The following is a 55,057-nucleotide window of genomic DNA, read 5'->3' as shown; positions in this document are numbered from 1 at the left end:
TGCGAGTGGGATGGCTTGCTGGCCGCGATGGTGTCCGAGGAAATGGAGCACGTCTACGCGATTCCGCCGGACTATCCGCGCGGCGAGTATCTGCTCGCGTTCGATCCGCTCGACGGCTCGTCGAATATCGACATCAACGGCGTGGTCGGCTCGATCTTCTCGGTGCTGCGCACGCGCGATCCGGCAGAGAATGCAACCAGCGAAGCCGCGTTCCTGCGGCCGGGCTGCGAACAGGTCGCGGCCGGCTATGCCGTGTATGGACCGTCGACCATGCTGGTGCTGTCGGTCGGCAATGGCACGCATGGCTTCACACTGGAGCGCGACATCGGCAACTTCGTGCTCACGCATTCGAACATCCGGATTCCGGAGGAAACCGGCGAGTTCGCGATCAACGCATCGAACGAGCGCTTCTGGGAGCCGCCCGTGCGCCGCTACGTGCAGGAGTGCAAGGATGGCCGCAGCGGTTGCCGCGCGCGCGACTTCAACATGCGCTGGATCGCGTCGATGGTCGCGGAAGTGCATCGCATCCTGATGCGCGGCGGCGTGTTCATGTATCCGCGCGACTCGAAAACACCGGCGATGGAAGGGCGCCTGCGCCTGCTCTACGAAGCGAACCCGATGAGCTTCCTGGTCGAGCAGGCGGGCGGCCTCGCGATGACCGGCCGGGAACGCATTCTCGACGTTGCGCCGCGTGCGCTGCATGGCCGCGTGCCGGTGATTCTCGGCTCGAAGAACGAGGTCGAGCGCATTGCGCGCTATCACGGCGAATACGACCGCGGCGAGGACAAGCCGTTCACGTCGCCGCTGTTCGGCACGCGCTCGTTGTTCCTGCCGGATTTCACGGCGTGATCAGCGACTGACGGCGCGCTCAGCGCACAGAACACAGTCATCCGGAGACAAACGCATGTCAGTCAAACATCCGATCATCGCGGTGACCGGCTCGAGCGGCGCCGGCACCACCACCGTCATGAAGAGTTTCACGCATATCTTCAGACGCGAGCACATCAATGCGCAGATCGTCGAAGGCGACGCGTTCCATCGCTACGACCGCAACGGCATGCGCGCGGCGATGCAGGAGCGCGAACGCGACGGTGTGCCGAATTTCAGCCACTTCGGGCCGGAAGCGAATCTGCTCGAAGAACTCGAAATGCTGTTCACGCGCTACGGCGAAAACGGCAGCGGGCAGTTTCGCCACTACGTGCACGACGCGGGCGAAGCGCAACTGTACAAGCAGGACGGCGGCACCTTCACGCCGTGGGAGGGGGTCGCGCCCAATACCGACCTGATGTTCTACGAAGGGCTGCATGGCGCAGCGGTGACCGACAGGGTCGATATCGCGCGGCATGCGGATCTGCTGATCGGCGTCGTGCCGATCATCAACCTCGAATGGATCCAGAAACTGCACCGCGATCAGACGATGCGCGGCTACACGCACGAAGCGGTGGTCGACACGATCTTGCGGCGCATGCCCGACTACGTGAACTACATCTGCCCGCAGTTCTCGCGCACGCATGTGAACTTCCAGCGCGTGCCGACCGTGGACACGTCGAATCCGTTTACCGCCCGCGAGATTCCGCAACCGGACGAGAGCTTCGTCGTGATCCGCTTCGCGCGGCCGAAGGGTATCGACTTCCAGTATCTGCTGACGATGCTGCACGACTCGTTCATGTCGCGCCCGAACGTGATCGTCGTGCCGGGCGGCAAGATGGGACTCGCGATGCAGCTGATCTTCACGCCGATGATCCTGCAACTGATCGACCGACGCTCGCGCGCCTGAGCGGTACCGGACGGATATCGAGGTTCATTTCGCAAGGAGAGATCCGATGAGTGCAGTCGCGCAACCGCTTGGCGCACCCGCCACGCGCTCATTTCGGGCTGAACGCGCAGGCGGTGATCGACGAAGCGCGGCGCGTCGCGGACCACGCGCGTTGAGCCCGCCGTTCGCCAAGATTTCATTTCATATCGAGGAGCACGCAATGGCCTTCATCACCCTGCGGCAACTGCTGGATCACGCGGCCGAACACGACTACGGCGTGCCCGCGTTCAACGTCAACAACATGGAGCAGATTCACGCGATCATGCGCGCGGCCGAGGCCACCGATAGCCCGGTGATCCTGCAGGCGTCGGCCGGTGCGCGCAAGTACGCCGGCGAGCCGTATCTGCGCCATCTGGTGCTCGCCGCGCTCGAAGCGCACCCGGACATTCCGCTCGTGCTGCATCAGGATCACGGCGCGAGCCCCGCGGTGTGTCAGCAGGCGATCCGCTCGGGCTTCACGTCGGTGATGATGGACGGCTCGCTGCTGCCCGATCAGAAAACCCCCGCCGCGTACGATTACAACGTCAACGTGAGCCGGCGCGTGGTGGACGCCGCGCATGCGGTCGGCGTGTCGGTGGAAGGCGAACTGGGCTGTCTCGGTTCGCTCGAAACCGGCACGGCAGGCGAAGAGGACGGCGTCGGCGCACAAGGCAAGCTCACACGCGAGCACCTGCTGACCGATCCGGATGAAGCGCGGCGCTTCGTCGACGCGACCGGCGTCGATGCGCTCGCGATCGCGATCGGCACGTCGCACGGCGCGTACAAGTTCAGCCGCGAGCCGACCGGCGACATCCTCGCGATCGACCGGATCGCCGATATCCATGCGCGCATCCCGAACACGCATCTGGTGATGCACGGTTCGTCGTCGGTGCCGCAGGAATGGCTCGCGGTGATCCGCGAATATGGCGGCGAGATTCCGACCACCTACGGCGTGCCCGTCGACGAAATCCGCCGCGGCATCGCGCACGGCGTGCGCAAGGTCAACATCGACACCGACATCCGTCTCGCGATGAGCGGCGCGATGCGCAGGTCGCTCGCCAACGCGCGCGCGGAGTTCGATCCGCGCGCGGCATTGAAGGCCGCCACCGCCGCGGCGAGCGCGATCTGCGTCGAGCGATTCGAGGCGTTCGGTTGCGCGGGGCAGGCGGCGCGCATCAAGCCGCTGCCGCTCGATACGATGGCGAGCCGCTACCACTAACGCCACTGCCACGGAGAACGCAATGCGCCAATTCCTGATTGCTCCGTCGCTGCTGTCGGCGGATTTTGCCCGGCTCGCCGACGAGATTCGCGACGTGACGGCGGCCGGCGCGGACTGGATTCATCTGGACGTGATGGACAACCACTACGTGCCGAACCTGACGGTCGGCCCACTCGTGTGCTCGGCGATCCGGCCGTACACGACGCTGCCGTTCGACGTGCATCTGATGACCGCGCCCGTCGATCCGCTGGTGTCGGCGTTTGCCGAGGCCGGCGCGAACCTGATCAGTTTTCATCCGGAGGCGACGCTGCACGTGCATCGGACCATCGATCTGATCCGCTCGCACGGTGCGCGCGCGGGGCTGGCGCTGAATCCGGCGACGCCGCTCGCGGCGCTCGATCACGTGCTGGAGATGCTCGACGTCGTGCTGGTGATGTCGGTGAATCCGGGCTTCGGCGGCCAGGCATTCATCGCCGAAACGCTCGACAAGCTGCGGCTGTTGCGCGAGCGCGTCGACACGACGATGCAGCGCACCGGGCGGCCCTTGCTGATCGAAGTGGACGGCGGCGTGAAGGCGTCGAACATCGCGCGTGTCGCCACGGCGGGCGCGGACGTGTTCGTTGCCGGGTCGGCCGTGTTCGGTGCGGGCGATCGCGCGCAGGCGATCCGCGGCATGCGCGGCGAACTGGCTACTGTCGACGAACCCGCGGGGGTGGCCGCCATGCAGTGATGGCGCTGCTGTTTCAGCGCTTTTTCATCGTCTCGCCCGGCGCGCACCATGCGCTGAGATCTTCTTCAGGCCGGTCGACCGCGCAGCCCCAGTCGAGCGGCTGGTCCTGATCGAAGCGCTTGCCGAGCCGCCATGCAATCTCGGCGCGCGCAAGCTGCACGCCCATATAGAACGCATGGCCGCCGTCTGTTTCGAGGTTCAACTGCGGGTACAGCGCGAACGGATCGTCGCCGCGACGATGGCCGTCGCGGTTGTACACGTGAATGCCGTCGGCGCTGATCTGCACGCGGAAATTCGGGTCACGCACGCCGCGCGCGAATTCGTCGATTTCTTCGGCACTGTACGGAAACGGCCGTTTTGCGTGGACCGTCGCGAGTTCGGTGCTGATGCCCTTCGGCAGCACCTGCGCATCGCGCGCGGCATGCATCACGCGGCGCGCGACATCGGCTTCGCGCAACGCGCGCCGCGCATGCTGGCTCACCGACGTCGCCAGCACCGCGCCAACGCGCAATTCAGCCGCCATGCCGAGCAGCACCGCGTTGATGCCGCTCGTGTCGGCCTCGGTCAGTTCGGTCACGTTGCCGATGCCCATCATGATCGCGATGTCGGGATAGCGCTCGCGCAAACGCACATAGCGCGCAATCGACGCGGCCAGCCCGAACGGAATCGGATCGAGAATCGGATCGGCGAGAAACGCGCGGCCGCGCGCGGACAGCGCGTCGATCGCGGCGTCGAGCGAAGCGGGGTCGGCCGGTTCGCGCGCGACGAGGATCGGCGTCGCCGGCACTTCGTCGGCGATCCATAGCGTGTCGAGGTTCAGGCTCATCAGATAGTCGGCGCCCGCGCGGCCGCCGCGCAGCAGTTCGTCGTTGCGCATCGAATCGACGCTGACGCGATAGCCCTCGGCCTTCAGCCGCCGCACCGCGTCTTCGAGAAGCGGAAACGGCGTGTCCGGCAGACAGCCGATGTCGATCACGTCCGCGCCTTGGGCCGCATACTCGCGCGCCCTTGCCGCGATGCCGTCGAGGTCGAGGCGCGGCGCATCGACGATCTCCGCGAAAATCTCCGTGTCGTAGCGGCTCAGATCGAACGGCTTCGCCTTGCGGCCGAAAAATTGCGGCAAGTCCTTGACCTCCTCGGGACCGCGTTCGAACGGTACGCCGTAGTGCGCGCCCAGCGCGTCGAGATCGCCACGGCAGCGGCCCGGCACGATCACGCGCTGCGCGGCGAGCGGCGCGCTCACGCGGCGCTGGATCAGGTCGGCGGTCATCAATGCGGCCACTTGCAGGCCGATTTCGCGCACCTCCCAACTGAACGGCGTCGGCGCCATGCCGTCGAGCACGCGCCGCAGGCTCGGTTCGGCAAGCCGGCCGGTCAGGAAGAGGAGGTGGTCCATGCGAGGTCGAGGGTCGCGAGGCGTTGGGTGAGCGCCGCTTCGAGTTCGTCGAGCGAGCGCGCGAGCGTCGTGTATTCGAAGCGCGCCAGACGCTCGACGTTGTCGAGTTCGATCGCCCGTGGCCGCAGTTCGACCCATTCGTCCGGGCTATGCGTGATCACGCTCGGTTCGGTGTCGCACGCAAAGACGATGCCGGGGATGCATTGCTTGCCGGCCTGCGCGTACATATTGGTCGGCAGCGTATCCGAGATGCCGTAAGCACATTTGGCGACCGTGTTGCTGGTGGCGGGTGCGATCACGACCGTGTGATAGATGCCGTGATACAGCATGCCGACCGGCACGCCGCTCGCGCTGTTGTCGCGCAGTACGCGAAAGTGTTCGCGCAGCTTGTCGAGCGACCAGCCATAAAGCGGCAGCACTTCCTCGGCCGCCGCGGACAGAAACAGATCGACGCGCGGCAAGCGCCGCGCGAGCGCGATCGATTCTTCCAGCATATGACCGGAGCCGGTCACGCACCACGCGAAGTGCGCATCCGGCTTGAAGTCGGCGAGATCGCGGGCGCCCTTGCGGGCAGACTCGCTGGAGGACCTGAGGGACGACCCGGTCATGCGTCGAGATCGAACGGCATGCCGTCGGCCGGCGAGCCTTCATGCGACAGCCGGATGTGCAGCCGGCGCATCTTGCGATACAGCGTATTGCGGCTGATGCCGAGCGCCTTCGCGACGTTGCTGACGTTCCAGCGGTGCTCGTCGAGCAGCGACAGCACCGTTTCGCGCTCGTTCAGCTGGATCGCGTTCAGCGAAGAAATGTCCGCTTCGTCGGCGAGATGCCCGTCCATGTCCGCGTTCGCGAGGCGCAGCGCGATCGGCAGGTCGACCGCCGACGTGCGTTGCGTGACCTCGGGCGGCAGATGCTCGCAGCGGATCGGCTCGCCGTCGGACAGCGCGATGGCCATCTGCAACACGTGACGCAGCTGACGGATGTTGCCGGGCCACGCGTAGGTCAGCAGCGCGTGTTCGGCTTCCGGCGTCAGATCGGGCGGATCGTCGGTTTCGTTCGCGAGCAGATGATGGATCAGCGGCAGCTTGTCGACGCGCTCGCGCAGCGCCGGCAGATTCAGCTCGACGCCCTTGAGCCGGTAGTACAGATCCTCGCGGAATTGCCCGCTTTGCACGAGTTCGAGCAGATTGCGGTGGCTCGCGCTGATCAGCTGGAAATTGACCTTGACGGTGGTCTCGGCGCCGAGCGGCGTGACCTCGTGTTCCTCGATCACGCGCAGCAGGCGAGCCTGCAACACGAGCGGCATGTCGCCGATCTCGTCGAGAAACAGCGTACCGCCGTTGGCCTGCACGATCTTGCCGCGCCGTCCTTCGCGCTGCGCGCCGGTAAACGCGCCCGCGCGGTAGCCGAACAGCTCGCTCTCGATCAGGTTCTCCGGCAGCGACGCGCAGTTGACCGGCACGAACAGACCGTCGGCGTGCGGGCTGATGCTATGCAACGCCTGCGCGAAGACTTCCTTGCCGGTGCCGGTCTGGCCGCGCAGCACGATCGGAATCTTGCGCTGGATCACGCGCGCGGCCAACTGGATCTGCGAGGCCATGCGCGGGTCGCCGAATTCGAGGTGCGCGATCTCGTCGAGCTTCGGCACCGGCGGATGTTTCTCGTGTTTTTCGGAGGCGCTGGCGCGCATGGCGGAGTCGGGGACGAGCACGCGCGTCACGCGCCCCGTGGCGTTTTGCGGCGTCTGCGCGACGAGGAAAAAGCGGTTTGTCGCGTTTGCGCTGTAGACGGTGACCGGATGGAACGAGCCGCGAATGCTGCGCGCGATCATGTCTTCGAGCGACGCGTTGAATGCTTCCTCGATGCGCCGGCCGCGCAGCTCGCTCAGCGAGCGGAAGCCCAGCTGGAACAGCGCGCTGCGATTCGCGGCGAGCACGGTGCTGTCGTCGCCGACCGCGAGCTTGCCGCCGTGCAGCGTGCCGACGAATTCCGGGCGGCTGTGGAAATGGATCATGTTGGCGTGCCGGTAGCGCGCATCGAGCAGACGGTTTTCGATCATCTGCCGCGACATGCCGACCAGCACCAGCGAGTGCTGCTGCAGCAGCTTCGAGCGGCTCGTGACGTCGAGCACGCCGGCGATTTCGCCGCCGTCGTCGAAGATCGGCGCGGCCGAGCACGTCAGCGACGTATAGCGCGGATAGAAATGCTCGTGCTGACAGACGGCAATGCAGTCGCGCTCCGCGAGGCAGGTGCCCATGCCGTTGGTGCCGGCTTCGCGTTCGCTCCACAGCGCGCCGACGCGAAAGCCGTCGGCGGCGACCGCCTCGGCGAACGGCACCGACGACACCTGATGCACGATCACGCCGCCAGAATCGACGAGCACGACCGCGAGCTCGGGATCGGCCAGTTGCTGGTAGAGCGTCGTCATCTCGAGCTTCGAACACGCGATCAGATCGCCGAGCGCCTCACGGCGCGCGCTGAGTTCGTACTCCGTGAGCACCGGCGGCGGCACGAAACGCGCGGGGTCCAGCTGGAATTCGTTGATGCAGCGCGTCCACGACTGAGCTACGGGTTCGCTTGTCGGGCGCGTGGTCAACTGATGGTTGACCACGTTCAGAACTTCCCGGACGTGCGTACTGCTGTCAGCGAGCAACGACATGGGATTTGTCTCCGTTGCGTCATTTCGCAAGCGTGACTGCTTCGCACGCCGCGAATGCCGCTTTATCAAGCCTGCCTGCCCCTGGCGCGGCGGAATCTCGGTTCGCCTGCGCCCTCCCGACCGGCCCTACTACGAGGCGGGTGTTGAAAACTGTACGCCCGATGCAGGATTGGTTCAACAGAAAGTCACACTGGGTTTACCTCACTGTGCCCGGATTTTGCTTTTCTCGATGCGCGACGCGTTAAACGGGTTGCAGGTTGCATGCCTGTCGCAGCTTCGGCACAGAGTGTGCCGCGCGTCGTTCAGTTCTACTGTTCTACTGTTGCATCGTTTCGCTCGTCATCACTGGCTGTTCAATCCTGGGCCGCGCCGCGGCGGAGATCAAATCATGGATCGTTTCGATACTGTTCGCCTTGCCGCATTTTCCAGCCTCGGCGCCAATCCCGGCCCGCAAGTCGGCGCGTTGCCCGAGCGCCTCGACATCGTATTCATCGAGAATTTCATCGGCCAGACGGTCATCGGTATCGATAGCAGCGAGTTGCATGTCGCGCAACCGGTGCGTGTGAACCTGGCTATCGGCGTGCCAGCGATCCGCGCCTGCGCGACGGACCGGATCGAAGATACGGTCAACTACGCGGCCGTGCGCGGGGCGCTGCTCGAGCTGTTCGCGTCGCATCGCGTGCGGCTGCTGGAGGCGCTTGCCGAGACGATCGCGCAACTGCTGATCGCCGACTTCGGCGCGCACTGGGTGCGCGTGTCGCTCGCGAAGCCGGCCAAGTTCGCCGACCTCGCGGCCGTCGGCGTGCAGATCGAGCGGCGTCGCGGCGATGGCTCGGCGGCGGCCGTGGGTCTCGCGCGGTACGCGTCGCTGGGCGAGGGGCTGGTGCCGAATTGAGGGGCGCGCCTAGCGGGGGGCGCCTAGCCGGGGGCGCCTAGCCGGGCGCGCCGAGCCGGACGCGCCGAGCCGGACGCGCCGAGCGGGACGCGCCAAACGCCCGGCGCGTTTCAGGCCGTGGTCATTTCGCCACGGTCGACGTCTTCTGCGGACCGAGTCCGCAGGCCTGATATGCGCTGGTTTGCAGCGCGCGGAAGCGCTTGGTTTGCGCTTTAGCGTGGTCGACGCGGAATTCCGCGCCGCCTTCGCCGCCTAGCGTCGCGTACTTCGAGAAGGTCGACTGGTCGACGAATTCGTCGTACGGCAACGACGCGGCCATCTTGTCGATCACGCACGAGCACTTGTAGACGTTCGCGAAATCGTGGCCGTTATCGTCCATGCAGCTGAGCACGTATTCGACGCGACCCTCGGTCGGATAGTTGTAGCCGCCCGCCCACGCGAGCGGCGCGGCGAGCAGGAGCGAGGTAAAGGCGAGAAGCGCGCGACATCTGTTGGTCATTGAATGCCTCTGCGAGAGCATTGAGCCTGCTTCGCGAACCGCTGCGCGAGATGCGTGCCTTGCGGCCGCGAGGCGACGGGATGCGCGAGGAGGCGGGGCCGGCTACGGCGCCGCGTCTCCTGCGCTTGCATGCGCCGTCAGTTCGGCGCGAACGGATGCGCGACGCTGCCCTTCTTCGCCAGCACTTCAGCCGCGCTCGGGTCGCCGCTGACCGCGCGCTTGATGGCCTCGCGCGTCGCCTGATAGTTGAACTGCTGGATCTTCTTGTCGTCCTCGGCCTGCCAGTGAATGAACACGCCGACGCAGAGGAACAGGTCGTCGGCTTCTTCCTGCGGGATCGTGCCGTCCTCGACACTGTCGGCCACCGCGAGCGCGACCGCGTGCTGCGCCGGGCCGAACATCTGCACGGCCTGCTTGGCGCCTTTGATCGTCACCTTGTTGAACAGGATCGTATTGGGCTTCGTGATGAGATTGGGCGCGACGACGGCGAGCAGCGACGTGAAGCCGTCCTTGTTGTTGGTGAGCGCGTTGCAGAACGCGGTTTCCGCAGCCGAACCTCGCGGTCCGATCAGCAAGTCGATGTGCGCGACCTCGTTGCCGTCGCCGACGAGCGACTCACCGATCATGACGCGGTTGATCTTGGCCATTCTGTTCCTCCAAAAGAGTAGGTATGGACCTGCTGACGAGGCGCCGCCCGCGATCGTCCAGATCAGCATCGCGAGAGCGGTGCGGGAATGCACGGCGGTACTAACTAACAGGTTCCGTGCCAGTTGTTGCTCAGGGCCTGCTGAAGCGGCTGTTCGGGTCTTCTTCAGTCCAGACGATTCAGGGTTAACCGCGCCCTTCGACGCAGCGCGCAAGAAACAGCGTGGCCACCGCGAGGTCCGCGCTGGTGCCGGGATTGATCGCGCGGGCCTTCAACTCGGCATCCCAGGCACCGAGTTGCGGATCGCCCGCCGGGCGGCGCGCGGCGGGTCGCGCCTGGCGCCAGCGCGCGTGCTGTTCGCGTGCCACGAGCGTGACACTCTGCGCCAGCGCGAGGCCGTGCTTGCGCACAATGTGAGAGTCGGGCCAGCCGCCGAGGAACGTGAGAAACACGTTGAGCATCGCGATTTCGCCTGGATCGGCGGGCGCGGGTTCGGGCGTTGGTCTCGAGGCTTCGAAGTAGGCGGCGAGGCCGGTGTCGAACAGGTCGGCGAAACCGTTCGCGTACTGCCGCGCGATGCTGTCGCGTTCGCTGGCGAGCCGCATCGCGTCGCGCAGGCCGATCGTCGGCGGTGCGTGGACCGATTGCTCGGGTGCGTCGCCGAGGCCGCCGGGATTGGCGAGCGCGATCGCGCGGTAAGCAAGCCGAGCGTCTTCGACGTCGAGCCGGCTCAGCACGTCGCCGACGGCCCCGCGCCACGCTTGCGCCGACACCGGCGGTTCGCCGGTTTCGTCGAGGGCCGCGGCGAGCGGCGCGACCAGCAGCACGATGCCGAGATTCGTATTGCAGCCGACGGCCGCGCGCGTGCGCGTGACCGCGTCGAGAATGCGCTGTCCGACGCGCTCGCCGCGCGCGAATAGCGCATCGAGCGACGCGTCCGCGCTGGCGAGGAACTGGGCCGCGTGCATGCCGTGGCCGGGGCTTTGGGTGCTGACGTTGCCGGGTTTCGGCGTGGTGACGTCGAGCGCGCAGGCTTCGAGGAAGGCCGCGCGCGCGTGCTCGACGGGAATCGCATGAATGTCGGGCATCGCGCTCAAGCCCGGCGCTGCGCAGACTGCTCAGGCAACCCCGCGCTAGCGGCTTGCTCGGCCAGCCTGCGATCGAGCAGGTCGTCGACGAGCGCCGCCGCGACATCGAGCGGCACGACCGACTGCAAACCGCGCCACGCGGCCACGCCGTTGACTTCGAGCACGAGGGGCAGCGCGGCGTCGTCGGCATTCGGGATCAGGTCAACGCCCGCGTAGTCGAGCCCGAGCGCGGCGGTTGCGCGCACTGCCGTCTGTGCGAGCGGGACCGTCAGCTCGGCGGGCTCGCAGCGCGCGCCTTGCGCGACGTTGTGAATCCAGCCCTTGCCGCCGCTGCGCCGCATCGCCGCGACCGCCTTGCCGCCGATCACCAGCACGCGCCAGTCGAAACCGGGCCGGTCGCTCGCGACGAAGCGCTGCAGATAAGCGACCTGCCGATAACGCGCAAGCGACGGCAATGGCGCGAGCAGCCCGCCGCGCGCGCCGAGCCGTTTGAGCCCGTGGCCTTGCGAGCCGAACAGCGGCTTGAGCACGACCTGGCGGCCGGCGGCCGCTTCGCGCATCAGTACGCGTTGCGCGAACGCGGCGGATTCGCCGGCCCAGGTGGCCGGTGTCGGCACGCCCGCGCGATGCAGCAGGAAGCTCGTCATCGACTTGTCGACGCTGCGCTCGATCGCGCGCGCGTCGTTGTACACCGGCACGCCCGATTCACGCAGCGCGTGCAGGATGCCGAGCCGCAGCGTCACCTGCTCGAAGCTGCCGCCGGCGATGCCGCGTACGAACACCGCGTCCGGCAGCGTGCGGCCGAAGCCCGGGATCGCGAGGCCGTGCGGCAGCCACGTGGTGTCGATGCGGCAATTCGCGAGATCGACGCAACGCGCCTCGGCGCCGCGCGCGCGGAACGCCTTTTTCAGCCGGCCGGTGTGCCAGCCGGTTTCGTCGGTCATGATCGCGATGCGCACGCCTGATGTGATCATCATCGCGCGACGGACTCGCCGCCCCACTGTTTGCGCAGCAGGCCGCCGTCGAGCCGGCCGCCATGATAGGTCGCGCCGCTTTCGAGGCTGCTGACCCACACCTCGGCGGGCGCGAACAGCGCGGGATCGATCTGATAGAAGTCGAAGTTGACGGCCGTGAAGACCTCCGCGAACGGCCGGCCGTAGTCGCGCGAATTGGCGGAGGGGAGGGTGTCGGCGAGACGTTGCGCGATCTCGTCGTGCTGGACGCTCAGGTGCACGCGGCCGCCGTACAGGATCGCGTCGTTGGTGCGGCCCATCGCCTGAATGCCGTCGGGCGCGGGCGGCGGCAGCGGCGCCGAGCCCGTCCCCGCGACGATCTCATCGAGCGGCACGCCGAGCACGTGCACCTTGTGCAGCGCAACTTCGACGACGCGGGCGACGACCTGTACCGTTCCCGCGACAGAGTGTGTCGGCGTGACGATCAGCGTCAGGTGTTCGGGCGCGAGGCCGCAATCGTGCAGCACCTTGTCGATCACGACCTGCGGCGGCAGGCGGTCCACTTCGAGCACCAGCGCGCCGCGCTCGTGGCGGTCGCGATAGCCGAGTTCGTCGAATAGCGGCTCCTTGACCGCGAGCGCGCGCGCGGGCCCCGAGCCGAGCGAAAAGAATTTCTTGCCGCCGGTCTGCTCCCTGGTCGCCGACAGGCTCCAGCCCGCGTACTGGCTGCCGAGACAGGCGAGCACCGGCGACGACGTGCTGACCTCGAGCATCGTCGGCCACAGCGGCGCGGCGTCGAAGTTCGCGCGTACCGCGACGCGGCCGAGACCGCCCATGCAGATGCGTGCGATCAGCACGCCGGCGTCGAGGCCGCCGCGCGCATCGACGCCGGCGTCGGCGATCACGGTGCCATCGCGCGTGCGCGTCAGTGCGACGCCGAGCTGTGCCGCTTGATCGACGAGCCGTGCTACGAGGCGCTCTGAAAGCGCGTTCACGCTCGGCAACGCGGCGGGCGGGGAAGTCTCAGCTGTGGGCGTGGAGGCAGGCATGGTCGGGTTCATCGCAGGTTTCGATTCGTTGGACGACGCGTTCGTGCTGCGCGTCGAGCGCGGTGAGCACCGCGTCCACCGATGCCGCTCGCGCGTGCAGCGTGCAGACCGGCTGCCCTGCGTCGATGCGGGTGCCCGGCATCGGCACGTCGCGGCATTGCGGATCGCGCAGGCAGGCGTCCGAGAACGCGGCCGGGACGCTGAACGGCCGCTGCGCGAACAGCACGCGCTGACCGGCACGCCAGCGCGGCGCGCGGGCGAGCGCGAGGCTCGCGGCCGACGGCGCGCGGCCGTGGCGGCACGCGTCGAGGTGGCAGGCGAGCAGGCCGGCCGGCCATGCATCGGGCGACGCGGTTTCGTAGAGCGCCATCGTCGACGAAGGGCGCGGGTTGATTTCGAGCACGTCGAACGAGGTGCCGTCCGACAGGAAGTCGCAGCTGTTGATGCCGATGAGGCCGGTGTTTGCGCACAGCGCGTCGAGCGCTTGCTGCACGCGCGCGATGAACGCTGGCGGCAAGTCGATCGGCCCGATCGAGCCCGCATGCACGAAGCGCAGATCGCCGATCGCGCAGGTGAATTGCTCGGCGAAACCGATCAGATGCGCGCTGCCGTGCGCGCCGATGAAAAGCGCCGACAGCGAGCGGCCCTGGCCGATGCGCTGGAAGTAGCCGTGCGCGGAGTCGGTCGTCAAATGGAACGAGTCGGCCGCCTCGATATGCGTACCGCCACAACCATCCGCCTGCTTGAACAGCCAGCCCTCGGCCGTCGCGGGCCGCTCGAACGACACAGCCGGGTGCGCAATCCGCAACGCGTCGAGCAGCGCGAAAAAACGCCGCGGCTCGCGCACGCCCGCGATCGCCTCGGCAGCGTTGCCGAGAAAGCGCGGCAAGCCGGATTCGCGGCACAACTGAGGCATCAAAGGTTCGAGCCCGCTGCCGGCGATCCAGCCAAGCAAACCCGGCAAGCGCGCGACACGCGCAAGCGCATCGACGAGCCGCGCCCGGTCGATCCCGAGCGCGCCATCACCACGGCCGATGTCGAACCATAGCTCGGCGGCCTCGCGCGTGTCGCGGTCGCCGAAGATATCGAGCGCGGCGACATGCAGGCCGGCGCGCGCCGCGGACTGCGCGAGCAAGCGCGCGGACTGCCCGACGACCGCGACCAACGGCGCATGCATGAGCGGGCGGTGCGACTTCATGACGACCGCGCTCAGCCGAGACCGGCCGCGACCGCGCGGGCCTCGTCGTAGGCTTCCGGGAAGCCCAGGTAGACCGGCTTACCACCCGTGCGCATGCGCACGAAGAGGCGATGCTCGACCTGATATTTGACGTTGCCGATCGCCAGCGCGCCGATGCCGACCGCGCCCGCGTTTGGCACGCCGTCGATCGGCTTGCCGTCGTTCATGACGTTCACGCCGGCGATCCCTTCGGGCGGCACCGCGTTGACGTCGGCGGCGACGAGCAGGCGCTTCGCATGCACGAGGTCGTCCCTGCCGACCACCTGCGCGCCCGCGACGGCGGTGGCGAGCACGATTTCCGCGTCGGCGAGCGCGCCGCGCAGTTCGTCGGGCGTCGTGGCGCTGATGCCGTTCGTGAAGATGCCGAAGCGCTCGTTGACTTCGGCCGAGGCCCCGAGCGCGCGATTGCGGTCGTGGTGGCTCGCGATCGTCACGTCGGCGCCGCGCGACGCGGCGATCGCCGCCGCGATGCGCCCGACCGCGCCCGTTCCGCCGAGAATCAGCACGCGCTTGCCGCCCAGCTCCACGCCGTGCTGTTTGCCCAGATGCCGCTCGACCAGCGCGACGAGCGCGGCCGCGGTCGTGTACGAACCGCTCGGATCGGCGAACACCGAGACCTCGAACGGCGGGACCATCGCGCGGCGCGCGGTGTCGAGCATGTCGGCGGCCTGCATCACGTCCCGTCCGCCGATGAAGATGCCGGTGCGCGACACCCCTTTCGGGCCGCGCGAGAAGATCGCGTCCTGCGTCAGATTCGCGACCATGCCCGCTTCGACGTTGCAATACGGCACGATGACCTGATAGCCGGCGTCGGCGGCCATGTTGACGTCGAACGGACTCATCTGTGGCGTGGCCGTGAACATGTGCAGGATGTAGGGCCTTTCAAGGGTTTCTGACATGGCGGGGCTCGTTTTAGTGGCAATCTCGGGGACGGCGCAAGGCAAGGCCGCGCCGCGCGTGGCAGTGCCTTATGTAAGCGGCGGCCTGAGCGGTGCAGCGCATCATGCGGCGTCGATGTGCGGCGCGCGCGCCTCGGCGCCGCTGATCGCCGCGCCGCTATTACGGCCCGCGACGACGCTGCATTCGATATGCGGCAGCGCGCTCGCGACGGCGCGCGCGGTCGCGAGCGCGCGGTCGGCCTCGCGCGCGCTCGCGAGCACCGCGAAGCCAGTCGGGCCCCACGAGGTCTGGCCGATGCCGGCGGTGCGTTCGGCGGCGACCGCGCGCAGTACATGCTCGACGTCGGGACTCGCGAACACGCCGCCTTGCGCGCTCGCGAAATATTCGCCGATGGTCTGCTGCAGCTCGGTGAGGCCGTGCGCGAACGGCGCGAAGTTATGTTCGGCGGCGCCGGGCAGGATCTGCATCAGCACCAGATGGCACAGATGCGCGGCGAGCCGCTGCGGAAACGGCGCGAGCGATGCGAGCGCGCTGCGTTCCTCGGTACCGTGCAAGCCCTCGCGGCTGTTGTCGCTGACGAGCAGCACGCGCCACGGCTGCGGAAAAGGCTGGCGCGACAGCAGCGGCGGCATGCTCTGGCGCAGATCGCCGGGCGGGCCGCCATCGAGCAGCAGGCCGCCGCACTCGAAGCCGAGTATGCCGATGCCGGAGCGGGCGCCGCGCCCGAGCAGACTCGCGAGCTCGGCGCTCCGCGCCGGCTGGCCGACGAGGCGCGCGAACGCGGTGCCGACCGCCAGCGCCAGCTGCGTGCCGGAGCCGAGGCCGGTGTGCGCGCGCGGCGCCTCCAGCACGTCGATCGCGAGTGTCGCCGGCCCATAGGCAGCCTGCAGCCGCGCGAGACTCAGCGCGATGCGCTCGCGCTCGGCCTCGCTGACCACGCCGCCGATCTGCTCGCGTTCGGCGAGCCGCGCTTCGATCCGCGTGCCGTGCGTATCGATGACGAGCCCCAGGCTGCCGAACGCACGCCCGAGCGACGCGTTCGGATCGAGAAAGCCCAGATGCAGCCGCGCGGGCGCATCGATCGTGATGGGGGCGCGTGGCGGCAGGCGGCGGAGCTGAAGCGGCATCTCGAGTGTCCTCAGGTGTCCTTGCGGGTGCGCAAGACCGGGTTCGGCCGCGGGGCGTCCGCAACGCGTCGCGGGTTCCAGCGATAAGTGCACCCGGCGACGTTAAGCGAAACCCGTACCAGGCATGCGCAACGGCCGCCGCCGCGGGTTCGGCCCATTGGAACCTCTAAACGGGCACGCCGCGCCCCACGCGGTTTCGCCACCGCATGGACGCTGTGTGACGCCGAAGGCGCACTGTGTCACGCGCTGTTTCATCCGGCGACAGGAACGCGTGTCAACTGCCTTGCGCGGGTTTGGGCGCGTCGTACTTGATATAGCGGAAGCGCTGATCGTCGGCGGGCGTGCCTTCGAGCGGGCCGTCCTCGAGGCCGGGCTGCCAGTGGACCACCGATTCGATCTTCGTCGCGAGCGCGAAGTCCTTGTCGGTGATGCCCTTGGCGCTGTGCGTCTTCAGCTTCACGGTCACGAAGGCGTACGAGACCGTCAGATCGGGGTGGTGCCAGGCGGCTTCCGCGAGGTGGCCGACGGTGTTGACCACCATCAGCGTTCCCTTCCAGCCCTCGGTGCGGTATTTGCGCCGCAGCCAGCCATCTTCCAGATACCAGTGCTGCAGCGGGCCGACGAGGCGCTGCTGGATCTCTTCGTCGGTATAGACGTGCTCGGTGTTTGCCATGGCTGTTGCTCCTCGAATGCGCGAATCGATCGCCGAACGAAGCATCGTTGCAAGTGACAGGCCCGTGCCGCGGCGTGTGATTCGCAAAGGACACGATTCGTATCACGCAAGTGACACAGTATGTGCCGCATCGCGTGACGCAGGCCCTTCAGCTTACCGCCATGCAAGCATCGGCGTGCAACGCCCGTGTGCCGCGACACGTCGCGCGTGCCGAGTCGCCGGGGCAGCGCAGCCAATAGCAGCAAACGTTGCCGCTATTCCGGCATGGAATATGCGTCGGCCGTTCATGCGTCGCGAAGCCCGACATCGAATCGGGATAGCGCGTTAATCGTTACCTGCACTCGAGAAGGCGCGCACGATGCGATGAGGTAGCGTGGGTCATTCGTGAGTTGAACAGCAGGACAATTCTGGAGGAGACATGAACTTACGCACTGTAGTTCTTGGGCTCGCGATCCTCGCATCCGCAGCCTTTGGCTCTCTGGCTGCGCAGGCCGATTCGCAGCTCGACGGGCTGATGAAAAATCCAGCCAACTGGGCGACCCAGGCGGGCGATTATGCGAATCACCGCTACAGCCCGCTCAAGCAGATCAACGAGAACAACGTCGGCAAACTGCAGGTCGCATGGACCATGTCGACCGGGGTGCTACGCGGCCATGAAGGCGCGCCGCTCGTGATCGGCGACACGATGTATGTCCACTCCCCGTTTCCGAACAAGGTCATTGCGGTCAACCTGAAGGATCAGACGTTCCTTTGGCAGTATCAGCCGAAACAGGACGAGCAGGTCGTCTCCGTGATGTGCTGCGACACCGTCAATCGCGGTCTCGCGTACGGCGACGGCAAGATCTTCCTGCAGCAGGCCGACACCAAGCTCGTCGCGCTGAACGCGAAGACGGGCGACGTGGTGTGGACCGCGCAGAACGGCAATCCGAAAGCCGGCGAAACCAACACCAATGCGCCGCACGTATTCGGCGACAAGGTGCTGACCGGGATCTCGGGCGGCGAGTTCGGCGTGCGCGGGCGTCTGATCGCGTACGACATCAAGACCGGCAAACCGGCCTGGACCGCGTACAGCACGGGCCCCGACAACGATATGCTGCTCGACCCGCAAAAGACGATGACGTACTCCAACGGCCAGATGGTGCCGGTGGGCGCGGATTCGTCGCTGAAGTCATGGAAGGGCGATCAGTGGAAGCTCGGCGGCGGCACCACGTGGGGCTGGTATGCGTGGGATCCGAAACTCAACCTTGTGTACTACGGTACCGGCAATCCGGGCACATGGAACCCGACGCAACGTCCGGGCGACAACAAATGGTCGATGTCGATCTTCGCGCGCGACCTGAATACCGGCATGGCCAAATGGGTCTACCAGATGACGCCGCACGACGAATGGGACTATGACGGCGTCAACGAAATGATCCTGTCCGATCTGACGATCAACGGCAAGCAGGTGCCCGCGATCGTGCACTTCGACCGGAACGGCTTCGGCTATACGCTCAATCGCGTAACCGGACAGCTGCTGGTCGCGCAGAAGTACGACCCGGCGGTGAACTGGGCCGACCGTGTCGACCTGCAAAGCGGCCTGCCGATTCGCAACGCGGCGTACTCGACGCAGGCGGCCGGCTCCGATCACAACGTGAAGGGCATCTGCCCGGCGGCACTCGGTTCGAAGGACCAGCAACCGGCGGCATACGATCCGAACTCGCACCTGTTCCTCGTGCCGACCAACCACGTCTGTATGGACTACGAGCCGTTCGATGTCGACTACGTGTCGGGACAGCCGTATGTCGGCGCCACGCTGTCGATGTATCCGGGCCCGAACGAGGGCAACGCGATGGGCAACTTCATCGCGTGGGATGCGAGCAAGGGCAAGATCGTCTACTCGAAGCCGGAGAGGTTCTCGGTGTGGTCGGGTGTGCTGGCGACCGGGGGCGGCATCGCGTTCTACGGCACGCTGGAAGGCTACCTGAAGGCGGTGCGTATCAAGGACGGCAAGGAACTGTGGCGCTTCAAGACGCCGTCGGGAATCATCGGCAACGTCTTCACGTATGAGTATCAGGGCAAGCAGTACGTCGGCGTGTATTCGGGCATCGGCGGCTGGGCCGGCATCGGCATGGCGGCAGGTCTGGAGAAGCCGACCGAAGGTCTGGGTGCGGTCGGCGGCTACAAAGATCTCGCGAAGTACACCGCGCTCGGCGGCACGCTGTTCGTGTTCGCGATTCCTGGCGAAAAGAGCTGAACGAACGGCTGAAATGAAAGGCTGAACCAGCGGGGCGGCTTGAACAGGCATGGCCGCCCCGTCAGCCTCGCGCCAAGCATTGAATCACCCCCAGATCGCGCCCGTTGGTGGATGCGTCGATGAAACGCATCGGGGCGCGGCTTATTCCCAGATGGAGACATGTGCATGAAAGGCCGATCTATCCTGTTGCTCACGGTGTTGCCCGCAGCGCTCGTCGTGCTGCCCGTCGGATACGCGCAGAACAATCCTTCGATTGCGCAGGTCGCGTACAAGGTGGTCGACGGCACCAAGGTGGACAGTAATACGCTGCAGGGCTGGAAGACGTGGCGCGCGCTCGCTTGCGAACGCTGCCACGGCGCGCAGCAGCAGGGCATGGTCGGGCCGTCGCTGATCGACGCGTTCAAGACGCTGGACAAGACCGAGTTTCATCGCACGGTGTTCGGCGGCCGGGTGGACAAGGGCATGCCCGATTTCAGCACGAGCCAGATGATGCAGAAGAACTGGGAAAACCTCTACGCGTACCTGAAAGGGCGCTCCGATGGACAGATCAAGCCGGGCGATCTGAAGGCCATCGACGCCAAATAACGCCGTGCCGTCATTCTTCCGGAGGCTCACGATGCGTGATAAGAGAAGCATGTCCGTGCATGTCAGCGTGATCGCGGCCGCGTTGTGCGGCGCGGCGCTCGCGAGCGCCGCGGTCCGGGCGGACGGCCCCGCGCTGCCGAATAACGACGGCGCGGACGGCGTGCTCAGGGTGTGCGCGGACCCGAACAACATGCCGTTGTCGAACGACAAGGGCGAGGGCTACGAGAACCGCATCGCGGCCCAGATGGCGAGCGACTTCGGCTACAAGCTCGAATACACGTACTTTCCGCAGCGCATGGGCTTCGTGCGCCACACGCTGCGCGAGAAGGAGGACGGCAGCGAGCGCTATCGCTGCGACCTGATCATCGGCGTGCCGAAGGGCTATGACATGACGTCGACGACGCAGCCGTATCTGCGCTCGACCTACGCAATGGTGCTGCCGAACCGCCCCGAGTTCGCGAGCATCAAGACGCCCGACGACCTGCTGAAGCTGCCGCCCGATCAACTGCACAAGCTGCGCTTCGGCATCTTTTCGCAAACCCCCGCGGTGGACTGGCTGCTCGGCCACAACCTGATCGACCAGGCGGTGTCGTACCAGGTGCAAAGCGGCGATCCGGCCGTGTACCCGGGCCAGATGATCGAACACGACCTGCGCGCAGGCAAGGTCGACGTGGTGTTCCTATGGGGGCCGATTGCCGGCTACTTCGCGAAGCGCGCCGGTGATTCGGTCAGACTCGTGCCGTTCCCGCCGGGGCCGGGCATCCGCTTCGACTACACGATTTCAATGGGCGTGCGCTACGGCGAGAAGGACTGGAAGGACAAGGTGGATCAATGGATCGGCGCGAATCACGACAAGATCGACAGCATCCTCGCGACCTACCAGGTGCCGATGCTCAAACCGGTCGACGCGCCGGCGGGCAAGCCTGGCGACGCGTCGCCATGACGCGCGCGGGCGGCGCCTGGCTGCGCGCGGCACGCGCCGCGCTGATGGGGACGCTGTGTGTGCTGTGCCTCGCGCCAGCCGTCGCGCGTGCGGCGAGTCCGGCGTCGGCGCAGGGCGGCGACGAGATCACGCCGGCCGAGCGGCTGATTTTTCTGACCGATCATCTGCACGGCGTCGCCGCGCAGACCGAACTCGACTATGCGCTGATCGATTCCGGGCAGCCGTCTCGCAGCGCCGATGTCGTCAAGGTGCTGGTGCTGAGCGAGAACAACGCGAAAGGCGACGCACAGGTGTCCGACCATAGCGGCAGCGTGAACCTGCCGATCGGCGGCCTGCAGTGCAATCCGGCAATCATTTATTTTCTCGAACACGACATCGCGGAGATGCAGGGTCTCACCGGCGGGCAGCGCCGCTATTTTCAGCAGCGTCTGCGTCTCGCGCTCGCCGCGGGGCCGCAGATCGAGAGCGTGCCGAGCGAGGTCGGCGGCAAGCCGGTCAGCGCGCGGCGCATCGTCGTGCGGCCTTATCTGAACGATCCGAACGCGGAGCGCTTCGCACAATACACGGGCAAGCGCTACACGTTCCTGCTCGCCGACGGCGTGCCGGGCCAGGTCGTGCAGATCCGCACCGACGTGCCGGGCCCCAACAACGACTTTGCGCATCCGGCGCATACGGAGTCGTTGAGCTTTCAATCGGCACTGAACAAGTTGCCCTCGGGCAAGGCGCCGGCGAAACCGTCATCGAATGCGCCGCGAGCGAGTCGCTGAATCAAATGCAGAACGCGAGTTTCGCGACGAACCGGGTCAAGCTGAATTTCGTTCGCACGCTGACCCTGCGGCAGTTGCAGATTTTCGTCGTCGCGAGCCGCTATACGAGTTTCGCGCGCGCGGCCGAGGAGCTGCATCTGACGCAGCCGGCGGTGTCGATGCAGATTCATCAGCTCGAAGAGGCGGTCGGGCTGCGGCTGTTCGAGCGCATCGCGCGCAAGCTCACGCTGACCGAAGCGGGCGAGGTGCTGACCCATCACGCGAGCCGCATTCTCGGCGAAATCAAGGACACCGAAGACGCGATGATGTCGCTGAAGCAGGCCGACAGCGGCTCGATCAACGTGGGCATCGTCAGTTCGGCGACCTACTTCGCGCCGAAACTGCTGGCGATGTACTCGCATCTATACCCGAAGGTCGACGTGCACTTCTCGGTCGGCAATCGCGACGCGTTGCTGCGTCTGTTGCAGGACAACGCGATCGATCTCGCGATCATGGGCCGCCCGCCGCCCGAACTCGATACGACGGCCGAGCCGCTCGCGAGTCATCCTCAGGTGGTGATCGCGCCGCTCGATCATCCGCTGTGCGGCGCGCGCCGGTTCGATCTGCAGGAGTTGCGCCGCGACACCTTCCTGCTGCGCGAGCCGGGCTCGGGTACGCGCATGGCCGCCGAGGCGATGTTCCGGCAGCATCTGTTCACACCCGCGAAAACCGTCACGCTCGGCAGCAACGAAACGATCAAGCAGGCGGTGATGGCGGGCATGGGCGTGAGTCTGATCTCGCTGCATACGTTGCAGCTGGAGTTGCGCACCGGCGAGATCGCGCTGCTCGACGTGAACGGCACGCCGATCGAACGCGCGTGGCAGGTCGTGCATCTGCGCACGAAGCAGCTTTCGCCGACCAGCATGATGTTCCGGCAGTTTCTGCTCGACCATGCGGCGGTGCATCTGGAGCAGGAATATGCGCAGTTTGCAGGGGTGTTTGCGAAACCGCCGGTCGGCGCGAAGCGGTAGCGTCATGCGCTCGTCGGCTTGCTGGTGAACGACGCGTCCCAGGCGGCGTCGATGGCACAGTCTGTACCCGGCTGTCGTGACAGGCTGCCAACTTTTCGCATTCGATTTAACTCTTGGGTCCCGTGCTCACGATCGGCATAAACCATGCTTGAACGGAAGGCTGGCGAGCCTTGAAGCGCGTCGACGTTCGAGCGTCGTGCAAATAAACGCCAGCCACCACGGAAGGGGATCGCAGCGATGGTTTCCGGCGAGCAGCTTCAGGACTGGCGTTCTCACGCCCAGCGGATCGAAAACGAAGTCGCGAGAGTCGTCGTCGGTCAGCAGCAAACGCTGAGGCTCATCAACGTCGCGTTGTTCGCACGCGGCCACGTGCTGCTCGAAGGCGGCGTCGGGGTCGGCAAGACGACCGTGTTGCGGGCGTTCGCGCGCGTGGTTGGCGGCGATTTCGAGCGCGTCGAAGGGACGATCGATCTGATGCCGGGCGACCTCGTCTATCACACCTACGTCGATGCCGACGGCAAGCCGCGCATCGAACCGGGCCCGCTGCTGCGCCACGGCGAGCAGCTGACCACCTTCTTCTTCAACGAGATCAATCGCGCGCGTCCGCAGGTGCAATCGCTGCTGTTGCGCGCGATGGCCGAACGTTCCGTATGGGCGTTCGACCGCGAGCACCGCTTTCCGCACATGACCGTATACGCCGACCGCAACAAGGTCGAGAAGGAAGAGACCTTCGAGCTCGCGTCGGCGGCGCGCGACCGCTTCCTGTTCGAGCTGAACATGCCGACGCCGACCGACGAGGAGGCGCGGCGCAGCCTCGTCTTCGACACGAGGTTCCACGACGTCGACGGCCTGCTCGCGCAGCTGACTCCGTCGATCGTGCCGTGGGAGCAGTTGAACCGGATCGGCGCGGCGATCCAGCAGGGCGTGCAGGCGAGCGAGACGATCGAGCGCTACGTGCATGACATCTGGCAGGCGACGGAAACGCCGGCGCGCTTCGGCATCGCGCTCGACGGCGTCGACATGGAGCAGCTGATCCTCGCGGGCGCAAGTCCGCGCGGCATGAGCGCGCTGCTGCGGGCCGCGCGCGTGGTCGCGTGGCTCGCGGGACGCACGCATCTGCTTCCGGAGGACATTCACGAAGTGCTGCTGCCGGCGCTGGGGCATCGGGTGTTCTTCACGCCGATCTACGAGCTGCGCCGCCAGGAGCTGGCCGAGGCGCTGATCGCGCGGATCGTCGCGAACGTCGCCGTGCCTCGCTGACCGCCGGCGCGTGCACCACGATGAACGACACCGCGGAATTCCACTACCGTCTGCCGATGCGCGCGGCCGGCGCGCGGCCCGGCTCGCATCCGGGCTCGAGCTTCGGCTCGGGTCAGCAGTTCGCGATGCACGGCCGGTTGTTCGACTACCCGGACCCGCGCCGGCTCGATCTGCGCGCGAGCTTGCGCGCGGCGCGCGACGAGTGGCTCGTGCGCGTGCATTTGCAGCGCGTCGCGGTGCCGGTGTTCGTGATCGTCGACGTATCGGCGTCAATGCGGTTCGGCAGCCGTAAAACGAAGCTGGAGGTCGCCGCCGATTTCGTCGAAGCGCTCGGCCATAGCGCGTTCCGGGTCGGCGACCGGCTCGGCATGCTGGCCTTCGATGGCGGCGAACGCGACGATCTGTTCATGCCGGCGCGCACGGGGCGTGGCACCGGCTCGCTGCTCGCGAGCATGCTGCGCGAACGCGCTGGTGAAACGGCTGTTCGTCAGGCGAATGGTCAGGCAGAACGTCAGGCAGAACTTCAGGCCGGACGCGCGGCCGTCGAAGGATTGCGGCGTTGCGCGATCCGTATCGCTGGACGCCAGGCGCTCGTGTTCGTCGTGTCCGATTTCCACTGGCCGCTCGCGCGACTGTCGTCGGTACTCGACATGCTGGTGCATGCGTGCGTGGTGCCGATGGTCGTGTGGGACGCGGCCGAGATCACGCCGCCGCACCACGCGTCGCTGCTGGCCGTCAACGATGCCGAGTCCGGCGAGGAGCGTCGCGTGTGGCTTTCCCGCGATGTGCGCGAGCGCTGGCGCGAAGGCGTCGTGCGCCGTCGGGACGAACTCGCCGCGGGGTTTGGCGCGCGCGGCATCCGGCCGTTCTATGTCGAAGGCGCGTTCGATCCGGAAGCGATGTCGCGTTACTTTCTGGAGATGACGGTATGAGCGCGCGCGGTGTGCGCGGTGGCGGCGCTCGTCGGGCGGCGCTGCATATGCTGATCGCGTCGCTTTGCGGCGCCGCGAGCGCGACGGCCAGCGCCGCCGTGGTGACCGCGCTCGTTCAGGAGCCGCGCGCGTTCGGCTATGTGCTCGGCGATGTGCTGACGCAGCGCGTGCTGCTGGAGGCCAACGATCGGGACATCGGCGCGGTCACGCCGCCTTCGGTCGGACGCACGGGCGTGTGGCTCGAACGCCGGCCCGTGACGCTCGAAACCGATGCCAACGGCCGCAAGTGGATGGTGATCGCGTATCAGGTCGTCAACGCGCCGCAGACGCTCACGCAGATCACGTTGCCCGCGTTGACGTTGACGTCGGCGGCGGGCACGCAATTGCAGGTCGCCGAATGGCCGGCGAGCATCGGACCGTTGACGCCGCAAACCGCGTTCGCCGCAGGGGACTTGCAGCCGCTGCGGCCCGATCGTCAGGCACCCATGCTGGGCACGGCCGGCTGGCGTCGGCAGATCGCGTGGGCGCTCGGTCTGCTGCTCGCGACCCTGCTCGCGTGGGCGAGCTGGTGGTGGGCGCGCAACCGACGCGAGGAGGCACGGCTGCCGTTCGCGCGTGCATGGCGGCAGATGCAGCGGCTGCCGGAGGCGCCCGCTGCTTCATCGAACGATGCGTGGGTCTGCCTGCATCGCGCACTGAACGAAACCGCCGGCCAGGTCGTGCATGCGGCTTCGCTATCCGCGTTGCTCGCGCGCGCGCCCTATCTGCAACCGCTGCGCGCGCAGCTCGAACGTTTCTATCTGGCGTCGTCCGAGCGCTTTTTCACACCGGCGCCGAAGGCCGTCGGGAATCCCGGCGAGCTGTCGTTGCACGCGCTGTGCCGTGCGTTGTATCGGGCGGAGAGGCGCCATCAGCGATGACCATGAGGCTCGATTTCGCCCTGCCGTGGATGCTGGTGCTGCTGCCGCTCGCCGCGCTGCCGCTGCTGCGGCGACGCAGCGACACGCTGGTGTTTTCGAGCGTCGCGTGGCTGCCCGCCGACGATCTCGGGCGCGTGGCCGGCTGGCTCGTACGCGGCGGCGCGGCACTGGCGATCGCCGCGATCGTCGTCGGGCTGGCGGGGCCGGGGCGCTCGCAGTTGCAGGTGCTGCGCACCGGCAGCGGCGCGCAGATCCTGATCCTGATGGACCGCAGCGCGAGCATGGACGAGCCGATGGGCAGCAAGGGCGTCGAGGCGCCGCGCGGCGACTCCAAGAACCACGTGGCGCGCGCCGCGTTGACGCGCTTCGTCGAGCAGCGGCCCAACGACCGGCTCGCGTTCATGATGTTCGGCACCAACCCCGTGCTGGCGATGCCGTTCACGTACAACCATCGCGTGATCGAGGCCGCTGTCGCGGCGACGGCGATTGGCCGTGGCATGCCGGACACCGAGCTCGATCGCGGCATGCTCGCGGCGATCGCGCAGTTCGACGGGCGCTTGTCGTCGGGCCGCCGCGCGATCGTGCTGGTCTCCGATGGCGGCGCGTTGCTCGACGAAACGATGCAACGGCGCATCGAGGCGGGACTGCGACGCAACCAGATCGCCCTGTACTTCATCTACTTGCGCAGCAGCGTCTTCAGTCCCGATCTGAACGCGACGCAGCCCGTCAGCGGAACCTCGGCCGAAGCGCAGCTGCATCGCTTCTTTCTGACGCTCAGGACACCGTATAGGCTGTTTCAGGCCGAAGACCCGAAGGCGATGATGGCGGCGATCGCGGAGATCAACCGGCAGCAGAACGCGACGACGACGTTCGTCGAGCATCTGCCTCGCCAGGACCTGAGTCTGTACTGTTTCGCGCTCGCGCTGTTCTGTTCGGCGCTGCTGGTGCTGCTGCACCAGTTGCAGGTCAGGAGCTGGGCATGAAGCGCACGCTGATCCATACGCTGTTCGGCACCGTGGCGATCTGTTGCGCCGCGTGGGCCGCGTATGGCTTCGTTGGTCTGCAGCACGCGGAGCGCGTCGATCAGGCCATTCTCGCGACGAACGCCGCTTCGCGCGACCAGGCTGCCGGCGACGACGCGCGCGAGGTCCAACTGGCCCGCGCGATAGCGCTGTCGAAGGCGGGCGCGTATGACGCGGCGGCGCGGCTCTATAACGGTCTGATCCCCGAGGGCAGCCCGCCTGACGAAGTCGGCCGCGCGGCGCTGTTCGATCTCGGCAACCTGTACCTGCGCGAAGGCAGCGGCGACACGGCGCAGACGGTCAGGTCTCTCGCGATGATCGGTGAGGCCAAGGCGCGCTACCGTCTCGCGCTGCGCGCGGCGCCCGACGATTGGGACGCGCGCTACAACCTCGAGCGCGCGCTGTGGCTTGCGCCGGAAACGCCGTCCGCGCTCGCCGGGCCGGATGTGAAAGAGCAGCACAACGTCAGGCTGCGTGACCCGCAGAGCCAGGACTTGCCATGAGCGGCGTCTCGCGCGAGCGCGGCTTCGCAAGATGGCGTCACGCGTTGACGCCGCTCGCGCTCGTCGCATTGATTGCGGCGGTTGCGATGCCGGACGTCACTTTGCCGCGCAACACGTTTAACTACATCGTGACGTTCGATATCACGCAAAGCATGGACGTCGAGGACGTGGTGCTCGACGGCGCTCCGGTCAGCCGGCTCAAATTCGCGCAGGCCGCGATGCGCGACGCGCTCGGGCGCTTGCCGTGCGGCTCGAAGGTCGGCTGGAGCGTGTTCACGGGGCAGCGGGTGTTGCTGCTGATGGCGCCGGTCGAAGTCTGTGGCAACTACGACGCGCTGCTGGTGTCGCTCGATGGCATCGACGGGCGCATGCGCTGGACCAACTGGAGCCGCATTGCCGAGGGCGGTGTGTATTCGGCCGTGCGGGTCGCGCAGGAGGTCGGCGGCGGCGCGGCTATCGCGTTCGTCACCGATGGTCAGGAGGCGCCGCCGGTATCGGCGTCGCGCCCGCTGATGGAGGGCATCAATGCCGCGCGAATCAGGGGCTGGCTGATCGGCGTCGGCGGCGACCAGCCAGCGGCCATTCCGAAGACCGACGCCGACGGTAACCGGATCGGCTACTGGCAGGCCGACGACGTGATCCAGGCGCCGCCGACGCCAGGCTCCGGTGTCGAGGCGCAAACGCACGAGGAGTTGTCCGAATTGCGCGGCGAGTACCTTGCGTCGGTGGCGGGGCAGACTGGCCTCGACTACCGGCGCCTGCTGAACGTGACGTCGTTCGGCGATGCGCTGCTCGATGCGCGCTTCGCTCGCCGCGAACCGGTGCCGACCGATCGGCGCTGGTGTCCAGCGCTGCTCGCGTTGCTGCTGCTCGTCGCGCGCTTCATGCCGGATGCCGTTCTCGCATGGCCGCGCGCCTGGCGAAAGCGCATTCGAACGATCGTTTTGCAGATCGCGCCGGCATTCAATGGCCGGCCGACACGAGTCGACTGACTCACGCGAGCGCGAACGTTGACGCTGCAACGGTTGAAGGTGCAGGTATCCAGGAATCATTCTCAATCGTTCCACTTCGACGTCGACTCCAGCGCTGAGTCGCGAAGGCGCATGCGCTCGCCGCACACGCGAGATACCTCACACTTTGACCTACCAGTACGCCAATGACTGACTACAATGTCTGAGTGCAAGCGACGCTGCAAGGCGCTCGGTTCGACGGGAGCGCCGTGTCATGTGACATTTCAATTCCTTCACTGGAGGCATGCGATGACGTGCCAAAACGAGAGGATTGTCGGAGCGGTACTCGTCCTGATGAGCGGCTACGCGTTTGCGGGCGGCCCCTTCGGCGATGTGCCGCAAGCGATGATGGTCGCCAACATCGTCGCGTCGCCCGTCGAAGTCGTGCCGCCGATTCCCGAGCCTCGGCACTACTTCGAGCAGCAGCGCTACGCGATGGAGTATCACGGGGATCAGGGCAAGCCGTTCTTCGCGCAAATGGAGAATTACTATAGTGTGGACGTGACGCGCGATGTCCAGCTCGGCACTGCGAAGGCATTGGTGTCGTCCGGACCGGAGTTCGCACCGGTGTCCGAACCGGGCGCAAAACCTGCCGCGCAAAATGCTTCGAATCCTCTGCATCTGGGTCCATCTACCGCGCCGCAATTGTCTATCGTTCAGATGAACAGTTCAGTGTTGTCGATAGGCGCGTCGCCGCAGCGACGCTTGTCCTTGACGATCGACGACTGGGTGTTCTCCGGCACCGCGCGCGTCGCGGTTCTGCATTCTCACGATACGGGCGCGACGCTGATCGTCAAACGTCGCTACTGAGTGATGTCGGAGGGCCGCGCATTTCGCGTCGACGAGTCACGTCGACGAGTCACGTCGACGAGTCACGTCGACGAGTCACGTCGACGAAAAGCGCTCGCGATACACCTGCGGCGCCACGCGCAGCTGACGCACGAAGCTGCATCGCATCGTTTCCTCGCTGCCGAATCCACACCGCGCCGCGATTCGTTTGATCGACCAGGATGTCTCGCTGAGCAAGCGCTGTGCCGCTTCGATGCGCAACTGCTCGACCGCGCGGGCCGGCGTGCGGCCCGTTTGCGCCTTGTAGTGGCGCATGAAGCTGCGCTCGCTCATATGAAGCCGTCGCGCGAGCGCGGGGACCGACAGGTCGGATGCGAGATGCGACGTCATCCATGTATGCAATTCGCCGAAACGGTCGTCGGCATGTTGCAGCGACAGCGTCGCGCTGAACTGCGACTGACCCCCCGGCCGCTTCAGAAACACGACGAGCTCGCGCGCGACATCGAGCGCCAACGCGCGCCCGTGATCCTCTTCGAGCATGGCCAGCGCGAGGTCGATGCCGGCGGTGACGCCCGCCGATGTCCAGATAGCCCCGTCGCGAATAAAGATTGGATCGGCTTCGACGCGCAGTTGCGGATACGCCTGCGCGAGTTCGTCGCAACGCCCCCAATGCGTGGCGACGCGGCGGCCGTCGAGCAGTCCCGCCTCGGCGAGCAGGAACGCGCCCGAGCAGACCGAGGCAACGCGTCTGCAATGCGGCGCATGGCGCTGCGTCCAGCGGATCAGACGCTGATCGGCCGATGCCTGACGAATCCCCCAGCCGCCCGGAACGATCAGCGTATCGACCGGCGCTTTCACCGAGCGCAGCGAACCGGCGAGTACCGCAAGTCCCGACGACGACGTGACGGGCCCGGCTTCGGCTGCCACGACGCGGGGTGAGTAGAGTTCGTCGAGCCCACGCTGCGCGACGAGTTCATTGGCGGACGCAAATACCTGCAGCGGACCGCTGACGTCGAGCAGTTGCATGTTGGGGAAGGCGAGCAGCACGATCGAGGGGGGAGCGCTGAACATATCGTGTGTAACAGGGGCTGTAAGAGGGAGCGCGCGCGTGGCAGAAAAACTGGGGTTAATGGCAGTCTTGCCAAAGCCTACGCGCATAGAATCAGTCCGTCCACCTGGAAGACGCGGCGGATCACGTGTTTCGATTTCTCCCTGAATAAGGTATCCATATGAACCTGCAAATCGGTTTTCTGGTGTTTCCGAAAGTACAGCAACTCGATCTGACTGGCCCGCACGACGTACTTGCATCGTTGCCGGGCGCCACGATGCATCTGATCTGGAAGACACGGGAGCCCGTGGTGTCGAGTAACGGGCTCGTGCTGACGCCGAGCACGACCTACGAAAGCTGCCCGCCGCTCGACGTGATCTGTGTGCCAGGCGGAAGCGGCGTGACCGACCTGTTGCAAGACGAGCAAACGATCGACTTCGTTTGCCGACAGGCCGCGAGCGCGCGCTACGTGACGTCGGTCTGCACCGGCGCGTTGCTGCTTGGCGCGGCCGGCTTGCTGCGCGGGCGGCGCGCGACGACTCACTGGGCGTTTCACTCGCTGCTTGAACCGCTCGGCGCGATACCGACACATGCGCGTGTGGTCCGCGATGGCAATCTGATTACCGGCGGCGGCGTGACGGCGGGCATCGATTTCGGGTTGACCGTCGCGGCCGAACTGGCGGGCGTAGAAGAGGCGCAGGCGATCCAGCTCGAACTCGAATACGCGCCAGCCCCGCCGTTCGACGCGGGCGATCCGGCGTTGGCGCCGCAAGCGGTGGTGGAACTGGTCCGGCGACGGTCGGCGGAAGGCCTGGCCGCGCGGCGCCGGGTGGTGATGGAGATCGCGCAGAGAAGCTAAGTCTTGCATGCGGATACGGCCATTCCATTAAACTGTGTGGCTCTACCCGTTTCCGCGAGTCGGATCGATGCGATGAAGTACGGCGAATTTTCCCGGGGGCACTCCCCATGCGCGTAGGCAAGCCCGTCAAGGCACTGCCGCAGCCGTCATGCGACTACTGCGGCAACCGTGCGTTGCTCGCGCGTTACGGCGACGAGTCCTACCCCTATCGCAGCGATCAAGGGCCGCTGTGGATCTGCACCGCATGTCAGGCGTGGATCGGCGTTTATTCGCGCAGCAAACACAACCTGCCGCTCGGCCGCCTCGCCGACGCAACGTTGCGCGAGTCGAAGAGCAAGCTGCACGATGCGCTCGAACCGCTCGTTGCCGGGAAGGTGCGCCGCGATGGTGTCAACGCGTTCGAAGCCCGCGCGAAAGCGATCCGGTGGATCGCGACCGAGCTTGGCTTCGATCCGGTTCCGGCGAGCATTCACGCGTTCACGCCCGAGCAGTGCGAACAGGCGCTGCGTTATGTCGAGGCCTTTGTCGAGGCTCGGCGTGCGAGATAGCGCAATAGCCCCAAACCGCTAGCTCCCTTTCATTCCTCCAATATCACCCCGCCATACCGCCTTCCCCGCGCCGCTTCAGCCCCACCAGATTGGCAGTTCTCGTGCGATGCGGCCCGGCAGTCGGACCGCACCTGCGTTCGGGTGCATATTTCCGGTTGCGTCCGCGGCTATCGTGAACTACAAATCTAAAGTTATGCGCTGGCTCGATTTTTGGCGGGCCGGGCTTCCGTTCAGAACCGTTCGAACGACAGGGAGAGTGCCGTCATGAGAATGCGCCCCGATCCTACCTTTCATGCATCGCCGAAGCTCGCGATGGATGCGCCGGCGGAAGAATACGCGTACACGGTGCTGCTAAGTCCGGACTCCTCGCAGCCCGACGCGCTCGCCGTGATCGACGTGAAGCCCGGTTCGCCGACTTATAGCCAGGTGGTCCACACGGTGCCGGTGCCGAACAAGGGCGACGAATTCCATCACTTCGGCTGGAACGCGTGTTCGTCCGCGTTGTCGCCGTTGACAGGCCACGCGTTTCTGGAACGTCGCTATCTGATCATTCCGGGCATGCGCTCGTCGCGCATCTATATCGTCGATACGAAGCCGCATCCGACCCAGGCGAAGATTCACAAGATCATCGAGCCGGAGGAAATTTTCCGCAAGACCGGCTATTCGCGTCCGCACACCGTGCATTGCGGACCGGAGGGCATCTACGTGAGCACGCTCGGCGGTGGTGGCAAGGACGGCACCGACGGGCCGCCCGGAATCTTCATCATGGACTGCCAAACATTCGAGGTGCTGGGCCGCTGGGAAATCGAGCGCGGCGCGCAGGAAAAGCATTACGACTTCTGGTGGAATCTGCCGCGCGATTACATGGTGTCGACCGAATGGGCGCTGCCGCCGCAATTCGAAAACGGCATCGTGCCCGAAGACCTGCTCGCGAACAAATACGGCCACCGCGTGCACTGCTGGGATCTGCGCGCGAGGCGCAACGTGCAGACGCTCGATCTCGGCGCGAATCATCAGATGGCGCTCGAAGTGCGGCCCGCGCACGACCCGAGCCGCGAGTACGGCTTTATCGGCGTCGTGGTCGATACGACGAATCTGGAAGGGTCGATCTGGACCTGGTGGCGCGAAGGCGGCCACTTCCACATCGAAAAGACCGCGACCATTCCACCGGAGCCCGCGCATGCCGATGAATTGCCGCCGCTGCTGCAAGGTTTCGGCGCGGTGCCGCCGCTCGTCACCGACATCGATCTTTCGATCGACGATAAATTCCTCTACGTCTCCTGCTGGGGCACCGGCGAGATGCGCCAGTACGACGTGAGCGAACCGCGCGAGCCAAAATTGACGGGCTCGGTGCGCATCGGTGGAATCGAACATTGCGCGCCGCATCCGAACGGCAAGGCTTTCGCCGGCGGTCCGCAGATGGTCGAGATCAGTCGCGACGGCAAGCGCATCTACTGGACCAACTCGCTCTATTCGACGTGGGACGACCAGTTCTACCCGGATGGTGTGCCCGGCGTGCAAGTGATGGCGCATGCCGAGCCCAATGGCGGTCTCGAGCTCGCCGAAGATTACTTCGTCGAGTTTCCCGCCGGCTATCGCGCGCACCAGATTCGCCTCGAAGGCGGCGACTGCTCGACCGATTCGTTCTGCTATCCCTCGGTGGGCGTTTGAGCGGCGCGGTGTCGCCGCAAGCGGCACTGTGGCTGGCCGTCCTCGCGAGCGGTGTGTATCACGGACTCAATCCGGCGATGGGGTGGCCGCTCGCGGTGTCGAACGCGCTGATGCAGCGGCGCTCGCAAGCGCTGGTCGTAGCGCTTCTTTATCTCGCGGCGGGGCACGCGCTCGCCATCTTGCTGATGATGCTGCCGTTCGCGATGCTGGCCAGCGTGCTCGCGTGGCAGCGTCAGATGCAGATCGGCGCGAGCGTGCTGGTGATCGGCTTCGGTCTGGTGTTGCTGATGCGCCGGCGCCATCCGCGCGTACTGGCGAGAATTCCGCCGTCGCGGCTCGCGCTCTGGTCGTTCGCGGTGGCGATCGCGCACGGCGCTGGCTTGATGCTGGTGCCGATCTACCTCGGTCTGTGCCGCGCAGACGCAATGGACAGCGCGCACCAAGCCGCCCAAACGCTGATCGAAACGAGTCTGCGCATGGCGCTGTCGGTCTCCGCGGTGCATGCGGCCGCGATGACGATGGCCGGCGGCGTGCTCGCATGGCTCGTTTATCGCTACCTCGGGCTCAGGTTCGTGTCGCGCAGCTGGTTCAATCTCGATGCGGTGTGGGCGTCGAGTCTGATTCTGGTGGGGGGCGTGTCGCTGGCGTTGAATGCGGTGGCAGCGGGCGTTTCCGGTTGATTTCGACGCGGCCGATCCGGCCTATGAGGCTCCCGGGCACAGCATATGCTGCGTAGCTTCGGGCAGGGACGCCATTCCGTGCGGGTCCTGATTTTTCCTCTCGTCATCTACACCCGGAGAAGATCATGCCGCTGAAGAAAGGTACATCGAAAGAGACCGTGTCGCACAACATCAAGACCGAGTCGAAGCATGGCAAGCCGCACAAGCAGGCTGTCGCGATCGCGTTGAATCAGGCGCGCAAGTCGGGCGCGAAGATTCCGAAGAAGAGTGAGAAATAAGCTGCTTCAGCACGCGCGGTCGTACCCATGACCGACAGGCCGCAGAAAAAGCGCGCGCATGGCGACCCGCAATCGGAGCCAGCGGATGTCGAACCCGATCAGCATCCGGCGAAGCTCGACGATTGCCGCCGTTGCGCGCTCTGGCGCAATGCGACTCAGGCCGTGCCCGGCGAAGGGCAGCGGCATGCGTCGATCGTGCTGGTCGGCGAGCAACCCGGCGACATGGAAGATCTGCAGGGCAAGCCCTTCGTCGGGCCTGCCGGCGCGTTGCTGGACAGCGCGCTCGAACAAGCGGGCGTCAAGCGTAACGACGTCTACGTGACGAACGCCGTCAAGCATTTCAATTGGATCGCGCGCGGCAAGCGTCGCTTGCACAAAACGCCCGCTCAGCGTGAAGTGGATGCTTGCGGCTACTGGCTGGAGCAGGAGCTCGACATGCCGCATGTGCGCGTGGTCGTGGCACTGGGCGCGACTGCGTTGAAAGCGGTTGTTCACGACTCGCACGCGCGCTTGCAGGACGCGTTCGACAAAACGCTCGAACGCGGCGAGCAACGCGTGGTCGCGACGTACCATCCGTCGTTTGCGCTGCGCGCGCCGGACCCTGAAACGCGTCGCGAGGTGTACGAGCGAATCGTCGCGGCATTGCGCACCGCACAGAAGCTGGCCCACGGCGGCAAGCGCTCAGGATGACGCCGGCGCGTGCGTCGCTCGTAATCCGAGGCCTTTCATCAATCGTTGTGCGTCGAACGGCGCCCGAGCTTTTACATCGTTGTCGAAGTAGCAGTAGACGTCTCGCGCGGCTCGGCGAGGCGGCCGGAGTTGCGGCGCGATCAATCGCGCGTCGGCAGGCTGGGAGCCGCCGCGCCATGCATCGATTCGCTCGGCCCATCGTTGCAGAGCGTCGTCCCCATACGCACCGTAGTATTTGGCTTCGCTGCCGTGCAGGCGAATATAGACGAAGTCCGCCGTCAGATCTTCGGCGACGGGCCACGGTTCGGTGGAATCTGAAACGACGAGCGCGACGCCGTAATGCCGAAGCAAGGTCACGAACGCCGGATCGACAAAGCTCGCGTGGCGCACTTCGACCGCGTGACGCAACTTCCGCTTGCGATCGATGTCGACATAAGGCGTCTTGACACGCGCATCATGGTGCTTCGCCAGCGCCGATGCGCTCGCGATGTCGGACGGCAACACGCTCAGAAAGCGCTCCATTGCCTCGGGCTCGAAGCGGAACGACGGCGGAAATTGCCATAGGATCGGACCAAGCTTTTCGTTCAACGCGAGTAGCCCCTGCGCGAAGAAGTTCGCGATGCCGACACGTGCGCTCGCATCGCGAAACCGCAGCATATGAGTCAGATAGCGCGCGCCTTTGATGCCAAACACGAAGCCGTCAGGCGTTTGCGCGTACCAACGCTGCCAGCTATCGAGCGATTGAAGGCTGTAATGCGTGCCGTTGATTTCGATCGTGCCGAATAGCGCCGACGCGTACTGTAATTCCGCTGCATGTTTGAGATCCTCTGGGTAAAAGCTGCCGCGCCAACCTTGGTAGCGCCAGCCGGAAATGCCGATACGCACATCGCCGGTTTTCTTCATTCGCGCGTCGGGTCCGGCGGAATGGGGTTCGGAGTCCGGCTCCGACTCGACGGATCGCAGCGTCATTGAATACGCGCGATTTGCTTCGCCACCGCGGCCGGGCTGTCGAAATTGTGATCGGGCAGACGGTCGACCAGATCGACGATGTCGGTATTCGCGTGATTTTTGCGCGCCTGCGCGACCAGCTTTTCGCGTGTGGTCGGATAATTCACACCACTGAGTGCTTTTTCGACGTCAGCGAGATTCGGCTGACCGGGGTGGCGGTGATCCTGGGAATGGGCGGGGTGCTGTGACATGGTTCCTCCTTGAATGAGTACATACGACTGCGCGCCTACCGCTACGTGTCGCATATGTCGTGCCTCGGCGCGCGGGCTCGTGTTGCGTTTTCCAGCGGCGCACGTCGTGCGAATGAAAAAGAAACCCGCGATGAGGAACGCGGCTTGCGTGCAGCCGGCAAAATAGCGCCGCTGACACAGGACCTTTCAAGGAGAAGGCCATCATGAGCACGATGCTCGCATATCGCATTCACCGCTTCGGCGGTCCCGAGGTGTTCAAGGCCGAGAAGATCGAGATCCCCGAGCTTGGCGCCGGCCAGGTGCTGGTGCGCGTGCGCGCGGCCAGCGCCAATCCGGTGGACCTGAAGACGCGCTCGGGCCAGTACCCGTTGATTCGTGAAGAGAAGCTGCCCTATACACTGGGGCGCGATTTTTCCGGAGTGGTCGAACGGGTCGGCGAGGGCGTCGGGCAATGGCGCGCGGGCGAGCGGGTGTATGGCTTTGTTGGCCAGGGACAGGGTGCGTACGCGGAATTCGTCGTCGTGTCCGCGAGCGCGCTAGCGCGTGCGCCGGAAAAACTGGATGTGGGGTCCGCGGGCGCCGTGCCGCTCGCCGCGTTGACCGCATGGCAGGGCCTGTTCGATCACGGCTGCCTCGAAGCCGGCGGCCGCGTGCTGATCCATGCGGGCGCGGGCGGCGTTGGACATTTCGCCGTGCAGTTCGCCAAGCAGAAGGGCGCGCAAGTGTACGCTACGGCGTCCGGCGACGGCATCGAGTTCGTGCGCTCGCTCGGTGCGGATCGCGTGATCGACTATCACGCGCAGCGCTTCGAAGACGTCGCGCGCGACATCGACCTCGTGTTCGATCTGATCGGCGGCGATACGCAGCGCCGCTCGTGGTCGGCCGTCGCGACCGGTGGCGCGCTGGTCTCGACGCTCAACGAGCCGTCGCAGGCCGAGGCGTCGAGCCATGGCGCACGGGCCACGCGTTATACCGCGCGACCCGACGGCCGGCAATTGACGGAGATCGCGTCGTTGCTCGACAAGGGCAGCGTGCGTGTCGTGGTCGCCGAACGGTTTGCGTTCGATGCGACGGCCAAGGCGCTGGAACGGCTCGCGAAAGGCCACGTGCGCGGCAAGATCGTGGTGGAGGTGGCGTCGTAGTACGGAGAGCGCGCTGTCTGCTAGTTCGGATTCGCGTCGTCGCTCGCGCTGCGCAGTGGCGCGCGGCTCTGATCGTTATTCAGATGCACGAACTTTCTCAACAGTCTCAATAGCTCTCGCGCATCCTCGTCTCCCATCCCGTCGAGCAGGCCGTGATTGAGCGCGTTGACGCCGGGGATCAATTCATCGAGCAACTGCTCTCCAGCCGGCGTCAGCAATAGACGACGCTGGCGGCGCGGCAGAACTTCGCGCACGATCCAGCCTTTCGCTTCGAGCCGTACCGCGATATCGGCGGTGGTCGACGTGTCGAGGCCGACTCGCTGCGCGAGCGTGACCTGATCGAGTCCGGGCAATTCCTGCAGCATTCTGAGCACCGCATACTGAACGGGCGTCACCTCGCGTCCGATCAGATCATGAAACATGGACACCGAAATCTGATGCGCGCGTCGGATCAAATGGCCGGGCTGGTCGTACAGATCGATGCTGATCGCGGAAGTGCTGGTATCGGTTGAAGTGACCATATTAGTTCTGAAGACCTCGCGCCTTTTCGTTGCGAATGGAAATGGCGAACCGGCGTTCGTGTTACCTGATTGAAAGTTCGTCTAGGGGAAAACCTTCATTTAATCATTAAAGACGCATTGAGTACACTGAATCTCAATGAGTAGGCTGAATGCAATCCATGAATAATCCAGGGAGTGAGACTGACATGTTTCCCAAGAATGCGTGGTACGTCGCATGTACGCCCGATGAAGTCGCGGAAAAGCCGCTCGGCCGGCAGATCTGCGGCGAGCCGATGGTTTTCTATCGCAACGCGCAAGGCGCCGTGGTGGCGCTCGAAGACTTCTGTCCGCATCGCGGCGCGCCGCTGTCGCTCGGTTTCGTGCGCGATGGCACGCTCGTGTGCGGCTATCACGGCCTCGAAATGGGCTGTCAGGGCAAGGCGACCGGCATGCCGGGGCAACGCGTCAACGGCTTTCCATCGATTCGCAGCTATCCAGTGATCGAGCGCTATGGCTTCGTCTGGGTGTGGCCCGGCGATGCGGCGCAGGCCGATGCCGCCAAGCTGCATCATCTGGAGTGGGCCGAGAGTGCCGAATGGGCGTACGGCGGCGGTCTTTATCACATCCGCTGCGATTACCGGCTGATGATCGACAACCTGATGGATCTGACGCACGAGACCTATGTGCACGCCAACAGCATCGGGCAAAAGGAAATCGACGAAGCCGCGCCCAAAACCGTGGCCGAAGGCGATACCGTGCGCACGAGCCGTTTCATGGAAAACGTCGCGGCGCCGCCGTTCTGGAAGATGGCGTTGCGCGGCAATGGTCTCGCCGACGACGTGCCCGTCGACCGTTGGCAGATCTGCCACTTCACGCCGCCGAGTCACGTGCTGATCGAGGTAGGCGTCGCGCATGCCGGGCATGGTGGCTATCACGCGCCGGCCGACCAGAAAGCGTCGTCGATCGTGGTGGATTTCATCACGCCGGAAACGGAAACGTCGATCTGGTATTTCTGGGGCATGGCGCGCAATTTCCGTCCCGACGATGCGGCGCTGACCGCGAGCATCCGCGAAGGGCAGGGCAAGATCTTCAGTGAAGATCTGGAGATGCTCGAACGTCAGCAGCAGAACCTGTTGCGCTGGCCCGAGCGCAATCTGCTGAAGCTCAATATCGATGCGGGCGGCGTGATGTCGCGTCGCGTGATCGATCGGCTCGTCGCGCAGGAACGCGCGGAGACGGGCGCGCCGCAGGCTGAAGTGACGCGCGTCATTCCCGTGCGGACGGCGACATGAATCATCCCGTGCTGAATGTGGTGGTCGCGCGCCGGCGCGACGAAGCGCTCGGTATCGCAAGCTTCGAACTCGCGAGCGAAAACGCTCAGGCGTTGCCGGCCTTCGACGCCGGCTCGCACGTCGACGTGCATTTGCCGAACGGGCTCGTGCGTCAGTACTCGTTGTGCAACGATCCGCGCGAAACGCATCGCTATCTGATCGCGGTGCTGCGCGACGAAGGGGGACGCGGCGGATCGAAAGCGGTGCACGATCTGGTCCGCGAAGGCGATCGCCTGCAGATCAGCGCGCCGCGCAATCATTTCGCGCTCGCTGACGATGCGGCTCATCATCTGCTGCTCGCGGGCGGGATCGGCGTCACGCCGATTCTTTGCATGGCCGAGCGGCTTGCCGCCACGGGCGCTTCGTTCGACATGCACTACTGCACGCGCTCGAAGGAACGCACGGCGTTCGTCGAGCGTCTTGCACAAGCTGGCTTCGCGAAGGCGGTCCAGCTTCATCACGATGACCATCCGGGCGGCTCGACGTTCGATATCGAGCGCACGCTCAGCGATGCGCCGGCCGGCACCCACCTGTATGTCTGCGGTCCGCGCGGCTTCATGGACTTCGTGCTCGAGACCGCGCGCGCGAAGGGCTGGCCGGAAAACAGGCTGCACTACGAGTTCTTCGGCGCGGCCGCGAATCAGGCGGCGACGGGCGGCAGCTTCCAGGTGCGCATCGCGAGCAGCGGCGCGACGATCGACGTGCCGCCCGAATGCACGGTCGTGCAGGCGCTGGCCGCGCATGGCGTCGAAGTGATCACGTCGTGCGAGCAGGGCGTGTGCGGTACCTGTTTGACGCGGGTGCTGTCCGGTGAGCCGGATCATCTGGATTCGTATCTGACCGACGAGGAACGCGCGGCAAACGACCAGTTCCTGCCGTGCTGCTCGCGCGCGAAATCGCCGCTGCTGGTGCTCGATCTGTGATTTTCTGCGGGACGACGGGCCTGTTGCCCGTCGTCCCGCTTATTTATTGCGCTTTTCCCTCAGAATCCGACGAACTTACCGTGCGCACACTCAACGCCGGATCGTGCGCAATCGCTTCTTCGGAGAACGGAATAAACGTCCAGCGTTGGGCCGCGTAATCGCGCGTCCCGTCGGCATAGTGCGGCGACGCCGGGTCATCCGATTCTGACGGTGCGAGCAGCGTGCGCGCGATCACCTGAGCGCCGGCGAACGACACTATCTGCAGATAGGTGTCGCCCATTGGCTTGACGTTCATCGAATAGCCGCTCGCATCGAAGGGATGCGCGGCACACGCCGAGGTGAAATAGCCGCCCGCGTCGCAACCCCCGAATAGCGCAATGCGCTCGTCGTTGCGTTGCACGTAGAGCGCCGCGCTGCGCGGTGCATCGATCGCGATGCCGGCGCGTTGCAGTGCCGCGAGCGCGTCATGCAGCGCGGCGGCGAGCTGCGCCGGATCGGCGGCGATGCCCGCGGGTGTGGTCAACGGCTTCGCGGGATCGAACGGTACCGCGTATAGCTGCGCGGGCCGTATCGTCAGCAGACCCCGCCACAGTTCGTCCCACAAGGTTGCCCCCACTGCGTCGGCCGCGGCCGTATCGTCCCATGCGGCGAGTACCTTGCACGCCGCGCGCTGCGGGTCGGCGTTCGGGCCGGCCGGCAGGGCCGCGAGTGCGTCGCTGCCGCACAGACGGTCGAGCACGGGTTGCTTGAACAGCAACGCCGACATCGAGCGGCTGTCGAGCGCAGCGTGGCCGAGCGCGTCGGCGGAAACGCCATGCGGATCGCTCTGCAATTGCGCCGCGATCGTATGGCCCAGTCGCGTGCGCAGCGTCTGCGGCGTCGCGGTCGCACCGATGATCTTCGCATAGCCGGTCATCGGTTCGGCCGGGTTGCTGAGCCAGTAACTGTCGTTGAAATTGCCGACATAGTCGCGCCGAAGCAACGACGGCATCTGCGCGACCGGCAACGCATGATGCTGTACCGCGCCGGGCTCGTCGCGCCAGTCGCAGTCGCTGCGCGAACCGTCGAGGACCGGCACGCCGGGCATGATCCGCGCCAGTGCCCGGCCGACCGGCGGCGTGCAACGCTGCGTGAGTTCGTCGGGCACGTCCGGGGTCGCGCCGATATCCGCGTACCAGACGCGCGGATCGTCACGGCCGATCGCGAGCGTGTTGACCCACGGCACCGCCGCGTTCTTCTTCTGGATGGCGATGAAATCGTCGAGCGAGGCCGCCTGATTCCATGCGCGGAAGTTTTCGAACACGCGGAAGTTGTCGGTATTGATATCGCGCAGCGCGAACGCCTGCTGCGCATTCCACGCGAGCGCGGGCGACATCGTGCCGAGATTGACCAGCGCTCCGAAGCGCGAACGATACAGCGTGCGCGACACGGTATGCAGCGAACCGTCGGCGGCGCGTACCTCGACGTTCACGCGCGTCGGCGTCATCGCTTCGCTGTTGCCGTCGACCTGATACCGGGTTGGCGCGCCAGGTTCGAGCGTCAGCTTGAAGAGGCCGAAGCGCTTCGCGGTGGAGACGGTATGGGTCCAGGCGACGTTGTCGTTGAAGCCGATCATGATCAGCGGTACGCCGAGAAACGACACGCCGCTGACGTTCAGCTTGCCAGGAATAGTGAGTTGAGCCTGGTAGAAGCGATCGGGGCCGGTCCAGAACCAGTGCGGATTGCCGAGCAGCAGCGCGCTACCGGTGTGCGTCGCGTCCGCGCCGAACGCGAGAGCGTTGCTGCCGATGCCCGTATGGCCGCCGAATTCCGCGAGCGGTGGGTCGACGGGGGCGTCGTCGTGCCACGCGCTTTGCGGCGGCACCGGCATCGGCTGGGGCGGTTGCGCGGTCGCGATCGCGTTGATGAAGCGCGCCTCGCCGCCGGCCAGATTCGCCGCGATCTGACGCCGGTACAAGTCCGCGTTGCTGATCTTGCCGAGCCACGGCGCCGCGCGGCAGGCCGCATGCGCGCCCGGGAAATCCCCGTGCGCGAGATCGGCGAGGTAGCGGTTATAGCCGGCGACGAAGCCGTCGATCAACGCGCGCATGTCGTCGGTCTGGCTTTTGCGATAACGCGCGACGGTCGCATCGTCGACGATGAAACGGAAGAAGAAATCCGAATTGAGATTGTTGGGCTGGCCGAACGTCGCGCCGAGCGTGGGCCGCGCGTCGGCGCCGAAGAAGCGCGAGCGTTCGCCGCGATAGGTGACGAAGCTTTCGGCCATCGTGCACAGATTGTCTTGCGCCTGCGCGTAGCCGTATCCGTAGCCGAGGCTGCCCCAGTTGTCGGCGTTGATGTGCGGAATGCCGAGCGCGGTGCGGCGGATATCGGCGCGATACGGGCCGGTGTGCGCGACGTTGTCCGCATCGGGACTCGCGCAGCTTGGCAGAGCGGCGGCGACGGGCAGGGCGATCAGCAGGGCGGCGAGGCGGCGGAGCAGAGAGACGTTCGAACGCATGGCCTTTTGTGGTTGGGCGAACGTTGAGCGGTGACGGGCGTGTCGCTCGGCGTCAAGGAAGATCGTGAATGGACGCCCCGTTTGGGCGTGCTCTGATTTCTTTCGAACTGTCAGTTAGCTATTAATGTCAGGTGGCTAGAAAGCAGTGCTCCCGCATTCCGATCATCAGTAGGTTTACGAACGTTGAATCTGGAGCGAGACGCTATACCGCGTGTCGTCGATCGTCGTGCATTTTTGATCAATGAATGTCTTCAGGAGCAAGGCCTTGCGATCGGTTCCCGCCAGGGTGTTCATCGTAACGACGAGTGTAATTATCGCGCTCGGAGCGGTCCACTATCGTTCCGCGGTCAGGCAAATGACAGGAGCCACATTTCACGATCAGAAATCAGATGACGGGAAATACATCGCCAGGTATGCATATCTGCCTCGCGACCGGATCGCCTTGAGGCTGTACCGCGCAACTACGGCAGAATTGCTCGCCGCGCGAGTTTATCGATATCCCGGGCGAATCCGGCTTTTCTGGACAGTGGACGATCTGATATACGACACATCGGCGGAAGGCGACGACGGAGAAATTGAGCTACCGCCGTCATGGTGGGACCGTGCCAAGGCAAAACTGCCTTGAAGGATGTTCTTAGTCCGCGAGTGCAAGAAGCCTTGCCGAAAGCGCTGAGCGCCGTCAATGGCATGACACGGTTTCCAAGGCTGGGTGACCGGACGTGCGAGCGGAGCTAGCCGCGCGAAACCCGCTGGGCGGCGGGCTTCAGGCGCAACTTTTGGTGCTGAGACAGCGATTATTTCCACCGTGAGATGGCTAGTCGTCAAGCTTTCGCTGACCACGCTTCCTGCTCCGCCGGAAAACCAGCACAGCTGCGGCGAACCCTAGCACGATTGCGGCCGACGACATGAGGAAGGCCAAGTCGGATTCTTGATACGCCGTCTTGACCCCATACATACGAACCGCCCATTTCCATATCGGGTTCGAAAAGTTCAAGGGCGTATCCGGATGCCAAATCCACCAGACTGCATTAGCAGAGATTGCGAGCACGAAAGCTATGCCGACAGCTAGACAGAGCAGGATTGTTTTCATGCCACCGTCACTACGCCGTACGCTTTAAGTTCAGACCCGGGTACTGATACTTTCGGTGTATCGGTGAGTATCGAGCGGATACGCTGCCAATCACTTTGCTGGTCGATCGTTATGCACCCCTCGCTCCTACCGAATCTCCCCTTTGGATGCAAACGAAACTGGCCGCGAACGATGTTATCGCAAAGGACCGAGTCATCGTCGATATCCCCGTCGATTTCATGGAGCGCAAACCATTCGCTCTTGTTATTGCCGTTCAGGTTGAGCGCATCTTTCCACGGGCCGAGCTTCCCGCCCGATCTTCGATCAAAAAGATAGTATCTGCCGACCGGTATGGCGCCGAAAACCGGCGTGCACGTTAGAGCCACCTTATTGATATAACCTTGCTGCCCAGAGTAAGCAGAAAACGATAGTGCACCAATCCGAAATTCGCTCATTGTCTTATTATTCAGTTTGAATGAACATTGAAGCATCAGTCCTCCATATCGACTGGACAGAGTGAAATAAGAAATAGTTCGGTGATGCCGTGCGGCCATTTTAAAGGCGATTTGTTTTGAGAAAGCCACTATTAAAAAATTTCCGCGCCAACAGCGATTATTTCCACCGTGAGATGGCTAGTCGTCAAGCTTTCGCTGACCACGCTTCCTGCTCCGCCGGAAAACCAGCACAGCTGCGGCGAACCCCAGCACGATTGCGGCCGACGACATGAGGAAGGCCAGGTCGGATTTTTGATATGCCGTCGTGACCCCATACATACGAACCGCCCATTTCCATATCGGATTCGAAAAGTTCAAGGGCGCTTCGGGATTCATCATCCACCACAGCGCATTGGCAAAGATTGCGAGCAGTAAGCCGAAACCGACCGCGAGGCAGATTAGGAGCTTTTTCATCTCACCGTCACTTCACCGTACGCTTTAAGTTTCGATCCGGGAACTGAGACTTTCGGCGTATCGGAAAGTATTGAACGGATATGACGCCAGTCCGCGAGTTGATCGATAGTTATGCAGCCCTCGCTCTTCCCCAATCTTCCCTTTGGATGCAATCGAAATCGGCCACGAGCGATGCCGTCGCACAAGAGCTCATCGTCATCAATATCGCCGTCGATAGCGTGGAGCGCGAACCATTCGCTCTTGTTATTGCCATTCAGGTTAAGCCGATCTTTCCATGATCCGAGAATGCCTCCGGATCTTCTGTCGAAGATGTAATATCTGCCGACGGGAATAGCGCCATACTTCGGCGTGCACATTCCAACAGCCTTATTGATATAATTCTCCTGCCCCGAGTATGCAGGAAAGGATAGAGCGCCAATGCGAAATTCGCTCATTGGCTTATTATTCAGTTTGAATGAGCATTGAAGCATCAGTCCTCCATATCGACTGACAAGTGTGATATAAGAAAAATAGTTCAGTTATGCCGCGCGGCCATTTTAAAGGCAATTTATTTTGAGAAGGCCATTATTGAAAAAATTTCCGCACCGACAATTCCTGCCTACGCAGCAACTCGTCTACGCGTTCGCATAACCGAGCGAATGCAACCTTCTGCTGACCTATTCAAGTCAGCGCGAACCTCACGCCCGCACCCTCGGCAGACGCGGCCTGATTTTTGCTGATGTGCTCGGACGTCGCCTCGTTCGCAGGGGACGGCGCGTGTCGAAAGGTCATCACTGTCAGCGGGGTTCTCAGTGGCAGCAGCGGAAGCATCCGGAACGTCAGGCCGGCGCGTCACGCGCGGCAGCGTCACGTTGTTACCGGCGCTGGCTATCGGTTTCGCCAACTCCGCACACGCGAACACGGTGGCGCCGCTGAACTACTTCCTGCACGCGGCTGGCCCGGCGGCTCGTCCGACGCTGTACCTCGGCTGGGTTTTCACCGCGATCGTGACGCTGGTCACGCTGATTGTCGCTGGCCTGTTGATCGGCGCGATGGTCCGCAAGCGTCCCGCGGCGCAACCGGATGCGCTGAGCGCCGAGCCCGGCGGCATCCGCTGGGTGTTCATCGGTACCGCGGTGTCGTCGGTCGTGCTGTTGGCGATGCTGGTCTATGCATTGATCACGCTCGAATCGGTGGCGTCGCCCGCGTCGGATCCGCAATTGACGATCACCGTGACCGCTTACGACTGGTGGTGGAAAGCCGATTACCGCGACGATCCGAACCCCGCCCGCAACTTCACCACGGCGAACGAGATTCATATTCCGGTCGGTGAGCCGGTGAAGATTCAGCTCAAAAGCGCGGACGTCGTGCACGCATTCTGGGTACCGGAACTCGCGGGCAAGACGCAGACGATTCCAGGCCAAACCAACGAGCAGTGGCTGCAGGCGGACCGTCCCGGTATTTATCGTGGGCAGTGCTCGCAGTTCTGCGGCGCGCAGCACGCGCATATGGCGTTCGAAGTGATCGCGCAGGACGCCGCGGTGTTCAACGCGTGGCGCGACGCGCAGGGACGCGCGGCCACCGTGCCCACGGGCGACGCGGCCGTCGCGGCCGGCCAGCATCTGTTCGAGGAGCGCTGCGCGGGTTGCCACACGATTCGCGGCACCAAGGCGACTGGCGTGCAGGCGCCCGATCTGACGCATCTCGGTTCGCGTCGCACGATCGCGGCAGGCGCGCTCAGCAACACGCCCGACCACCTGCTCGACTGGATCGAGCACGCCCAGCGGATCAAACCCGATGCATTGATGCCCAGTATCGCGCTGACCACCAGCGAGGCCGCCGCGTTGTCGGCGTATCTCGCGACGCTGCATTGAAGCGCATCGCACTCGAGGAGCCCGTTCAATGTCCGATCATCCCGCTTCCGCTTCGCTACCCGCGCTGACCCGCACGCCGCGGCGCGGCCGTGTCGAGCCCGGCAGCGAGCAGGAAAAGCGGCTGCGCGAAATCTGGGAGTCGCGGCCCGGCTGGCGCGGCTGGTTCTCGACGGTCGATCACAAGACCATCGGCTTGCGCTACCTGGTGACCGCGTTCATCTTTCTGCTGATGGGCGGCGTCGAAGCGCTGATCATGCGCGTTCAACTGGCGCGCCCCAACGCAACGGTGCTGACGCCCGAACAGTACAACCAGCTGTTCACGATGCACGGACTGACGATGATCTTTCTGTACGCGCTGCCCGTTCTGTCCGGCTTCTCGAACTATCTATGGCCGCTCGTGCTCGGCGCGCGCGACATGGCCTTTCCGCGCCTGAACGCGCTGTCGTATTGGGTGTTCCTGTTCGCCGGCATCTTCCTGTATGCGAGTTTTCCGACGGGACAGGCGCCCGACGCCGGTTGGTTCAACTACGTGCCGCTGTCCGGCCTCGAGTACAGCAACGGCCCGAATATCGACGTGTACGCGCTGGGCATGGTGCTGCTCGGCATTTCGACGACGGTCGGCGCAATGAACTTCGTCGTCACGCTGCTGAGGATGCGCGCGCCGGGCATGTCGCTCGATCGCGTGCCGGTGCTCGTGTGGGGCACGCTGACCGCGTCGGCCGGCAATCTGTTGGCGGTGCCGTCGGTGAGCCTCGCGTTTCTGATGCTGTGGATGGATCGCCGCATCGGCACGCATTTCTTCGACGTGCTCAATAGCGGGCGGCCGCTGCTCTGGCAGCACCTGTTCTGGATTTTCGCGCACCCGTGGGTCTACGTGGTCGTGTTGCCGGCCATGGGTATCGTGTCGGATGCGTTGCCGGTCTTTTGCCGCCGGCCGCTGGTCGGTTATGGGCCGGTCGCGTTGGCGACGGTCGCGACGATGGTGGTCGGCTTTGCCGTGTGGATTCACCATATGTTCGCGACCGGTATCCCCGCGCTCGCGCTGTCGTTCTTCGGCTCGGCCAGCATGGTCATCGCGGTGCCGAGCGCGGTCGCGACGTTCGCCTGGGTCGCGACGATCTGGACCGGTCGCCCCGTGTATCGCGTGCCGTTCCTGTTTTTCGCGGGCTTCGTGCTGCTGTTCGTGATCGGCGGCGTCTCCGGCGTGATGACGGCCGCGGTGCCGTTCGACTGGCAACTCACCGACACGTACTTCGTCGTCGCGCATCTGCACTACGTGCTGCTTGGCATCAACGTATTTCCGGTGATCGGCGGCATCTACTTCTGGTTTCCAAAATTCACCGGCAGGATGACGAACGAGCGTCTCGGCAAGCTCGCGTTCTGGGTGCTCTTCATCGGCTTCAACGTCGCGTTCTTTCCGATGCATATCGCGGGACTGCTCGGCATGCCGCGCCGCATGTACACGTATCCCGCCGACATGGGCTGGAACACGGTGAACCTCGTCACGTCGCTCGGTTCGTTCCTGTTTGCGGCCGGCGTGCTGCTGTTTCTGATCGATATCGCGGTGAGCCTGAGGCGCGGAAAGGTCGCCGGCAACAATCCGTGGGACGCGCCGACGCTCGAATGGTCGATCAGCTCGCCGCCGCCGCCGTACAACTTCGCGGTGGTGCCGAGGCTCGCGAGCCGGCATCCGTTGTGGGAAGGCCGGATCGAAGAGCCGGGCGACGCGGTTCAAACACGCTCGCAACTCGACGAAGGCTATCTGCTCGCGCAAGGTCGCGAAGCGTTGGGCACGACCGCGCTCGAGGCGAGTCCCGACGTGATCCTGAAGATGCCCGAAGATTCGTACGCGCCGTTCTGGCTCGCGGTCTTTGCCGCGCTATTGTTCGCGGGGCTCGCGTTGACCGCCTGGGTGTTCGTGGGGGCGATGCTGGCCGGCTGCGCGGTCTCGATCATCACATGGCTGTGGCCCGAGCGGGCGCTGATCCAGCGCGAGCCGGTCGCGGTCGAGGATGCGGGAGGCTGACATGAGCGATGCACTGGATCTCAATCGCTCGTCGAGCGAACCGGACGAGACCGCGCGTGCGTTGCCGGTTGGCAGCGCGGGCGAGCGATCGAGCGGCTGGTGGGGCTGCTTCACGCTGATCACGACCGAAGGCGCGCTGTTCGGCTACCTGATCTTCTCGTATCTGTATCTGGCCTCGCAAAGCCAGCAGCATTGGCCGCCGGAAGGATTGCCGAAGCTCGGGCTCGGCAGCGCGAACACGGTCATTCTGCTATCGAGCAGCGTGTTCGTCTGGTTCTGCGAGCGCTGCGTGCGTCGGCGGCGATTGCGGCTCGGTGTCGCGTCGATGGCGGTGGGCATCGTGCTGGGCTGCATCTTCTTGGGCATTCAGTTGCGCGAATGGCACAACCACCCCTATGGGCTGACCTCGCATCTCTATGGTTCGCTGTACTTCACGATTACCGGCTTTCACATGGCGCACGTACTGGTCGGGATCGTCGTGCTGACGCTGCTGGCGATCTGGACCGCGCTCGGCTATTTCGACGACAAACGCTGCGCGGCGCTGTCGGTCGGTGGGCTGTATTGGCACTTCGTCGATGTCGTCTGGCTGTTCATTTTCAGCACGCTGTATCTGACGCCGTATCTGTTCCGGGAGTGGTCATGACGACAGCGCCCAGAGACTCGCACATCTCGATGCCCTACGTGCTGATCGGTCTGCTCGCGGCGCCGTTCGCGTGGCTGTTGCAGATGATGCTCGCGGAAGCGCTCGCGGCGCAGGCCTGCTATCCGTACAACCATCCGCTCGGCGCGCCGCTCGTGTCGTGGATGCGTCCGGCGCTCGTCGCGCTCGGCACCTTGTGTCTGATCGCGGGCGCGTTCGGCACGTGGGTCGCGTGGCGCAATTTGCGCCGCGTCGCGCCACTGAAGTTCGGTGCGCTGAACGGCGAGCGCCGCACGCGTGCCGAACTCGACTGGTTTCTGACGCACGTCGCGGTGATGTGCAGCACGCTGTTTCTGTTCGCATTGATCGCAACGGATGCCGCGGTCGCGATCGTGTCGCCGTGCAGGTGGTGGTGATGAAGCGCGACGTTCTCAACGCGGTCAGGTTCGCCATCGCGGCCGCATGCCCGCTGACGATAGCAGCGACCGCAAACGCCGCCAGCGCCTCCACCGACGCCGCGCAGGTCGCGCGCGGCGCATATCTCGCCAAAGCCGCCGATTGCGCCGGTTGCCACACCGCCGCGCCGCGCGTGCCGCATCCGGGCGCGGCGCCTGAAGCAACGCCGCCGTTTGCCGGCGGCCTCGGCATGGGTTCGCCGTTCGGCACGATCTATACGTCGAACATCACGCCGGATCCGCAATACGGCATCGGCCGCTATAGCTATGACGACTTCGCACGCGCGTTGCGCGAGGGCATCGCGCCCGGGGGCAAGCGGCTTTATCCGGCGATGCCGTACCCGTCGTTCGCGAAGATCACCGATGACGACATGCATGCCCTCTACGCATACTTCATGCACGGCGTGCAACCGGTCGCGGCGCCTGCCCCGCAAACGCGCTTGCCGTTTCCATTCAATCAGCGCTGGGTATTGATGTTCTGGGACTGGGCATTCGCGCCGAAAGGCCAGTTCAAAGCCGATGCGAAACGCGATGCGCAATGGAATCGCGGCGCGTATCTGGTGCAATCGCTCGGCCATTGTGGCGCCTGCCACACGCCGCGCGGACCGGCGTACGAAGAGCGCGGCTATGACGAGTCGGCATCGGCCTATCTGACGGGAGGCACCAACGATCACTGGTTCGCGCCGAACCTGAGCGCCGACCCGGGCTCGGGGCTCGGCCGCAGTTCCGCGACCGACATCGTCGAGTTCCTTCGAAACGGCCACGGCGGTGGACTCATCCCGTTCGGCAGCATGGTTCAGGTCGTCGAAGACAGCACGCAGTACCTGAACGACGACGATCTCGCGGCGATCGCCGCGTATTTGAAGAGCCTGCCGCCGCGCGCGCCAAGCGGCTATTTCAACGCCCGCTCCGCCGCCGCGCAGCAAACCGTACGGGCGCTGAAAACCGGGGATGTGGAAAGACCCGGCGCGGGCATTTACGCATCGTATTGCGCGCGCTGTCATCAGATGGATGGGGCGGGGGTGCCGAACAAGTATCCGCGCCTCGCGGGCAACCCCGCGGTGTTGTCGGCGTCGAGCGCGTCATTGGTGCGCTTGCTGGTCGAAGGCGGGGGCAGTCCGCATACCGAGTCGGGACCGGAGCCGCGCAAGATGCCGTCTTTCGCCGGCAAGCTGACGGACACCGAAATGGCCCGCGTGCTCACGTTTGTTCGGACCACATGGGGAAATGCGGCCGGACCGGTCACGCGAAACGATGTGTCGAGCGTGCGCGGCGCATTGCGCAAGTAATTGCCAACGCGCCTCGTCATGCGGTGTTCTCGTTACCGTCGCAGTGGCCATTGGCGGCGCTGAACAGCGTCTTCAGCTTCGCATTGACCGCGATCAACTCCCGTACTGGCGCCGCCGCGAGTTGCTGATCGAAGAGCGTGAGAACCTGACCGAGTAGCGCGTAGGTGTCGTGATCGACCACGCAGATGCCCGTTTCGAGTCCCGCCTGCCGGCAGCGCAGAATCGCGCCCTCCGCGTCGCGAAACAGCTCGGGTACGGCCGAACCATAGCCGCGCTGATTCAGCAGCATTGCCATGTAAATGGCCTGCGCCATGCTGCCGACGTGATATTGGTTGGCGGCGCCGCTGCGTAATGCCTCGAGCGTCATGTGATAGTCGAGCGAAATTTCGCCTGCTTTGGCAGGTACGATCGGGCGCAGCATAGCCTTCGGGTGCGTGCGCGGCGACTTCGCGGGTGCAGCGCGAGCAGGGCTCGCTTTTCTGGTCATAAGCTCACTGAGGCGGCCGGCTCGCGCCGGCCGCTCCACCATCACGGAACCTGACAACGTCCATAACGGAAGACGGCTGCGCCGCGCGCGACGCGGCGCCGTTCCCGCTAGCCCATATGCAGACCGCCGTTCAGCGAGAAATCCGCCCCGGTCGCAAAGCCCGCTTGATCCGACGCGATCCACGCGACGATCGACGCAATCTCTTCCGGCGTGCCGAGACGCCGTACCGGAATTGTCGCGACGATTTTTTCCAGTACTTCCGGACGGATGGCCTTGACCATGTCGGTGCCGATGTAGCCCGGCGACACGGTGTTGACCGTCACGCCCTTGGTCGCCACTTCCTGCGCGAGTGACATCGTAAAGCCATGAATGCCGGCCTTGGCCGTGGAGTAGTTGGTTTGCCCGAACTGGCCTTTCTGGCCGTTGACCGACGAGATGTTGATGATGCGCCCAAAGCCTCGGCCGACCATGCCCTCGATGACCTGTTTGGTCACGTTGAACAGGCTCGTGAGATTGGTGTCGATCACCGCTTCCCAGTCTTCGAACGTCATCTTGCGGAACATGCCGTCGCGCGTGATGCCCGCGTTGTTGACGAGCACGTCGACTTCACCAACTTCTGTCCTGACCTTCTCGAACGCTTTCGCGGTGGACTCCCAATCCGCGACGTTGCCTTCCGATGCGACGAAGTTATAGCCGAGCGCTTTCTGATCTTCCAGCCATTGGGCTTTGCGCGCCGAGTTCGGGCCGCAGCCCGCGATAACGGTGTAGTTCTCTTTGTGCAAGCGCTGGCAAATGGCGGTTCCGATACCGCCCATGCCGCCGGTTACGTATGCAACACGGTTTGCCATAAGTCCTCCTTCTTGTTTGGGGTGAATTGAGCAAGTTTCATTGGAGGATGGACCTATTATTGGCAGCGGCCAACGGCTGGGACGATGGGCATTTTCACCTACGGGTTAACTGCCAAATCAGGGGGTGGAATCGTTGCTTGACGGGGCAATGAATTACGTCGATTGCGGGTTGCATGCTTTGCGAACTCCGGGGTCGCTCGAGACTGCCGGCCGCCCTCCCGTCCTTGCCTGCGCGCCGTCTTCCTCTTACCCTTAGCTTTAGCCTTAAGTACCTGCCCCGGACACCGTGCGGCAGACTGCCTGCACGGTCGTCGATGCGGGGCGCGAAGCCGTCCCTCGCTCCCGCGTCTATTCATGTGATCATCAGAGGCACATCAGGATGACTGATTATCTTGCTGACATCGATCCCGACAGGTTGAACTTCCTTGGCATCTTCGGGCTGTTGATTGGCGGCCTCGCGCTGTTTCTTCTCGGTCTGGAGTTCTTGACCGGCGGCCTGAAGGCGATCGCGGGATCGAAACTGCAGTCGCTGATCGGCGTGCTGACCGCAAGCCGGTTTCGCGGCGTGGTGGCGGGCGCCGTCGTGACCGCGCTGCTGAATTCGTCGACCATCACGACGGTGCTGCTGGTCGGTTTCGTGTCCGCCGGCCTGATGACGTTGATCCAGGCGGTGCCGATGATCATGGGCGCGAACATCGGCTCGACCGTCACCGCGCAGATCATCGCCTTCGACGTTTCGCGTCTGACGCCGTACATGCTGTCGATCGGCTTCGTGCTGCATGCGTTTGCCCCGCGCGAGCTGCTGCGGCAGATCGGACGCGTCGTAATGGGGCTAGGACTGCTGTTCATGGGCATCCAGCTGATGGGCGAGTCCACGCATCCGCTGCGCACCTATCAGCCGTTCATCGACGCGATGCAGGACATGCGCAATCCGCTCGTCGGCGTCATCGTGGGGGCAGTCTTCACCGCGGTTGTGCAAAGCTCGGCGGCGACGCTCGCGGTCGTGATTGCGTTGAGCGGCCAGGGCTTGATGCCGCTCGAAGCCGCCATCACGCTGATTCTCGGCGCGAATGTCGGCACCTGCGGCACGGCACTGCTCGCCTCGATCGGCAAGCCACCGGAAGCGTTGCAGGTCGGCGTCGTGCATCTGATCTTCAATGTGCTCGGCGTCGTGATTGCGCTCTTCCTGATTCCGCAGATGGCGGAGGTCGTGCGCTGGATATCGCCGTCGCATCCGGAACTGCAAGGGCTTGCACGCCTCGCGGCCGAGGCGCCGCGTCAGGTAGCCAATGTGCATACGCTGTTCAGCGTGGCGAACACGCTGCTGCTGATCTGGTTTGCCGGTCCGATCGCGCGGCTCGCGCAACTGGTCGTGCCGAAGCGCGCGAAGGCCGCCAAACCCGCGGGCGATCCGCAGTATCTCGACGAGACGTCGCTGGCGGTGCCGGCGCTTGCACTGCAACGCGTGCGTATCGAGCTGACCCGGCTCGGCGCGCAGGTGCTCGACGTTGTGCAACGCGGCTCGCAAATGGTGTCGACCGGCACGATGGAAGAGATCAATCAGATGCTCGATCAGGACAAGGAAAGCGACCGGCTGGCCTTCGAGATTCTTCAATATATCGGCCGCCTGTCGCAGCGGCAGCACTCGGAGGAAGAAGGTCAGCAGGTGGTCGGCTACACGCAGGTCACGAGTCATCTGGAGAGCATCAGCGGCATTGTCGGCACGACGCTGATGACGGTCGGACAACAACGAATGACGCAGCAGATCGATCTGCTGCGTCTGCGCGATGCGGCGACCACGCAGTTTTCCGAGGCGGTGATCCGCAATCTCGAGCAGGCGATCCGCACGATCGAGACGCGCGATCCGGAAGAGGTCGCGAAGGTCATCGACGCGAAGGCCGGCATCGACAAGCTCGCCGCGACCGCGCGTCAGGTCGTGCTCGCGAAGCTTCAGCTGGCGGACAAGGCGGACGTGGTCACGTTCCGGATCGCCATGGATCTGATCGAGCAGGGCCGGCAGATCGCGCAGTTTGCGCGGGCCATTGCGAAAAATGTGGCAGCGCTTCAAGAGCTGCAATAACGCGCGACGCATGATTGGAGATCGATATATTCGCGCAAAGTGATCGCCAGCACACGGACGTTGGGGGTGCACGAGCTCTAAACTTGTGGCGTGTCATCCACGTGACACGCTTTCAAAGAGAGTGGGATTGCCCGCCTTTGCTGTGCGGGCTTTTTTCGCCTCGCGCGTGTTGTGGTATCAGTAGTCAAGGCGCGGCGGTGAAGTCGATCGTGCGACGACCCACGGTAGCTCGCACAATAAGCAACGCCTGAAGCGATTTAACACACGCCGCATCCATAATTTGATAGCCTTTGTCGCAGCAGAGCATTGAACTCAAGGAGGGCTTCACCATGATAAGGTGGCTTGCTAACTGGGCTTCACAACATGCTCCTACTCCCGAGAAACAGGCCGAACGCGCGCTGAACAACTTGCGCATGGAACTGTTTCAGGCCGAACAGCTCGTGCTCGACGCACAGCTGCGTGCCGACTACTATCGGGCTCGCCTGACCTTCCTCGAAGAAGTCACGAGAAAGGGAATCGAACAGGTATCGGACGAACGCAAGGCTCCTCTGGAGTCTCCCCAGCCGTTGCGGCCGGGACTCAAGCTCACCGCGGCGCAATAGCCGCGTCTATTCCATCGCAATGTGTTCCGTCACCCGCGTTTCGATACGTGGGCTGATGGCAATCGTGCTGTCGCGGGCGCGTGCAGTGCGCGCTCTCGATAGTCGATTGTGCGAGCATTGATTGCCGAGCGGAGAAGTTTCCGGTTGCCCGGTTTCGTGCTTCGACCGGGCAACCTGGACTGAGTCTTTGATTGTTACTGCGTGATTTTTACTGCGCGACTTCCACTGCGGTTCGCTTACTGCGAAACGCCTGCTTCGTCCTGCTTAACTTGCCAGATCGGGCGGCAGCTTGCCGCCGTTTGCCGCGAGCGCCTGCATCACCTGCTTGTGCAGCCAGATGTTCATGCTCGCGGAGTCGTTCATGTCCCCGCTGTACTTCAATTCCTGCGCAAGTTGCTTGCGGTGTTCGAGACTGCTGTCGACGCCGAGTGCCTTCATCGTGTCGACAATCGACGTACGCCAGTTCAACGTCTGTCCGCTTTCGCTGACGAGTTGATCCATCACGGCGGCCACGTCGACGTCGGTCAGCGGCGCGGGCGCGGCGGGAGCGCTGGGCGTCGCGGCTTGCGCGGCGGCGGGGTCGGGGGT

56 protein-coding genes (1 of these 56 cut by a window edge) are annotated in these 55,057 nt (G+C 64.8%); 33 read left to right on the top strand and 23 right to left on the bottom strand.

What is annotated here, in order from left to right; translation table 11 throughout:
• The 4 genes from F6X39_RS23410 to rpe form a co-directional block, all read left to right on the top strand.
• Positions 1-849, top strand: partial view of a class 1 fructose-bisphosphatase gene (locus F6X39_RS23410; RefSeq protein ID WP_187618295.1) — the 3' portion only. The gene continues 255 nt to the left of window position 1, outside the view; the window shows 849 of its 1,104 coding nt (coding positions 256-1,104); the start codon falls outside the window, past its left edge; its stop codon occupies positions 847-849.
• 55 nt (positions 850-904) lie between these two features.
• Entirely contained in the window at positions 905-1,777 is an 873-nt protein-coding gene (locus F6X39_RS23405; protein WP_187618294.1) for a phosphoribulokinase, read from the top strand.
• A 199-nt stretch (positions 1,778-1,976) separates the two neighbouring features.
• Positions 1,977-3,014 (top strand): class II fructose-bisphosphate aldolase, encoded by a 1,038-nt coding sequence (gene fba / locus F6X39_RS23400; RefSeq protein ID WP_187618293.1) that lies wholly within the window; start codon positions 1,977-1,979, stop codon positions 3,012-3,014.
• Positions 3,015-3,036: 22 nt separating this feature from the next.
• Complete coding sequence (rpe, locus tag F6X39_RS23395; RefSeq protein ID WP_187618292.1) at positions 3,037-3,744, top strand: ribulose-phosphate 3-epimerase; 708 nt, start codon at positions 3,037-3,039, stop codon at positions 3,742-3,744.
• 13 nt (positions 3,745-3,757) lie between these two features.
• On the opposite strand, the gene F6X39_RS23390 is transcribed toward rpe, so the two are convergent.
• The 3 genes from F6X39_RS23390 to F6X39_RS23380 are packed head-to-tail and all read right to left on the bottom strand — an operon-like array spanning position 3,758 to position 7,799.
• Complete coding sequence (locus F6X39_RS23390) at positions 3,758-5,140, bottom strand: DUF6513 domain-containing protein (protein WP_187618291.1); 1,383 nt, start codon at positions 5,138-5,140, stop codon at positions 3,758-3,760.
• Positions 5,119-5,748 carry a flavoprotein gene (locus F6X39_RS23385; RefSeq protein WP_187618290.1) on the bottom strand — a complete coding sequence of 210 codons (630 nt, stop codon included), beginning with the start codon at positions 5,746-5,748 and terminating at the stop codon, positions 5,119-5,121. Before F6X39_RS23385 ends, F6X39_RS23390 begins: the two co-directional genes overlap by 22 nt.
• Complete coding sequence (locus F6X39_RS23380; RefSeq protein ID WP_187618289.1) at positions 5,745-7,799, bottom strand: sigma-54-dependent Fis family transcriptional regulator; 2,055 nt, start codon at positions 7,797-7,799, stop codon at positions 5,745-5,747. The genes F6X39_RS23385 and F6X39_RS23380 overlap by 4 nt, the downstream gene beginning before the upstream one ends.
• 388 nt (positions 7,800-8,187) lie before the next feature.
• Here F6X39_RS23380 and F6X39_RS23375 point away from each other — a divergent pair, with 388 nt between their 5' ends.
• Entirely contained in the window at positions 8,188-8,694 is a 507-nt protein-coding gene (locus F6X39_RS23375) for a dihydroneopterin aldolase (RefSeq protein WP_187618288.1), read from the top strand.
• A gap of 121 nt (positions 8,695-8,815) precedes the next feature.
• On the opposite strand, the gene F6X39_RS23370 is transcribed toward F6X39_RS23375, so the two are convergent.
• From F6X39_RS23370 to F6X39_RS23330, 9 genes are all read right to left on the bottom strand, one after another.
• The gene (locus F6X39_RS23370) at positions 8,816-9,193 is read right to left on the bottom strand and encodes a hypothetical protein (RefSeq protein WP_090809084.1); all 378 of its coding nucleotides are present in this window, start codon (positions 9,191-9,193) and stop codon (positions 8,816-8,818) included.
• A 137-nt stretch (positions 9,194-9,330) separates the two neighbouring features.
• Positions 9,331-9,840 carry a formaldehyde-activating enzyme gene (fae, locus tag F6X39_RS23365; protein WP_090809086.1) on the bottom strand — a complete coding sequence of 170 codons (510 nt, stop codon included), beginning with the start codon at positions 9,838-9,840 and terminating at the stop codon, positions 9,331-9,333.
• 184 nt (positions 9,841-10,024) lie between these two features.
• Positions 10,025-10,927 carry a triphosphoribosyl-dephospho-CoA synthase gene (locus tag F6X39_RS23360; RefSeq protein ID WP_187618287.1) on the bottom strand — a complete coding sequence of 301 codons (903 nt, stop codon included), beginning with the start codon at positions 10,925-10,927 and terminating at the stop codon, positions 10,025-10,027.
• Between the two features lie 5 nt (positions 10,928-10,932).
• Positions 10,933-11,904: a RimK family alpha-L-glutamate ligase gene (locus F6X39_RS23355; RefSeq protein WP_187618286.1), complete on the bottom strand. Its 972-nt coding sequence runs from the start codon at positions 11,902-11,904 to the stop codon at positions 10,933-10,935.
• Entirely contained in the window at positions 11,901-12,941 is a 1,041-nt protein-coding gene (gene mch, locus F6X39_RS23350) for a methenyltetrahydromethanopterin cyclohydrolase (RefSeq protein WP_262414785.1), read from the bottom strand. The genes F6X39_RS23355 and mch overlap by 4 nt, the downstream gene beginning before the upstream one ends.
• The gene (locus F6X39_RS23345; protein WP_187618285.1) at positions 12,904-14,127 is read right to left on the bottom strand and encodes an ATP-grasp domain-containing protein; all 1,224 of its coding nucleotides are present in this window, start codon (positions 14,125-14,127) and stop codon (positions 12,904-12,906) included. Before F6X39_RS23345 ends, mch begins: the two co-directional genes overlap by 38 nt.
• A gap of 11 nt (positions 14,128-14,138) precedes the next feature.
• Positions 14,139-15,065, bottom strand: coding sequence for an NAD(P)-dependent methylenetetrahydromethanopterin dehydrogenase (locus F6X39_RS23340; protein ID WP_187618284.1), 927 nt, complete (start codon positions 15,063-15,065; stop codon positions 14,139-14,141).
• Positions 15,066-15,167: 102 nt separating this feature from the next.
• Positions 15,168-16,193: a beta-ribofuranosylaminobenzene 5'-phosphate synthase family protein gene (locus F6X39_RS23335; protein ID WP_090810411.1), complete on the bottom strand. Its 1,026-nt coding sequence runs from the start codon at positions 16,191-16,193 to the stop codon at positions 15,168-15,170.
• Between the two features lie 274 nt (positions 16,194-16,467).
• Positions 16,468-16,866, bottom strand: a complete 399-nt coding sequence (locus tag F6X39_RS23330; RefSeq protein WP_090809095.1) for a 4a-hydroxytetrahydrobiopterin dehydratase — start codon at positions 16,864-16,866, stop codon at positions 16,468-16,470.
• A 418-nt stretch (positions 16,867-17,284) separates the two neighbouring features.
• Here F6X39_RS23330 and F6X39_RS23325 point away from each other — a divergent pair, with 418 nt between their 5' ends.
• From F6X39_RS23325 to F6X39_RS23270, 12 genes are all read left to right on the top strand, one after another.
• Entirely contained in the window at positions 17,285-19,102 is a 1,818-nt protein-coding gene (locus tag F6X39_RS23325) for a methanol/ethanol family PQQ-dependent dehydrogenase (RefSeq protein WP_187618283.1), read from the top strand.
• A gap of 165 nt (positions 19,103-19,267) precedes the next feature.
• Positions 19,268-19,687 (top strand): c-type cytochrome, encoded by a 420-nt coding sequence (locus tag F6X39_RS23320; protein ID WP_187618282.1) that lies wholly within the window; start codon positions 19,268-19,270, stop codon positions 19,685-19,687.
• A 31-nt stretch (positions 19,688-19,718) separates the two neighbouring features.
• Complete coding sequence (locus F6X39_RS23315) at positions 19,719-20,630, top strand: substrate-binding domain-containing protein (protein WP_184039159.1); 912 nt, start codon at positions 19,719-19,721, stop codon at positions 20,628-20,630.
• Positions 20,627-21,397: a hypothetical protein gene (locus tag F6X39_RS23310; RefSeq protein ID WP_187618281.1), complete on the top strand. Its 771-nt coding sequence runs from the start codon at positions 20,627-20,629 to the stop codon at positions 21,395-21,397. Before F6X39_RS23315 ends, F6X39_RS23310 begins: the two co-directional genes overlap by 4 nt.
• Positions 21,398-21,402: 5 nt before the next feature.
• Positions 21,403-22,407, top strand: coding sequence for a LysR family transcriptional regulator (locus F6X39_RS23305; protein WP_187618280.1), 1,005 nt, complete (start codon positions 21,403-21,405; stop codon positions 22,405-22,407).
• Positions 22,408-22,644: 237 nt separating this feature from the next.
• Positions 22,645-23,667: an AAA family ATPase gene (locus F6X39_RS23300; RefSeq protein WP_184051982.1), complete on the top strand. Its 1,023-nt coding sequence runs from the start codon at positions 22,645-22,647 to the stop codon at positions 23,665-23,667.
• Between the two features lie 20 nt (positions 23,668-23,687).
• Positions 23,688-24,599, top strand: coding sequence for a DUF58 domain-containing protein (locus F6X39_RS23295; protein ID WP_187618279.1), 912 nt, complete (start codon positions 23,688-23,690; stop codon positions 24,597-24,599).
• The gene (locus tag F6X39_RS23290; protein ID WP_187618278.1) at positions 24,596-25,519 is read left to right on the top strand and encodes a calcium incorporation protein MxaA; all 924 of its coding nucleotides are present in this window, start codon (positions 24,596-24,598) and stop codon (positions 25,517-25,519) included. The genes F6X39_RS23295 and F6X39_RS23290 overlap by 4 nt, the downstream gene beginning before the upstream one ends.
• A complete protein-coding gene (locus F6X39_RS23285) occupies positions 25,516-26,502 on the top strand; it encodes a vWA domain-containing protein (RefSeq protein ID WP_187618277.1) in 987 nt (328 codons plus the stop codon). The genes F6X39_RS23290 and F6X39_RS23285 overlap by 4 nt, the downstream gene beginning before the upstream one ends.
• On the top strand, positions 26,499-27,044 hold the full coding sequence (locus F6X39_RS23280) for a tetratricopeptide repeat protein (RefSeq protein ID WP_187618276.1): 546 nt from the start codon (positions 26,499-26,501) through the stop codon (positions 27,042-27,044). Before F6X39_RS23285 ends, F6X39_RS23280 begins: the two co-directional genes overlap by 4 nt.
• On the top strand, positions 27,041-28,036 hold the full coding sequence (locus F6X39_RS23275; protein WP_187618275.1) for an MxaL protein: 996 nt from the start codon (positions 27,041-27,043) through the stop codon (positions 28,034-28,036). The genes F6X39_RS23280 and F6X39_RS23275 overlap by 4 nt, the downstream gene beginning before the upstream one ends.
• Positions 28,037-28,303: 267 nt before the next feature.
• Positions 28,304-28,864 (top strand): hypothetical protein, encoded by a 561-nt coding sequence (locus tag F6X39_RS23270; RefSeq protein WP_187618274.1) that lies wholly within the window; start codon positions 28,304-28,306, stop codon positions 28,862-28,864.
• A 75-nt stretch (positions 28,865-28,939) separates the two neighbouring features.
• Here F6X39_RS23270 and F6X39_RS23265 read toward each other — a convergent pair whose 3' ends face one another.
• Positions 28,940-29,914 carry a GlxA family transcriptional regulator gene (locus F6X39_RS23265; protein WP_187618273.1) on the bottom strand — a complete coding sequence of 325 codons (975 nt, stop codon included), beginning with the start codon at positions 29,912-29,914 and terminating at the stop codon, positions 28,940-28,942.
• A 158-nt stretch (positions 29,915-30,072) separates the two neighbouring features.
• Here F6X39_RS23265 and F6X39_RS23260 point away from each other — a divergent pair, with 158 nt between their 5' ends.
• The 6 genes from F6X39_RS23260 (at position 30,073) to F6X39_RS23235 (ending at position 34,617) form a co-directional block, all read left to right on the top strand.
• Positions 30,073-30,750 carry a DJ-1/PfpI family protein gene (locus tag F6X39_RS23260; RefSeq protein WP_184039189.1) on the top strand — a complete coding sequence of 226 codons (678 nt, stop codon included), beginning with the start codon at positions 30,073-30,075 and terminating at the stop codon, positions 30,748-30,750.
• A 107-nt stretch (positions 30,751-30,857) separates the two neighbouring features.
• Positions 30,858-31,298, top strand: a complete 441-nt coding sequence (locus tag F6X39_RS23255) for a zinc-finger-containing protein (RefSeq protein WP_187618272.1) — start codon at positions 30,858-30,860, stop codon at positions 31,296-31,298.
• A gap of 264 nt (positions 31,299-31,562) precedes the next feature.
• Positions 31,563-32,969, top strand: a complete 1,407-nt coding sequence (locus F6X39_RS23250) for a selenium-binding protein SBP56-related protein (RefSeq protein ID WP_187618271.1) — start codon at positions 31,563-31,565, stop codon at positions 32,967-32,969.
• A gap of 8 nt (positions 32,970-32,977) precedes the next feature.
• A complete protein-coding gene (locus F6X39_RS23245; protein WP_316251716.1) occupies positions 32,978-33,649 on the top strand; it encodes a hypothetical protein in 672 nt (223 codons plus the stop codon).
• Positions 33,650-33,774: 125 nt separating this feature from the next.
• On the top strand, positions 33,775-33,927 hold the full coding sequence (locus tag F6X39_RS23240) for a DUF6496 domain-containing protein (RefSeq protein ID WP_018437257.1): 153 nt from the start codon (positions 33,775-33,777) through the stop codon (positions 33,925-33,927).
• A gap of 27 nt (positions 33,928-33,954) precedes the next feature.
• On the top strand, positions 33,955-34,617 hold the full coding sequence (locus F6X39_RS23235; RefSeq protein WP_187618269.1) for a UdgX family uracil-DNA binding protein: 663 nt from the start codon (positions 33,955-33,957) through the stop codon (positions 34,615-34,617).
• Here F6X39_RS23235 and F6X39_RS23230 read toward each other — a convergent pair.
• Entirely contained in the window at positions 34,609-35,520 is a 912-nt protein-coding gene (locus F6X39_RS23230; protein WP_187618268.1) for a DUF72 domain-containing protein, read from the bottom strand. The genes F6X39_RS23235 and F6X39_RS23230 overlap by 9 nt on opposite strands.
• Before the next feature lie 62 nt (positions 35,521-35,582).
• Positions 35,583-35,816: a DUF2795 domain-containing protein gene (locus tag F6X39_RS23225; RefSeq protein ID WP_187618267.1), complete on the bottom strand. Its 234-nt coding sequence runs from the start codon at positions 35,814-35,816 to the stop codon at positions 35,583-35,585.
• Positions 35,817-36,019: 203 nt separating this feature from the next.
• On the opposite strand from F6X39_RS23225, the gene F6X39_RS23220 reads away from it, so the two are divergent.
• On the top strand, positions 36,020-36,958 hold the full coding sequence (locus tag F6X39_RS23220; RefSeq protein ID WP_187618266.1) for an NADP-dependent oxidoreductase: 939 nt from the start codon (positions 36,020-36,022) through the stop codon (positions 36,956-36,958).
• A 20-nt stretch (positions 36,959-36,978) separates the two neighbouring features.
• Here the strand turns inward: F6X39_RS23220 and F6X39_RS23215 are convergent, their stop codons facing one another.
• Positions 36,979-37,479, bottom strand: a complete 501-nt coding sequence (locus F6X39_RS23215) for a MarR family winged helix-turn-helix transcriptional regulator (protein WP_090809135.1) — start codon at positions 37,477-37,479, stop codon at positions 36,979-36,981.
• Between the two features lie 185 nt (positions 37,480-37,664).
• Here F6X39_RS23215 and F6X39_RS23210 point away from each other — a divergent pair, with 185 nt between their 5' ends.
• Complete coding sequence (locus F6X39_RS23210; RefSeq protein WP_187618265.1) at positions 37,665-38,750, top strand: aromatic ring-hydroxylating oxygenase subunit alpha; 1,086 nt, start codon at positions 37,665-37,667, stop codon at positions 38,748-38,750.
• Positions 38,747-39,712 (top strand): PDR/VanB family oxidoreductase, encoded by a 966-nt coding sequence (locus F6X39_RS23205; protein ID WP_187618264.1) that lies wholly within the window; start codon positions 38,747-38,749, stop codon positions 39,710-39,712. Before F6X39_RS23210 ends, F6X39_RS23205 begins: the two co-directional genes overlap by 4 nt.
• A 43-nt stretch (positions 39,713-39,755) precedes the next feature.
• On the opposite strand, the gene F6X39_RS23200 is transcribed toward F6X39_RS23205, so the two are convergent.
• From F6X39_RS23200 to F6X39_RS23185, 4 genes are all read right to left on the bottom strand, one after another.
• Positions 39,756-42,212 carry a penicillin acylase family protein gene (locus tag F6X39_RS23200; protein ID WP_187618263.1) on the bottom strand — a complete coding sequence of 819 codons (2,457 nt, stop codon included), beginning with the start codon at positions 42,210-42,212 and terminating at the stop codon, positions 39,756-39,758.
• A gap of 1,086 nt (positions 42,213-43,298) precedes the next feature.
• Positions 43,299-43,772 (bottom strand): DUF2778 domain-containing protein, encoded by a 474-nt coding sequence (locus tag F6X39_RS23195; protein WP_187618262.1) that lies wholly within the window; start codon positions 43,770-43,772, stop codon positions 43,299-43,301.
• 141 nt (positions 43,773-43,913) lie between these two features.
• Positions 43,914-44,189, bottom strand: a complete 276-nt coding sequence (locus tag F6X39_RS23190; RefSeq protein ID WP_184064801.1) for a hypothetical protein — start codon at positions 44,187-44,189, stop codon at positions 43,914-43,916.
• A complete protein-coding gene (locus tag F6X39_RS23185; protein ID WP_187618261.1) occupies positions 44,186-44,659 on the bottom strand; it encodes a DUF2778 domain-containing protein in 474 nt (157 codons plus the stop codon). The genes F6X39_RS23190 and F6X39_RS23185 overlap by 4 nt, the downstream gene beginning before the upstream one ends.
• Before the next feature lie 321 nt (positions 44,660-44,980).
• Between F6X39_RS23185 and coxB the strand changes: the two genes are divergently transcribed.
• Genes coxB through F6X39_RS23160 form a run of 5 tightly spaced genes read left to right on the top strand, consistent with a single transcriptional unit; the run spans position 44,981 to position 50,452 of the window.
• Positions 44,981-46,042: a cytochrome c oxidase subunit II gene (coxB, locus tag F6X39_RS23180; protein ID WP_410450281.1), complete on the top strand. Its 1,062-nt coding sequence runs from the start codon at positions 44,981-44,983 to the stop codon at positions 46,040-46,042.
• Positions 46,043-46,070: 28 nt separating this feature from the next.
• Positions 46,071-48,068 (top strand): cytochrome c oxidase subunit I, encoded by a 1,998-nt coding sequence (gene ctaD / locus F6X39_RS23175; protein WP_187618260.1) that lies wholly within the window; start codon positions 46,071-46,073, stop codon positions 48,066-48,068.
• A gap of 1 nt (position 48,069) precedes the next feature.
• Positions 48,070-48,711: a heme-copper oxidase subunit III gene (locus F6X39_RS23170; protein ID WP_090810416.1), complete on the top strand. Its 642-nt coding sequence runs from the start codon at positions 48,070-48,072 to the stop codon at positions 48,709-48,711.
• Complete coding sequence (locus F6X39_RS23165) at positions 48,708-49,124, top strand: hypothetical protein (protein ID WP_187618259.1); 417 nt, start codon at positions 48,708-48,710, stop codon at positions 49,122-49,124. Before F6X39_RS23170 ends, F6X39_RS23165 begins: the two co-directional genes overlap by 4 nt.
• Positions 49,124-50,452 (top strand): c-type cytochrome, encoded by a 1,329-nt coding sequence (locus F6X39_RS23160; RefSeq protein WP_187618258.1) that lies wholly within the window; start codon positions 49,124-49,126, stop codon positions 50,450-50,452. The genes F6X39_RS23165 and F6X39_RS23160 overlap by 1 nt, the downstream gene beginning before the upstream one ends.
• A 16-nt stretch (positions 50,453-50,468) precedes the next feature.
• On the opposite strand, the gene F6X39_RS23155 is transcribed toward F6X39_RS23160, so the two are convergent.
• Both F6X39_RS23155 and F6X39_RS23150 read right to left on the bottom strand, forming a co-directional pair.
• Positions 50,469-50,873 (bottom strand): Fis family transcriptional regulator, encoded by a 405-nt coding sequence (locus F6X39_RS23155; protein WP_187618257.1) that lies wholly within the window; start codon positions 50,871-50,873, stop codon positions 50,469-50,471.
• A gap of 173 nt (positions 50,874-51,046) precedes the next feature.
• Entirely contained in the window at positions 51,047-51,787 is a 741-nt protein-coding gene (locus F6X39_RS23150) for a 3-ketoacyl-ACP reductase (RefSeq protein ID WP_187618256.1), read from the bottom strand.
• A 379-nt stretch (positions 51,788-52,166) separates the two neighbouring features.
• Here F6X39_RS23150 and F6X39_RS23145 point away from each other — a divergent pair, with 379 nt between their 5' ends.
• Both F6X39_RS23145 and F6X39_RS23140 read left to right on the top strand, forming a co-directional pair.
• Positions 52,167-53,867: a Na/Pi cotransporter family protein gene (locus F6X39_RS23145; protein WP_187618255.1), complete on the top strand. Its 1,701-nt coding sequence runs from the start codon at positions 52,167-52,169 to the stop codon at positions 53,865-53,867.
• Between the two features lie 329 nt (positions 53,868-54,196).
• Positions 54,197-54,469 (top strand): hypothetical protein, encoded by a 273-nt coding sequence (locus F6X39_RS23140; RefSeq protein ID WP_084754487.1) that lies wholly within the window; start codon positions 54,197-54,199, stop codon positions 54,467-54,469.
• 264 nt (positions 54,470-54,733) lie between these two features.
• On the opposite strand, the gene F6X39_RS23135 is transcribed toward F6X39_RS23140, so the two are convergent.
• A partial coding sequence (locus tag F6X39_RS23135; RefSeq protein WP_187618254.1) for a DUF3597 domain-containing protein occupies positions 54,734-55,057 on the bottom strand: 324 nt, incomplete at its 5' end.

This window comes from Paraburkholderia sp. UCT2 (assembly GCF_014397665.1).
Lineage (GTDB): Bacteria > Pseudomonadota > Gammaproteobacteria > Burkholderiales > Burkholderiaceae > Paraburkholderia > Paraburkholderia tuberum.
The sequence above is the reverse complement of the archived record's forward strand: the minus strand, read 5'-3'. Positions and strand labels throughout refer to the sequence as shown.

Bases quoted from the DNA above. Each gene is read 5' to 3' on its own strand.
- F6X39_RS23405 (WP_187618294.1), top strand. From the start codon at position 905: ATGTCAGTCAAACATCCGATCATCGCGGTGACCGGCTCGAGCGGCGCC.
- fba (WP_187618293.1), top strand. From the start codon at position 1,977: ATGGCCTTCATCACCCTGCGGCAACTGCTGGATCACGCGGCCGAACAC.
- rpe (WP_187618292.1), top strand. From the start codon at position 3,037: ATGCGCCAATTCCTGATTGCTCCGTCGCTGCTGTCGGCGGATTTTGCC.
- F6X39_RS23390 (WP_187618291.1), bottom strand. From the start codon at position 5,140: ATGGACCACCTCCTCTTCCTGACCGGCCGGCTTGCCGAACCGAGCCTG.
- F6X39_RS23385 (WP_187618290.1), bottom strand. From the start codon at position 5,748: ATGACCGGGTCGTCCCTCAGGTCCTCCAGCGAGTCTGCCCGCAAGGGC.
- F6X39_RS23380 (WP_187618289.1), bottom strand. From the start codon at position 7,799: ATGTCGTTGCTCGCTGACAGCAGTACGCACGTCCGGGAAGTTCTGAAC.
- F6X39_RS23375 (WP_187618288.1), top strand. From the start codon at position 8,188: ATGGATCGTTTCGATACTGTTCGCCTTGCCGCATTTTCCAGCCTCGGC.
- F6X39_RS23370 (WP_090809084.1), bottom strand. From the start codon at position 9,193: ATGACCAACAGATGTCGCGCGCTTCTCGCCTTTACCTCGCTCCTGCTC.
- fae (WP_090809086.1), bottom strand. From the start codon at position 9,840: ATGGCCAAGATCAACCGCGTCATGATCGGTGAGTCGCTCGTCGGCGAC.
- F6X39_RS23360 (WP_187618287.1), bottom strand. From the start codon at position 10,927: ATGCCCGACATTCATGCGATTCCCGTCGAGCACGCGCGCGCGGCCTTC.
- F6X39_RS23355 (WP_187618286.1), bottom strand. From the start codon at position 11,904: ATGATGATCACATCAGGCGTGCGCATCGCGATCATGACCGACGAAACC.
- mch (WP_262414785.1), bottom strand. From the start codon at position 12,941: ATGAACCCGACCATGCCTGCCTCCACGCCCACAGCTGAGACTTCCCCG.
- F6X39_RS23345 (WP_187618285.1), bottom strand. From the start codon at position 14,127: ATGAAGTCGCACCGCCCGCTCATGCATGCGCCGTTGGTCGCGGTCGTC.
- F6X39_RS23340 (WP_187618284.1), bottom strand. From the start codon at position 15,065: ATGTCAGAAACCCTTGAAAGGCCCTACATCCTGCACATGTTCACGGCC.
- F6X39_RS23335 (WP_090810411.1), bottom strand. From the start codon at position 16,193: ATGCCGCTTCAGCTCCGCCGCCTGCCGCCACGCGCCCCCATCACGATC.
- F6X39_RS23330 (WP_090809095.1), bottom strand. From the start codon at position 16,866: ATGGCAAACACCGAGCACGTCTATACCGACGAAGAGATCCAGCAGCGC.
- F6X39_RS23325 (WP_187618283.1), top strand. From the start codon at position 17,285: ATGAACTTACGCACTGTAGTTCTTGGGCTCGCGATCCTCGCATCCGCA.
- F6X39_RS23320 (WP_187618282.1), top strand. From the start codon at position 19,268: ATGAAAGGCCGATCTATCCTGTTGCTCACGGTGTTGCCCGCAGCGCTC.
- F6X39_RS23315 (WP_184039159.1), top strand. From the start codon at position 19,719: ATGCGTGATAAGAGAAGCATGTCCGTGCATGTCAGCGTGATCGCGGCC.
- F6X39_RS23310 (WP_187618281.1), top strand. From the start codon at position 20,627: ATGACGCGCGCGGGCGGCGCCTGGCTGCGCGCGGCACGCGCCGCGCTG.
- F6X39_RS23305 (WP_187618280.1), top strand. From the start codon at position 21,403: ATGCAGAACGCGAGTTTCGCGACGAACCGGGTCAAGCTGAATTTCGTT.
- F6X39_RS23300 (WP_184051982.1), top strand. From the start codon at position 22,645: ATGGTTTCCGGCGAGCAGCTTCAGGACTGGCGTTCTCACGCCCAGCGG.
- F6X39_RS23295 (WP_187618279.1), top strand. From the start codon at position 23,688: ATGAACGACACCGCGGAATTCCACTACCGTCTGCCGATGCGCGCGGCC.
- F6X39_RS23290 (WP_187618278.1), top strand. From the start codon at position 24,596: ATGAGCGCGCGCGGTGTGCGCGGTGGCGGCGCTCGTCGGGCGGCGCTG.
- F6X39_RS23285 (WP_187618277.1), top strand. From the start codon at position 25,516: ATGACCATGAGGCTCGATTTCGCCCTGCCGTGGATGCTGGTGCTGCTG.
- F6X39_RS23280 (WP_187618276.1), top strand. From the start codon at position 26,499: ATGAAGCGCACGCTGATCCATACGCTGTTCGGCACCGTGGCGATCTGT.
- F6X39_RS23275 (WP_187618275.1), top strand. From the start codon at position 27,041: ATGAGCGGCGTCTCGCGCGAGCGCGGCTTCGCAAGATGGCGTCACGCG.
- F6X39_RS23270 (WP_187618274.1), top strand. From the start codon at position 28,304: ATGACGTGCCAAAACGAGAGGATTGTCGGAGCGGTACTCGTCCTGATG.
- F6X39_RS23265 (WP_187618273.1), bottom strand. From the start codon at position 29,914: ATGTTCAGCGCTCCCCCCTCGATCGTGCTGCTCGCCTTCCCCAACATG.
- F6X39_RS23260 (WP_184039189.1), top strand. From the start codon at position 30,073: ATGAACCTGCAAATCGGTTTTCTGGTGTTTCCGAAAGTACAGCAACTC.
- F6X39_RS23255 (WP_187618272.1), top strand. From the start codon at position 30,858: ATGCGCGTAGGCAAGCCCGTCAAGGCACTGCCGCAGCCGTCATGCGAC.
- F6X39_RS23250 (WP_187618271.1), top strand. From the start codon at position 31,563: ATGAGAATGCGCCCCGATCCTACCTTTCATGCATCGCCGAAGCTCGCG.
- F6X39_RS23240 (WP_018437257.1), top strand. From the start codon at position 33,775: ATGCCGCTGAAGAAAGGTACATCGAAAGAGACCGTGTCGCACAACATC.
- F6X39_RS23235 (WP_187618269.1), top strand. From the start codon at position 33,955: ATGACCGACAGGCCGCAGAAAAAGCGCGCGCATGGCGACCCGCAATCG.
- F6X39_RS23230 (WP_187618268.1), bottom strand. From the start codon at position 35,520: ATGAAGAAAACCGGCGATGTGCGTATCGGCATTTCCGGCTGGCGCTAC.
- F6X39_RS23225 (WP_187618267.1), bottom strand. From the start codon at position 35,816: ATGTCACAGCACCCCGCCCATTCCCAGGATCACCGCCACCCCGGTCAG.
- F6X39_RS23220 (WP_187618266.1), top strand. From the start codon at position 36,020: ATGAGCACGATGCTCGCATATCGCATTCACCGCTTCGGCGGTCCCGAG.
- F6X39_RS23215 (WP_090809135.1), bottom strand. From the start codon at position 37,479: ATGGTCACTTCAACCGATACCAGCACTTCCGCGATCAGCATCGATCTG.
- F6X39_RS23210 (WP_187618265.1), top strand. From the start codon at position 37,665: ATGTTTCCCAAGAATGCGTGGTACGTCGCATGTACGCCCGATGAAGTC.
- F6X39_RS23205 (WP_187618264.1), top strand. From the start codon at position 38,747: ATGAATCATCCCGTGCTGAATGTGGTGGTCGCGCGCCGGCGCGACGAA.
- F6X39_RS23200 (WP_187618263.1), bottom strand. From the start codon at position 42,212: ATGCGTTCGAACGTCTCTCTGCTCCGCCGCCTCGCCGCCCTGCTGATC.
- F6X39_RS23195 (WP_187618262.1), bottom strand. From the start codon at position 43,772: ATGCTTCAATGTTCATTCAAACTGAATAATAAGACAATGAGCGAATTT.
- F6X39_RS23190 (WP_184064801.1), bottom strand. From the start codon at position 44,189: ATGAAAAAGCTCCTAATCTGCCTCGCGGTCGGTTTCGGCTTACTGCTC.
- F6X39_RS23185 (WP_187618261.1), bottom strand. From the start codon at position 44,659: ATGCTTCAATGCTCATTCAAACTGAATAATAAGCCAATGAGCGAATTT.
- ctaD (WP_187618260.1), top strand. From the start codon at position 46,071: ATGTCCGATCATCCCGCTTCCGCTTCGCTACCCGCGCTGACCCGCACG.
- F6X39_RS23170 (WP_090810416.1), top strand. From the start codon at position 48,070: ATGAGCGATGCACTGGATCTCAATCGCTCGTCGAGCGAACCGGACGAG.
- F6X39_RS23165 (WP_187618259.1), top strand. From the start codon at position 48,708: ATGACGACAGCGCCCAGAGACTCGCACATCTCGATGCCCTACGTGCTG.
- F6X39_RS23160 (WP_187618258.1), top strand. From the start codon at position 49,124: ATGAAGCGCGACGTTCTCAACGCGGTCAGGTTCGCCATCGCGGCCGCA.
- F6X39_RS23155 (WP_187618257.1), bottom strand. From the start codon at position 50,873: ATGCTGCGCCCGATCGTACCTGCCAAAGCAGGCGAAATTTCGCTCGAC.
- F6X39_RS23150 (WP_187618256.1), bottom strand. From the start codon at position 51,787: ATGGCAAACCGTGTTGCATACGTAACCGGCGGCATGGGCGGTATCGGA.
- F6X39_RS23145 (WP_187618255.1), top strand. From the start codon at position 52,167: ATGACTGATTATCTTGCTGACATCGATCCCGACAGGTTGAACTTCCTT.
- F6X39_RS23140 (WP_084754487.1), top strand. From the start codon at position 54,197: ATGATAAGGTGGCTTGCTAACTGGGCTTCACAACATGCTCCTACTCCC.